Origin of the sequence: Kitasatospora albolonga, from assembly GCF_039535905.1 — a bacterium.
Taxonomy (GTDB): Bacteria; Actinomycetota; Actinomycetes; order Streptomycetales; family Streptomycetaceae; genus Kitasatospora; species Kitasatospora albolonga.
Window position 1 is genome coordinate 1 of record NZ_BAAAYB010000147.1, and the last position, 53,304, is coordinate 53,304.

General features: G+C 72.8%; 40 protein-coding genes, 3 tRNA genes and 5 pseudogenes. 27 read left to right on the plus strand and 21 right to left on the minus strand.

The genetic code is table 11. The features are described from left to right. The 3 genes and pseudogenes from ABD946_RS36165 to ABD946_RS36175 form a co-directional block, all read right to left on the minus strand. A pseudogene (locus ABD946_RS36165) lies at positions 1-2,030 on the minus strand (hypothetical protein); the annotation flags it as partial. Positions 2,031-2,233: 203 nt separating this feature from the next. Further along, positions 2,234-5,002 (minus strand): hypothetical protein, encoded by a 2,769-nt coding sequence (locus ABD946_RS36170; RefSeq protein ID WP_345289938.1) that lies wholly within the window; start codon positions 5,000-5,002, stop codon positions 2,234-2,236. Positions 5,003-5,254: 252 nt separating this feature from the next. Then, positions 5,255-8,005 carry a hypothetical protein gene (locus tag ABD946_RS36175; protein ID WP_345289939.1) on the minus strand — a complete coding sequence of 917 codons (2,751 nt, stop codon included), beginning with the start codon at positions 8,003-8,005 and terminating at the stop codon, positions 5,255-5,257. A gap of 330 nt (positions 8,006-8,335) precedes the next feature. Between ABD946_RS36175 and ABD946_RS36180 the strand changes: the two genes are divergently transcribed. Further along, positions 8,336-8,500, plus strand: coding sequence for a hypothetical protein (locus tag ABD946_RS36180; protein ID WP_345289940.1), 165 nt, complete (start codon positions 8,336-8,338; stop codon positions 8,498-8,500). 15 nt (positions 8,501-8,515) lie between these two features. Further along, positions 8,516-9,312, plus strand: a pseudogene (locus tag ABD946_RS36185) (IS5 family transposase). A gap of 24 nt (positions 9,313-9,336) precedes the next feature. On the opposite strand, the pseudogene ABD946_RS36190 reads toward ABD946_RS36185, so the two are convergent. Then, positions 9,337-9,507, minus strand: a pseudogene (locus tag ABD946_RS36190) (oxidoreductase); the annotation flags it as partial. A gap of 248 nt (positions 9,508-9,755) precedes the next feature. Continuing rightward, positions 9,756-9,829, minus strand: a tRNA-Gly gene (locus ABD946_RS36195). Positions 9,830-9,989: 160 nt separating this feature from the next. Between ABD946_RS36195 and ABD946_RS36200 the strand changes: the two genes are divergently transcribed. Next, a complete protein-coding gene (locus ABD946_RS36200) occupies positions 9,990-10,211 on the plus strand; it encodes a hypothetical protein (protein ID WP_380149833.1) in 222 nt (73 codons plus the stop codon). 70 nt (positions 10,212-10,281) lie between these two features. Beyond that, entirely contained in the window at positions 10,282-10,857 is a 576-nt protein-coding gene (gene dcd / locus ABD946_RS36205) for a dCTP deaminase (protein WP_345289942.1), read from the plus strand. A 55-nt stretch (positions 10,858-10,912) separates the two neighbouring features. Here the strand turns inward: dcd and ABD946_RS36210 are convergent, their stop codons facing one another. From ABD946_RS36210 to ABD946_RS36225, 4 genes and pseudogenes are all read right to left on the minus strand, one after another. Next, positions 10,913-11,803 carry an alanyl-tRNA editing protein gene (locus ABD946_RS36210; protein ID WP_345289943.1) on the minus strand — a complete coding sequence of 297 codons (891 nt, stop codon included), beginning with the start codon at positions 11,801-11,803 and terminating at the stop codon, positions 10,913-10,915. Positions 11,804-11,856: 53 nt separating this feature from the next. Then, positions 11,857-12,813, minus strand: a complete 957-nt coding sequence (locus ABD946_RS36215; RefSeq protein WP_345289944.1) for a YIP1 family protein — start codon at positions 12,811-12,813, stop codon at positions 11,857-11,859. 192 nt (positions 12,814-13,005) lie between these two features. Next, a pseudogene (manB, locus tag ABD946_RS36220) lies at positions 13,006-14,070 on the minus strand (mannose-1-phosphate guanylyltransferase); the annotation flags it as partial. Positions 14,071-14,408: 338 nt separating this feature from the next. Then, positions 14,409-16,650, minus strand: a pseudogene (locus ABD946_RS36225) ((Fe-S)-binding protein); the annotation flags it as partial. 285 nt (positions 16,651-16,935) lie between these two features. Here ABD946_RS36225 and dnaK point away from each other — a divergent pair. From dnaK to ABD946_RS36255, 6 genes are all read left to right on the plus strand, one after another. Then, the gene (gene dnaK, locus ABD946_RS36230) at positions 16,936-18,783 is read left to right on the plus strand and encodes a molecular chaperone DnaK (protein WP_345289947.1); all 1,848 of its coding nucleotides are present in this window, start codon (positions 16,936-16,938) and stop codon (positions 18,781-18,783) included. Beyond that, a complete protein-coding gene (grpE, locus tag ABD946_RS36235) occupies positions 18,780-19,382 on the plus strand; it encodes a nucleotide exchange factor GrpE (RefSeq protein WP_345289948.1) in 603 nt (200 codons plus the stop codon). The genes dnaK and grpE overlap by 4 nt, the downstream gene beginning before the upstream one ends. Positions 19,383-19,490: 108 nt before the next feature. Beyond that, positions 19,491-20,633: a molecular chaperone DnaJ gene (gene dnaJ, locus ABD946_RS36240; RefSeq protein ID WP_345289949.1), complete on the plus strand. Its 1,143-nt coding sequence runs from the start codon at positions 19,491-19,493 to the stop codon at positions 20,631-20,633. 7 nt (positions 20,634-20,640) lie between these two features. Continuing rightward, a complete protein-coding gene (locus ABD946_RS36245; protein WP_345289951.1) occupies positions 20,641-21,126 on the plus strand; it encodes a heat shock protein transcriptional repressor HspR in 486 nt (161 codons plus the stop codon). Between the two features lie 321 nt (positions 21,127-21,447). Then, positions 21,448-22,371 (plus strand): helix-turn-helix domain-containing protein, encoded by a 924-nt coding sequence (locus ABD946_RS36250; RefSeq protein WP_345289952.1) that lies wholly within the window; start codon positions 21,448-21,450, stop codon positions 22,369-22,371. A gap of 542 nt (positions 22,372-22,913) precedes the next feature. Next, positions 22,914-23,537, plus strand: a complete 624-nt coding sequence (locus tag ABD946_RS36255; RefSeq protein WP_345289953.1) for a hypothetical protein — start codon at positions 22,914-22,916, stop codon at positions 23,535-23,537. Between the two features lie 30 nt (positions 23,538-23,567). On the opposite strand, the gene ABD946_RS36260 is transcribed toward ABD946_RS36255, so the two are convergent. The 5 genes from ABD946_RS36260 to ABD946_RS36280 form a co-directional block, all read right to left on the minus strand. Next, entirely contained in the window at positions 23,568-24,536 is a 969-nt protein-coding gene (locus ABD946_RS36260; RefSeq protein ID WP_345289955.1) for a LuxR C-terminal-related transcriptional regulator, read from the minus strand. Continuing rightward, positions 24,529-25,500 carry a LuxR C-terminal-related transcriptional regulator gene (locus ABD946_RS36265; RefSeq protein WP_345289956.1) on the minus strand — a complete coding sequence of 324 codons (972 nt, stop codon included), beginning with the start codon at positions 25,498-25,500 and terminating at the stop codon, positions 24,529-24,531. The genes ABD946_RS36260 and ABD946_RS36265 overlap by 8 nt, the downstream gene beginning before the upstream one ends. A 391-nt stretch (positions 25,501-25,891) precedes the next feature. Then, positions 25,892-26,869: a LuxR C-terminal-related transcriptional regulator gene (locus tag ABD946_RS36270; protein ID WP_345289957.1), complete on the minus strand. Its 978-nt coding sequence runs from the start codon at positions 26,867-26,869 to the stop codon at positions 25,892-25,894. After that, a complete protein-coding gene (locus tag ABD946_RS36275; RefSeq protein ID WP_345289959.1) occupies positions 26,862-27,830 on the minus strand; it encodes a LuxR C-terminal-related transcriptional regulator in 969 nt (322 codons plus the stop codon). The genes ABD946_RS36270 and ABD946_RS36275 overlap by 8 nt, the downstream gene beginning before the upstream one ends. Before the next feature lie 409 nt (positions 27,831-28,239). Further along, a complete protein-coding gene (locus ABD946_RS36280) occupies positions 28,240-29,346 on the minus strand; it encodes a TDT family transporter (protein WP_345289960.1) in 1,107 nt (368 codons plus the stop codon). 70 nt (positions 29,347-29,416) lie between these two features. Between ABD946_RS36280 and ABD946_RS36285 the strand changes: the two genes are divergently transcribed. From ABD946_RS36285 to pyrE, 8 genes are all read left to right on the plus strand, one after another. After that, the gene (locus tag ABD946_RS36285; RefSeq protein WP_345289961.1) at positions 29,417-30,319 is read left to right on the plus strand and encodes a LysR family transcriptional regulator; all 903 of its coding nucleotides are present in this window, start codon (positions 29,417-29,419) and stop codon (positions 30,317-30,319) included. A 251-nt stretch (positions 30,320-30,570) separates the two neighbouring features. Continuing rightward, entirely contained in the window at positions 30,571-33,186 is a 2,616-nt protein-coding gene (gene clpB / locus ABD946_RS36290) for an ATP-dependent chaperone ClpB (protein WP_345289962.1), read from the plus strand. Between the two features lie 161 nt (positions 33,187-33,347). Further along, entirely contained in the window at positions 33,348-33,896 is a 549-nt protein-coding gene (locus tag ABD946_RS36295; protein WP_345289963.1) for a type III secretion system chaperone family protein, read from the plus strand. A gap of 129 nt (positions 33,897-34,025) precedes the next feature. Next, positions 34,026-35,189, plus strand: coding sequence for a pyridoxal phosphate-dependent aminotransferase (locus ABD946_RS36300; protein ID WP_345289964.1), 1,164 nt, complete (start codon positions 34,026-34,028; stop codon positions 35,187-35,189). A gap of 324 nt (positions 35,190-35,513) precedes the next feature. Then, positions 35,514-36,092 carry a DUF2617 family protein gene (locus ABD946_RS36305; protein WP_345289965.1) on the plus strand — a complete coding sequence of 193 codons (579 nt, stop codon included), beginning with the start codon at positions 35,514-35,516 and terminating at the stop codon, positions 36,090-36,092. A 79-nt stretch (positions 36,093-36,171) separates the two neighbouring features. Continuing rightward, complete coding sequence (locus ABD946_RS36310) at positions 36,172-37,866, plus strand: spermine/spermidine synthase domain-containing protein (protein WP_425558790.1); 1,695 nt, start codon at positions 36,172-36,174, stop codon at positions 37,864-37,866. Between the two features lie 175 nt (positions 37,867-38,041). Beyond that, a complete protein-coding gene (locus ABD946_RS36315; protein ID WP_345289967.1) occupies positions 38,042-38,929 on the plus strand; it encodes an SRPBCC domain-containing protein in 888 nt (295 codons plus the stop codon). A 37-nt stretch (positions 38,930-38,966) separates the two neighbouring features. Further along, complete coding sequence (gene pyrE, locus ABD946_RS36320) at positions 38,967-39,503, plus strand: orotate phosphoribosyltransferase (RefSeq protein WP_345289968.1); 537 nt, start codon at positions 38,967-38,969, stop codon at positions 39,501-39,503. Between the two features lie 77 nt (positions 39,504-39,580). Here pyrE and ABD946_RS36325 read toward each other — a convergent pair whose 3' ends face one another. Then, on the minus strand, positions 39,581-40,300 hold the full coding sequence (locus ABD946_RS36325) for a DedA family protein (RefSeq protein WP_345289969.1): 720 nt from the start codon (positions 40,298-40,300) through the stop codon (positions 39,581-39,583). 321 nt (positions 40,301-40,621) lie between these two features. Between ABD946_RS36325 and fbaA the strand changes: the two genes are divergently transcribed. Continuing rightward, entirely contained in the window at positions 40,622-41,644 is a 1,023-nt protein-coding gene (fbaA, locus tag ABD946_RS36330; RefSeq protein ID WP_345289970.1) for a class II fructose-bisphosphate aldolase, read from the plus strand. A gap of 78 nt (positions 41,645-41,722) precedes the next feature. Here fbaA and ABD946_RS36335 read toward each other — a convergent pair whose 3' ends face one another. Then, a complete protein-coding gene (locus tag ABD946_RS36335) occupies positions 41,723-42,142 on the minus strand; it encodes a DUF3151 domain-containing protein (protein ID WP_345289971.1) in 420 nt (139 codons plus the stop codon). Positions 42,143-42,340: 198 nt separating this feature from the next. Between ABD946_RS36335 and ABD946_RS36340 the strand changes: the two genes are divergently transcribed. Further along, positions 42,341-43,228, plus strand: coding sequence for a DUF3152 domain-containing protein (locus ABD946_RS36340; protein WP_345289972.1), 888 nt, complete (start codon positions 42,341-42,343; stop codon positions 43,226-43,228). A gap of 50 nt (positions 43,229-43,278) precedes the next feature. Here the strand turns inward: ABD946_RS36340 and ABD946_RS36345 are convergent, their stop codons facing one another. From ABD946_RS36345 to purS, 4 genes are all read right to left on the minus strand, one after another. Beyond that, positions 43,279-44,115 carry a sterol carrier family protein gene (locus ABD946_RS36345; RefSeq protein ID WP_345289973.1) on the minus strand — a complete coding sequence of 279 codons (837 nt, stop codon included), beginning with the start codon at positions 44,113-44,115 and terminating at the stop codon, positions 43,279-43,281. Positions 44,116-44,177: 62 nt separating this feature from the next. Continuing rightward, positions 44,178-46,433 carry a phosphoribosylformylglycinamidine synthase subunit PurL gene (purL, locus tag ABD946_RS36350; RefSeq protein ID WP_345289974.1) on the minus strand — a complete coding sequence of 752 codons (2,256 nt, stop codon included), beginning with the start codon at positions 46,431-46,433 and terminating at the stop codon, positions 44,178-44,180. Next, complete coding sequence (gene purQ / locus ABD946_RS36355) at positions 46,433-47,110, minus strand: phosphoribosylformylglycinamidine synthase subunit PurQ (protein WP_345289975.1); 678 nt, start codon at positions 47,108-47,110, stop codon at positions 46,433-46,435. Before purQ ends, purL begins: the two co-directional genes overlap by 1 nt. Next, positions 47,107-47,361 carry a phosphoribosylformylglycinamidine synthase subunit PurS gene (purS, locus tag ABD946_RS36360; protein ID WP_345289976.1) on the minus strand — a complete coding sequence of 85 codons (255 nt, stop codon included), beginning with the start codon at positions 47,359-47,361 and terminating at the stop codon, positions 47,107-47,109. Before purS ends, purQ begins: the two co-directional genes overlap by 4 nt. A 407-nt stretch (positions 47,362-47,768) precedes the next feature. Between purS and ABD946_RS36365 the strand changes: the two genes are divergently transcribed. From ABD946_RS36365 to ABD946_RS36395, 7 genes are all read left to right on the plus strand, one after another. Beyond that, a complete protein-coding gene (locus tag ABD946_RS36365) occupies positions 47,769-48,086 on the plus strand; it encodes a histone-like nucleoid-structuring protein Lsr2 (RefSeq protein WP_345289977.1) in 318 nt (105 codons plus the stop codon). A gap of 143 nt (positions 48,087-48,229) precedes the next feature. Next, positions 48,230-48,302: transfer RNA gene (locus tag ABD946_RS36370), tRNA-Gly, on the plus strand. A gap of 44 nt (positions 48,303-48,346) precedes the next feature. Then, positions 48,347-48,419: transfer RNA gene (locus tag ABD946_RS36375), tRNA-Gly, on the plus strand. A 160-nt stretch (positions 48,420-48,579) separates the two neighbouring features. Further along, complete coding sequence (locus tag ABD946_RS36380; RefSeq protein WP_345289979.1) at positions 48,580-49,569, plus strand: ABC transporter ATP-binding protein; 990 nt, start codon at positions 48,580-48,582, stop codon at positions 49,567-49,569. Next, positions 49,566-50,357, plus strand: coding sequence for an ABC transporter permease (locus tag ABD946_RS36385; RefSeq protein WP_345289980.1), 792 nt, complete (start codon positions 49,566-49,568; stop codon positions 50,355-50,357). The genes ABD946_RS36380 and ABD946_RS36385 overlap by 4 nt, the downstream gene beginning before the upstream one ends. Positions 50,358-50,409: 52 nt before the next feature. Beyond that, a complete protein-coding gene (locus tag ABD946_RS36390; RefSeq protein WP_345289981.1) occupies positions 50,410-51,636 on the plus strand; it encodes a sensor histidine kinase in 1,227 nt (408 codons plus the stop codon). Further along, positions 51,633-52,247 carry a response regulator gene (locus ABD946_RS36395; RefSeq protein WP_345289982.1) on the plus strand — a complete coding sequence of 205 codons (615 nt, stop codon included), beginning with the start codon at positions 51,633-51,635 and terminating at the stop codon, positions 52,245-52,247. The genes ABD946_RS36390 and ABD946_RS36395 overlap by 4 nt, the downstream gene beginning before the upstream one ends. 69 nt (positions 52,248-52,316) lie before the next feature. Here ABD946_RS36395 and ABD946_RS36400 read toward each other — a convergent pair whose 3' ends face one another. Beyond that, complete coding sequence (locus ABD946_RS36400; protein ID WP_345289983.1) at positions 52,317-53,216, minus strand: phosphoribosylaminoimidazolesuccinocarboxamide synthase; 900 nt, start codon at positions 53,214-53,216, stop codon at positions 52,317-52,319. Positions 53,217-53,304: the final 88 nt, after the last annotated feature.

Consider the following 53,304-nt stretch of genomic DNA (forward strand, 5'->3'; position numbering starts at 1 on the left):
CGGGCACCGGTGGTGTTCCAGGTCTCGCTGGACCAGAGCGGCGCGCCGGCCGCGTCCCGGATCACCAGGTTGCCGTCGGCCTCCAGGGCCACGGCCGCACCGGGGCGGCCCTCGGTGCCCGAGGTCCAGAGCACCTTGGCGGACCGACGGTCGGTCAGCACCAGGTTGCCGTCCGCCCCCATGGTGAGCGCGGTCGTCTCGGTGGTCAGCTGCTCGCCGGCCTTCAGCGAACGCCCCGTCAGGAGCAGGGACCCGGCGCTCTCGTGGGCCGGGTCGTACGTCCGGGTCGACCAGAGCGCGGTGCCCTGGCCGTTGCGGAGCACCACGTTGCAGTCGTCCTGCACCGAGAGCACGGCGGGGCCGTAGCTGCCCGGGACGGTGGTGGTGTTCGACCAGTAGGCGTAGTCGTTGGCCGTGCGGAGTTCGAGCACGCCGTCCGACCGGACGGCCAGGTGGCCGGCGGGCGTCTGCGGCGAGCCGCTGGACCACAGCACCTTGCCGGTGGCCAGCTCGGTGACCACCAGGCTGCCGCGCGGGTCGACCTTCAGGCTCACGCACGCCGAGTAGAGCACGTCCAGCGCGCCGACGGTCTCGGAGGAGGAGACCTTGCTCCGGATCCGGCTGAGGTCGCCCAACGACTCGTACGGGCCGAGCGGGAGGAGGTCACCGACCCGGGCGGCGCCCCGGTGCACGACCGTGACCAGGTCCTGGGCCTTGCTGGACCACATGGCGGCCAGCAGGTCCGGGTTGCCGTCCCCGTCCAGGTCGCCCTGCGAGGAGAAGGAGCGCTCGGCGGAGTACCAGGCGTCGGGCTTGGCCTTCCCCGGGAAGGTGAGCATGTCGAAGACCGCCGGGAACGGGGCCGGGCCGGAGGCCGGGTCCGCGGTGATCGCGCCCCAGGTCTGGCGGACCGAGCCGTCGCACGGCGCCGTGGTGGCCGTCGCACCCGGAACGGCGGTCAGGCAGGTGCCGTCCGCGGCCCGGAGCCCGGCGGCAGCGGTGGGCCTCCACTGTTGCGCGGGGAGCCCGGAGCAGTCCTCGGTGGTGAACTTGCCGTCCCGGAGGGTGAAGCAGAGGTTGCCGTCCCGCAGCGTCCCGTCCGTGGCCTCGCGCCAGAGGGTGGAGACCTGCGCGCACGGCAGCACCGAGCCCGTCCCGTTGAGGCACTGCCGGCCCCCGGTCGCGTCCCGCTCGCCGTTCTGCACCGCGAAGGCGGCCATCGGCGAGTAGAGCTGCTTCACCGGCAGGCCGTCCGGGCCGAACTCCAGGCGGTAGGAGACGAGGGCCGGGGTCGAGCCGCGGAGGGCGGACGCCCAGAGCGTCGGCACGCCGCCGACCTTGCCCGGGGCGATCAGGGTGGCCCCGGTCCAGTTGAAGACGCCCAGCTTCACCGGGGCGCCGATCACCGCACCGCCGGCCTTGCCCGGGTAGTACCAGACGGTGTCGCCCTCCAGCGTGACCAGGTCCGGCAGGCCGTCCTTGTTGGCGACCCCGTCGGTGGCCAGCACCTGGGTGACCGAGCTCCAGTACGGTTGGTACCCCGTGCAGTCCGACCCCGGCGCGCAGGTGGCCGGCTTGGCCACCACGACGGCCCGGTCCGGCTTGGTGAAGTACCCGGGCTTCCCGCCGGAGTTGGCGTCGTTCGGGTACAGGTAGAGGGTGTTCGACACGGTGCTGAAGGCGAAGAGGTCGTCCCCCTTGCCGCCGGTCGCACTGCCCCGGTTGCTCACCTTGTAGGTGGACCAGTCCCGGCCGTCCGGGCTCTGCGCCGCCGTGGACGCCGTGTACGGCGCACCGCCGGCCGGCAGCACCGTCAGCCCGGGCAGCGGCTGCGGGGTCGCGGTGCTCACCGTGAGCACGTCCACCCGGCCGTCCCCGGTCAGGTCCCCGGCCACCTTCGCGGCCGGCGCCGGCGGCGCCTCCGCGTGCGACGGCACGGCCAGACCGCCGGTCAGCACCGCCGCCAGTGCGGCCGCGGCCGCGAATCGTCCGCCGCCTGCGCGGCGTAGGGCGCGAGCGCGTTCCCCCATGTCCCAACCTCCCCCGTGGCACCGGGCCTTCGGCCCGGCCGACCGGCCCGTGGAGCGGGCCGGGGGGCAGGTTATCGCCCGTCAGTTCGCACCCACCACGCCGCATTCGGTGAACAGACGCCGACGGGGTGGTGCCCGGCCCGTGGAGCGGGCCGGGCACCACCCCGCACGGAGGTGACGCGGCGTCAGTGGGGCGCCAGGGCCTACCGGTAGGTGCCGGTGGCCCAGAGCGGGACCCCGTCGGCGTCGTACAGCACCACGTTCCCGTCGTTCTGCAGCACCAGCGCCGCGCCCGGGTGGCCCCAGGTGGCGGTGGACCACACGGCGTGGCCGTCGGCGGCCTGGATCACCAGGTTGCCGTCCGGCTGCAGGACGGCCCGGGCCCCCAGGTTGCCCCAGGTGCGGGCGGACCAGACGGGGGCCGTGCCGCCACCGACCCGCAGGACCAGGTTGCCGTCGTCCTGCATCGTGAGGACGACCGGATTCGGCGGGCCCATCACGGCGTGGGTCACCGATTCGCCGGCGCGCAGCACCCAGCCGGAGGTGAGTGCGGTGCCCAGCCTGACGCCGGCCTGGTTGCTGGTGCCCGACTCCCAGTGGACGAGGTCGTCCGTGCCGTACACGACGAGGTTGAGGTCGTCCTGCAGGACGGCGCGGGCGTTGCGCCGGGTCCAGGTGCCGGAGGCCCAGAGGGGACGGCCGTCGGCGGCCTTGACCAGCAGGTTGCCGTCCGACTGCATGGTGACCGTGGCGCCCGCGTTGCCCCAGGTCTTGCTCGACCAGCGGGCGTTGCCGGTGGCCTTGGAGTACAGCACCAGGTTCCCGTCCGGCTGCATCACCAGCCGGCCCGCCTTCGACTCCACGGTCTCGCCCGACCGCACCGTACGGCCCGAGGCGATCGCGGTGCCGCGGGTGTCCACGCCGTCGAAGCGGGTGTTGGTCAGCCAGCGCATCCGGCCGTCCGCGTCGTACATCGTCAGGTTGCCGTTCCACTCGAGCAGCAGCCGGGGGCTTGCGGCGCCCCAGGTCTCGCTCGACCAGAGCGGCGCGCCGGCCGCGTCCCGGATCACCAGGTTGCCGTCCGCCTGGAGGGTGGCGACCGCACCGGGGTGGCCCTCGGTGCCCGAGGTCCAGAGCACCTTGGCGGACTGACGGTCGGTCAGCACCAGGTTCCCGTCCGCGCCCATGGCCAGGGCGGTCCGGTCGACGGTGAACTGCTCGCCGGCCTTCAGCGAACGCCCCGCCAGGAACACGGCTCCGGCGGTCTCGCGCGCGGGGTCGTACGTCCGGGTCGACCAGAGCGCGGTGCCCTGGCCGTTGCGGAGCACCACGTTGCAGTCGTCCTGCACGGTCAGCACACTGCCCGATCCGCCGACGTACACGCCCTGGGGCGACCAGTAGACCTGGCCGTCGGGGCTGCGCAGGGTGAGGACGCCGTCCGACCGGACGGCCATCCGCCCGCCGGCGTGGCCCGGGGTGTTGCTGGACCAGAGCACCCGGCCGTTGGCCAGCTCGGTGAGCACCAGGCTGCCGCCCGGCTCCACCTTCAGGCTCGCGCACGCCGAGTAGAGCACGTCCCCGGGCCAGGCCCCGCCGCCCGCGGTGGCCGTGTTGCGGGGGGTGCGGAGGTCACCGAGCGACTCCGCCGCACCGAGCCGGTGCAGGCCGCCGACCGGGGCCGTCCCGCGGCGCACGAAGGTGAGCTCGCTCTGGGTGGACGTGAACTTCGTCATCGCGCTGGTGAGCAGCTCCGGGTACCCGTCGCCGTCCAGGTCGCCGGGCGAGGAGACGAAGGTCGACTCGAGGGCGTAGTCGGCACCGGGATCGGCGATCCGCGGGACGGTGAGGAAGGTGAACGGGGCGGGCAGCGGCGCGGGCCCGGCGGCCGGGTCGGCGGTCAGCGCGCCCCAGACCTGCCGTGACGAGCCGTCACACGGTGCCGTCCCCGCCGCCGCCTGCGCGGCGAGCGCCGTCAGGCAGCTGCCGTCCGAGGCGGCCAGCCCGCCGTCGGGCCGGGGCTTCCACTGCTGCGCGGGCTCGCCCGTGCAGTCCTCCGCACCGGCCCGGCCGTCCCGCAGGGCCAGGCAGCGGCCCAGCTCCCGGAGCGTGCCGTCGGTCGCGACCCGCCAGCGGGTGACGCCGGTTGCGCAGCCCTTCAGCTGTCCGTTGACGAGGCACTGCTTGGCCCCGGCGGCGTCGCGCTCGGCGGTCTGCAGGGAGAAGAACGACCGCGGTGAGGGCAGGAGCCCCACCGGCAGGCCGTCGGGGCCGAACTCCAGGCGGTACACCGCGGTGGCCGGCTCGAGCTCGGGGCTGCGGGCCCAGAGGGTGGGGACGCCACCGACCTTGCCCGGGGCCATCAGGGTGACGGAGGTCCAGGTGCCGGTGCCGAGCTGGACGGGGGCGCCGATCACCGCGCCGCCGGCCTTGCCCGGGTAGTACCAGAGCCGACCGCCCTCGACGGTGACCAGGTCGGGCATCCCGTCCTGGTTGGCGATCCCGTCGGTGGCCACCACCTGGGAGGCCGAGTTCCAGGTCGGGTCGTAGCCGGTGCAGTCGGTGCCGGCCGCGCAGGTGGCCGGCTTGGCCACCTTGACGGCCTTGTCCTTCTTCGTGAAGTACCCGGGCTTGCCACCGGAGTTGGCGTCGTTCGGGTACAGATACAGCACGTGCCCGTACCGGCTGAACGCGTACAGGTCGTCCGTCCCGGTCCCGGTGGCACTGCCCCGGTGGGTGACCTGGTACTCGCTCCAGATCCCGGCTTCCGGGTTGTCCGCCGAGGTGGCCGCCCGGTACGGCGCTCCGCCGGCCGGCAGCACGGTCAGGTTGTTGCCGGAGTTCGTGAGGACGTCGGCCTTGCCGTCGCCCGTCAGGTCGTTGAGCACCCCGGCCGCCGTCACGGGCGCGGCCGGTGCTGCGGCGTGCGCGGGCGCGGCGAGGCCGCCGAGCACCACCGCCGTCAGTGCGGCCACTGCCGCGAATCGTCTGCCGCCGCCTGCGCGGCGCGGGGCGCGAACGCGCTCCCCCATGTCCCAACCTCCCCGTGGTGCCGGGCACCGAGCACCGGCCGTCCGGCCCGTGAGCACGGGCCAGGGGGGGCAGGTTATCGTCCACCCGTTCGCATCCGCCAGGCGGTATCCGTGCGAACGAGGGCGGCCCCCCCGGTCCGTGGAGGACCGGGGGGCCGCCGTGCGGGTGTGACGCCGGGTGAGCCGGGCCGGGAGCTACCGGCTGGTGCCGGTCGCCCAGAGCGGGACGCCGTCGGCGTCGTACAGCACCAGGTTCCCGTCGCCCTGCACCACCAGCACCGAGGACGGGTGGCCCCAGGTGCCGGTTGACCAGAGGCCCCGCCCGTCGGCCGCGTAGACCACCAGGTTGCCGTCCTGCTGGAGGGTGGCCCGGGCACCGGAGTTGCCCCAGGTGCGGGAGGACCAGACCGGGCCCCGGGTACCGGTGCTGAGCACCAGGTTGCCGTCGGCCTGCATGGTGAGGGCGGTCCGGCTCATCCACTCGGTGGTCGCCTCACCGCTGCGCAGCACGGAGCCCGCCCGGACCGGGATGCCGCGCGAGACGCCCGCGGTGTTGCCGGTCCCGGAGGCCCAGGCCCCACGGCCGTCGGTGGCACGGACCACCAGGTCGAGGTCGTCCTGCACCACCAGCCGGGCGTTGCGCTGGGTCCAGGTGCCGGAGGCCCACAGGGCCCGGCCGTCGGCGGCCTTCACCACCACGTTGCCGTCCGACTGCACGGTGGCCGTGGCGCCGTTGTTGCCCCACGTGCGGGACGACCAGCGGGCGTTGCCGGTGGCCTTGGAGTACAGCACCAGGTTCCCGTCCGGCTGCATCACCAGCCGGGCCGCCGCGGACTCCACCGTCTCGCCCGACCGCACCGTACGGCCCGAGGGGACCACGGTCCCCGGGGGCGTCCACGGTCCGTCGAACCGCGTCCCGGTGGTCCACCGGACCACGCCGTCGACGTCGTACAGCACCAGGTCGCCGTCCGTCTGGACCACCAGCCGCACGCCCGCGGCACCCCAGGTCTCGCTCGACCAGACCGGCGCGCCGGCCGCGTCCCGGATCACCAGGTTGCCGTCGGTCTGCAGGGTGGCGACCGCACCCGGGCGGCCCTCGGTGCCCGAAGTCCAGAGCACCTTGGCGGACTGACGGTCGGTCAGCACCAGGTTCCCGTCGGCACCCATGGCCAGGGCGGTCCGCTCGGTGGCCAGCTGCTCGCCGGCCTTGAGGGTGCGGCCCGCCACCAGCGGCACGCCGCGGGTCTCGTGGGCCGGGTCGTACGTCCGGGTCGACCAGCCCACCACGCCGCTCCGGTCGCGGAGCACCACGTTGCAGTCGTCCAGGACGGAGAGGGCGTTGGCGGGCGTGGGAGCCGACCAGTACACGGTGCCGCGGGCGTCCTGGAGCTGGAACGCCCCCTGCTCCGGGAGGACCATCCGCCCGCCGACGTGCCCCGGGGTGTCGCTGGACCAGAGCACCTTGCCGGTGGCCAGCTCGGTGACCACCAGGCTGCCGCCCTGGTCCACCGTCAGGCTCACGCACGCCGAGTAGAAGACGTCGTTCACGTCGGTCCAGGTCGGCCAGGCGACCGTCTGCAACTGCCGCCCGATCCGCCCGTAGGAGGTCTTCCCGGCGAACCCGGCCACCCCGGCGACCGGCGCGGCCCCCTTGTACACGACGATCGCGTCGCTCTGGGTGCTCAGTTCGGGGTTCCCGTCCCCGTCCAGGTCACCCGGCGACCCGAAGGCCGGGACGTAGCCGGTGAAGAGGGAGTCCTCCGGCAGGTTGACCACGGCCAGCGGCTCCGGGAGCGGCAGCGGGTCGGCGGCCGGTCCGGCGCTCCACCGTCCCCAGCGCTGGCGGACCGAGCCGTCGCAGGGCTCGAGGGCGACGGTGTCCGCCCGCGCCGCGAGACAGGACCCGGAGGCGTTCACCAGGCCGCCGCCGGCCGCCGGCTTCCAGACCCGCGCGTCGCTCTTCAGGCAGCCGACCCTGGCGGGTGCGTCACCGCCGGAGAGGCAGTGGTCGCCCTGCCGCAGCGTCCCGTCCGCGTACAGCTGCCACCCGGTCAGCTCGGTCTTGCAGGGGACCACGCCGCCCTCGAACATGCTGAAGCACTTCGGGGCGCCGCCGGTGTCCCGCTCACCGTTCTGCAGGAGGAAGGTGTCGTCCGGGGAGCGGAGCGGACCGACCGGCAGGCCGTTCGCGCCGAGCTCCAGCCGGTAGGAGGACACCACGGGCTGCCACCAGTCGTACTGGGCCCAGAGGGTGGGCACTCCGCCGACCTTGCCCGGGGCGATCACCGGGACGTCGGCCCAGCCGCCACCGCTCAGCTGGACGGGGGCGCCGATCACCGCGCCGCCGGCCTTGCCCGGGTAGTACCAGAGCCGGTTGCCCTCGACGGTGACCAGGTCGGGCATCCCGTCCTGGTTGGCGATCCCGTCGGTGGCCACCACCTGGGTCGCCGAGTTCCAGGTGGGGTCGTAGCCGGTGCAGTCGGTGCCGGCCGCGCAGGTGGCCGGCTTGGCCACCTTGACGGCCTTGTCCTTCTTCGTGAAGTACCCGGGCCTGCCACCCGAGTTGGCGTCGTTCGGGTACAGGTACAGCACGTGCCCGTACCGCTCGAACGCGTACAGGTCGTCCGTCCCGGTCCCGGTGGCACTGCCCCGGCGGGTGACCTGGTAGCTCCCCCAGTCCACGCCCGCGGGGCTCTGCGCCGCGGTGGACGCCGTGTACGGCGCCCCGCCGGCCGGCAGCACGGTCAGATCCAGCGGGTTCACGGACATCACGTCCGTCCGGCCGTCACCGGTCAGGTCCCCGGCCGCCTTCAACGACGGTGCGAAGCCCCCCTCGGCGTGCGACGCCGGTACGGCCACCCCACCGACCAACACCACCGCCAGTGCGGCCACCGCCGCGAATCCTCTGCCACCGAAGCGGCGCGGGGCGCGAACGCGCTCCCCCATGTCCCAACCTCCCCTTGGAGCCGAGCCCGTGGCCCGGCCGTCCGGCCCGTGTTCACGGGCCGGGGCGGCAGGCTACTCCCCCCGGTTCGGCCCCGCCACGCGGTATCCGGGGCCGCCCCCGCACGGTGCTGACCCGGGCCGGGGCACCACCGGCGTCGAACGTGCGGAGCCGCCGGTCCGAACACCGCCCACATGACCCGACCCGTCCCGGACGGTGCGGTTCGCACCACTTCGCGGGGGGCCAATTCGCCTGGTGGGGCGCACTGGTGACGAAGTCTCGGAACCGCGATTGCTCCCCGGATGCGGAGCGGAGGAGAGCCGGGGCGAGGGGTGGCCCCCGAGGCCGTCATCGCCACCGAGGAGGAGTGGGCGGACCACGTCGAGGAGACTGAGCACGTCCTGGAGGCCTCGCTCGACGACCTCGACTGGGCCGACGTCATCCCGTTCGGCACCCCGACCCGCTTAGAAGACATCTCATTTGGGTGGGTTGAGTAGACTCCGGGCGTGCTGATCATTGAGCGGCTGGTGCCGGACGAGCTGTGGGAGTTGTTCCAGTTGGTGGTGCCGGACGCTCCAGTGCGCCCGCAGGGTGGTGGCCGGCGGCGCCACGGGGACCGCGAGGTGCTGGCGGCGATCGTGTTCGTCGCGACCTCGGGGTGTACGTGGGCTCAACTGCCGCCCTGCTTCGGGCCGTCCGGGCCCACCGCCCACCGGCGCTTCACTGAGTGGAGCAAGGCCAGAGTGTGGGCCAAGCTCCACCGCGTCCTCCTGGACGAGCTCGGCTCGCGGGGCCAGCTGGACTGGTCCCGCTGCGCGGTCGACTCAGTGAACATGAGGGCCCTGAAAAGGGGAAACTGACAGGTCCGAATCCTGTCGATCGGGGCAAGTACGGGTCGAAGATCCACCTGCTCACCGAACGTACCGGTTTACCCCTCTCGCTCGCGGTCTCTGGGGCCAACCTGCACGACAGCCAGGCCCTGATACCTCTTGTGGATGCCATCCCGCCGATCCGCTCACGGCGCGGACCGCGGCGCCGCCGTCCCGGCAAACTGCACGGCGACAAGGCCTACGACCACCGATTCATCCGTTCCTAGCTGCGACGACGGCAGATCCCAGCCCGCATCGCCCGCCGGGGCGTCGAGTCCTCTCAGCGCCTCGGCCGCCACCGTTGGGTGATCGAGCGCACCGTCGCCTGGCTCGGCGGCTTCCGCCGACTCCACCGCCGCTACGAACGCAAGGCCGACCACTTCGCCGCCTTCGCCAGCATCGCCGCAGCCCTCATCTGCACCCGACGGCTCTCCAAATGAGATGCCTTCTTAGGCCTGCCGGCCGCCCAGCTCCAGCGCGCGGCGGACCACGGCGCGCGCGGTCTCCCGGTCCCGCGGCGGCCCCCAGACCCCCGGCCCGGCGAGCTGCATCGCCCCGTACCCCGTCCGGCGGATCGTCAGGTCCCCGCCGAGAACGAACTCACCGGCGGCACCCGCGTGCACACCGGTGCCCAGGCCGACGGTGGAGGCCCACCCCCTTTCCTCGCGCTCCGGCGGCCCGACGGGCCACGTAGGCCCGATTGAAGGGCTTGCGCGCTCGGGGGCGGGGCAAGCTGGCGGGCCGATTCCGTCACCTGCTCGTCGGTCCGCGGTCAGGCCGCGCTCAAGCCCGCCCCCACAAGGGAGTTGAGCCCCGCCGACCCCCGACGGGACACCCCCGGACAACGACGAAGCCCCGGATCGCTGACCCGGGGCTTCGGAAGTGGAGCGGACGACGAGAATCGAACTCGCGCTAGAAGCTTGGGAAGCTCCTGTTCTACCATTAAACTACGTCCGCACTGACGGTCCGTCAGGGACGGGCCGGTCGATCAACACTCTACCCCATCTGCGGAGTTGTCCGCGCCCCGCTCGGACGGGGCGGCGCGTTGCCGTGTGGAATGTCCGGTAGATCCCCTAATGTGACGCAGGTTCGGAGTGGGCCTGGGAAGGGGATCGCGATGGAGCAGCGTACTGTCGTCCGGTGTGCCGAGGGGCACCTGTTCAGCACGGCGGGTTTTCCGATGCGGACGCTCGGGGCGGGGCGGCTGGGCAACAGCAGGCTGATCCGCTGCCCGCAGTGCGGGCGGCTGCGCAGCTCGGTGCTGGCGGACCTGAGCGAGCTGACCGGGGCGCAGGTGGAGCGGGCGCTGCGCCGGGAGGCGGTGGAGTTCCTCGCCTGAGCCTTCGGGGCGTCCTTCCGCTCCGTGGGCTCGATGCGGCCCGCGGGGCGGATTCACGTAGTCTCGTGTCGTGCTTCTCTCCGACTCTGACATCCGCGCCGAGATCGACAAGGGCCGGGTCTCCATCGACCCGTTCGACCCCTCGATGATCCAGCCCTCCAGCATCGACGTCCGGCTGGACCGGTTCTTCCGGGTGTTCGAGAACCACCGGTACCCGCACATCGACCCGGCGGAGGAGCAGCCCGACCTGACCCGGCTGGTGGAGCCGGAGGGCGACGAGGCCTTCATCCTGCACCCCGGCGAGTTCGTGCTGGCCTCCACGTACGAGGTCATCACCCTGCCGGACGACGTGGCCTCCCGGCTGGAGGGCAAGTCCAGCCTCGGCCGCCTCGGGCTGCTGACGCACTCCACGGCCGGCTTCATCGACCCGGGCTTCAGCGGTCACGTGACCCTGGAGCTGTCGAACGTGGCCACCCTGCCGATCAAGCTCTACCCCGGGATGAAGATCGGTCAGCTCTGCCTGTTCCGGCTCTCCTCCCCCGCCGAGCACCCGTACGGCTCCGAGCGCTACGGCTCGCGCTACCTGGGGCAGCGCGGCCCGACGGCCTCGCGCTCCTACCTGAACTTCCACCGCACCAAGGTCTGACGACAACGTCGAAGGGGCGGCCACCCTGGTGGGTAGCCGCCCCTTCGGCGTTGGGTCAGGCCCGCTTCGGGCGGGTGACGGCGACCAGCTCGCTGCCGTCCTCCGACAGGGTCAACTCGGTGCGCAGTTCGGCCAGTTCACCCAGGTGGTGGAGGTGGGTGCCACCGCAGGCGATGGTGGCTGCGCCCTCGGGGAGCTCGGCGTGCCACTGGCGGCGGGCGGTCAGCTCGGGGCCGGGGACGTCGATCCGGACGGCGGCGTCGGCGGCCACCCAGGAGGCCAGCCGGGCGTTGACCGCCTCGGTGATCGCGGGCAGCGCCTCGGCCAGCGCGGGCAGCTCCTCGGCCGCCTCGGTGGTGAAGCCCTTCTTGCGCAGGGACTTGCCGAGCCGGTAGGTGTCGGTGGAGGCCTCGGTGTCCATCACCGAAGAGGCCATCGCCAGGCTGTCGAAGTCCGGGTGGCCGAGGGCGTCGGCGCGGCCCGGGTCCTTGCGCCAGCGCGGGGCCAGCGCCTCGTTCAGGGCCAGCGCCAGCAGGTGGCAGCCGCTGTGCGCGGAGGAGAGCAGGGCCCGCCGCTGCGGGTCCACGGCCAGCTCGACCGGGCGGCCGGTGACCGCGCCCGGGTCGGCGGCCAGCACGTGCAGCACCAGCCAGGACCAGGCCTCGTCCCCGCGCCGCACCGGGATCTCGGCACCGACCAGGAACTCGCCCTCGGGCCCGTACCCGCCGGTCAGGCAGTCCACCACCGGGTGGACCGCGCCGTCCACGGTCAGGGTGCCGAGGTCGGCGGGCTGGTCCGGCCAGGTGTGGTCCAGCGGGTGGAACGGGCTCTCCTCGGTGACCACCGCGTACCGGCCGTCGGCCAGCGGGTGGACGGCCAGCACGGTGGAGGAGCCGTTCACCTCCCCGGCCGGGAAGCTGACGCGGGTGGTGGGGAGGGTGGTCATGCGGTGGCTCCGTACGTCGCGGTGCAGGTCGTGCACAGAAGAGGGAGGGAGGGTCAGCCCAGCGTGGGGAGCTTGATGAGCACCAGCAGGGCGAGCAGTTGGATGGCGGCGGCGCCGGCGGCCTTGCCCCAGGGCAGGTCGTGCACCCGGCGGACCATGGTGGTGAGCAGCCCGGCGCAGAGCAGCCAGGTGGCCCAGCCGACCACCTGGACCACCGCGTTGTCGGCGGGCAGGAAGAGGGCCAGCAGCAGCCGGGGCACGTCGCTGGTCCAGGCGATCAGCACCGCCAGGCCGATGGTGGACGGCCACGGGCCGTCGCCGCCGAGCTGGCGGGCCAGCCCGTAGGTGACCGCGCCGAGCATCGCCCCCGCCAGGGTGAAGGCGACCGCCGAGCCGGCGATGGCCGACAGCGCCACCGAGAAGGTGGAGCCGAAGACGTCGTCCCTGGTCGACCCCAGGCCGAGCACGGCGAGCGCGCCGTACAGCGCCGAGACGGTCAGCGCGGGCAGCCAGACCTGGTGGTCGCGGACCCGGTCGAAGGTGGCCACCGGGGCCCGGTAGAGGCCGGTCAGCAGCTCCTTCCAGGCCGGGCGCGGGCCGCCCGCCCGCGGGGTGGACTGGCCGCCGGCCCGGTAGGTGGCGACGTTGTCGCCCTGCGGGGCGGAGGCGTAGTGCTGCTCCTCGTCGACCGAGAAGACCCGGGTGTGCCCGGGCAGGTCCGTCCCGTAGCCGCCCTCCGGGTACCCGGGCGGCGGGTACTCCGCCTGCGGGTGGTCCGACTGCGGGTACTCGGGCTGCGGGTAGTCCGGGTAGGCCTGCGGAGGACCCTGCTGCGGGTAGCCCTGCTGCGGGTACGCCGGATGCGGAGCCGTGAAGAACTCGGGCTCCCCCGTCGGCGCGTGCCCCTGCGGTCCCGGCGCTCCCTGAGCACCCTGCCCGCCGGGCGCCGCCCCCCAGCCCTGCCGGGGGTCGACGGCGCCCTCACCGTTGTCGTATGCGTTGCCAGCCACGGCACGAAGGTACCCGCTGGAGCTGACCACACGTCGGTTGATCATGGCTTCGGCGCGGGATTGCAGCAGTGCTGTGACCCCGCGCCGGACCGACGGACCGTCAGCGACGGGTCAGCGCGCCGCGGCCTTGTGGCCGTGCACCACGGCGGCCGGGGTCTCACCGGCCGGGCAGCCGCCCGGGCCGGCGGTGGTGCGCACGGCACCGACCGGCAGGAGGGTGCCGCAGGCGATCCGGATGCCGTTCGGCAGCTCGTTGTCGGCCTCGACGGTGGCGCCGTCGCCGATCACCGCGCCGTCCAGCGAGCAGCGCTCCCCGACGCTCGCGTACGCGCCGACGATGGAGTCCTTGACGTGGGCGTCGGCGGCGATCACCGCACCGGGCAGGACCACGCTGCCCTCGACGATCGCACCGCCCTTGATCACCGCGCCCTCGGAGACCACGGTGCCGTTGCTCAGCACCGCGCCCGGGGCCACCTCGGCGCCCGGGAGCAGCAGCGCCTCACCGGTCTCGCCGGGGACGGCCGGGGAGTCCACCTTGCCGAGCACCAGGTCCGCCGAGCCGCGCACGAAGGCGCCCGGGGTGCCCAGGTCCAGCCAGTACGAGGTGTCCACCACACCGCGCACCAGCGCGCCGGTGGCCAGCAGCTCCGGGAAGGTCTCGCGCTCGACCGAGACCTCGCGGCCGGCCGGGATGCGATCGATCACCGATCGGGTGAACACGTAGCACCCGGCGTTGATCTGGTCGGTGACGATCTGCTCCGGGGTCTCCGGCTTCTCCAGGAACTCCAGCACCCGGCCCTGCTCGTCGGTCGGCACCAGGCCGAAGGCGCGCGGGTCCTCGACCCGGGTCAGGTGCAGGGTGACGTCGGCGCCGGCGGCCACGTGCCCGTCCCGCAGCGCGGCGATGTCCAGGCCGGAGAGGATGTCGCCGTTGAAGATCAGGACCGGCTCGTCCGGGCCGCAGGTCAGACCCGAGGCGGCGTTGCGGATCGCGCCGCCGGTGCCCAGCGGCACCTCCTCGGTCAGGTAGACCAGCTCCAGCCCGTACGGGCTGCCGTCCTTGAAGTGCTCCTCGAAGACCTCGGCCAGGTAGGAGGTGGCCAGCACCACGCGGGTGACCCCGGCGGCGGCGGCCCGCGCCAGCTGGTGGGCGATGAAGGGGACGCCCGCGACGGGCAGCATCGGCTTAGGGGTGTGGGTGGTCAGCGGGCGCAGCCGTGTGCCCTTGCCACCGACCAGCATGATCGCCTCGGTCATGGTCGCGCTTCTCCCCTTGCTCCGTTGCCGCCGGCCCCGCCAGGTCGCGAGGTGACGTTGTCGCTGTCGTCCGCTCGTGGTCCACGAGTTCGACGCCTACTGTATTTCGTTCCAAACCGCCCCCGTTCCAACGGGGGTCCGATACGTACCACCCGACACCCCGCGGACGCCACCGGACCTCGCGGTCCCGCCCCGGGGGCCGAGGAAGCGGCACCAAACCTCCCCCAGGTGTTCACCACCGCGGCCGAGGGCCCGCACGTCCCCCGCGGGCCCGGGCGCCGGGCCGTCGGCACGGGCCGGGAGCACCCCGGCCCCGGCCGCCCGTGAGGGGCGGCCGGGGCCGGGGTGGGCGCCGGATCACGGCCGGGTTCAGGCCTCGACCGGCTCCGGGTCGGCGGGCTGCGCCTTGACGGAGTCGAGCAGCAGCTGGGCCACGTCGACCACCTTCAGGTGCTCCTTGGCCACGCCGTCGTTCTTCTTGCCGTTGACCGAGTCGGAGAGCATCACCAGGCAGAACGGGCAGGCGGTGGAGACGATGTCCGGGTTGAGGGACAGCGCCTCGTCCACGCGCTCGGTGTTGATGCGCTTGCCGATCCGCTCCTCCATCCACATCCGGGCGCCGCCGGCGCCGCAGCAGAAGCCGCGCTCCTTGTGACGGTGCATCTCCTGCTGGCGCAGACCGGGGACCTTGTCCATGATCTCGCGCGGCGGGGTGTAGACCTTGTTGTGGCGGCCCAGGTAGCAGGGGTCGTGATAGGTGATCAGGCCCTCGACCGGGTTGACCGGGAGGAGCCTGCCCTCGTCGATCAGGTGCTGCAGCAGCTGGGTGTGGTGGATCACCTCGAAGTGACCGCCGAGCTGCGGGTACTCGTTGGCGATGGTGTTGAAGCAGTGCGGGCAGGTGGCCACGATCCGCTTGGCCGGGGCGTCCTCCAGCGCGGCGTTCAGGGTCTCGACGTTCTGCGCGCCGAGCATCTGGAACAGGAACTCGTTGCCCAGGCGGCGCGGGGAGTCGCCGGAGCAGGTCTCCTCCTTGCCGAGGATCGCGAACTTCACGCCCGCGGTGTGCAGCAGCTCGGCGAAGGCCTTGGTGGTCTTCTTCGCCCGGTCCTCCAGAGCGCCGGCGCAGCCGACCCAGTAGAGGTACTCGACCTCGGCCGGGTCGATGTCCTCACCGATCACCGGCACCTCGATGCCGGTCTCCTTCTTGAGCTCCTTCACCCAGTCCAGGCGCGCCTTGGTGGCCATGCCCCACGGGTTGCCCTTGTTCTCCAGGTTCTTGAGCATCGTCCCGGCCTCGGTCGGGAAGGAGCTCTCGATCATCACCTGGTAGCGGCGCATGTCGACGATGTGGTCGATGTGCTCGATGTCCACCGGGCACTGCTCGACGCAGGCGCCGCAGGTGGTGCAGGACCAGAGCACGTCGGGGTCGATGACCCCGTTCTCCTCGGCGGTGCCGATCAGCGGGCGCTCGGCCTCGGCCAGCGCGGCCGCCGGGACGTCCTTGAGCTGCTCGGGGGTGGCCTGCTCGTTGCCCTCCATGTCCTTGCCGCCGCCGGCCAGCAGGTACGGCGCCTTGGCGAAGGCGTGCTCCCGCAGGCTCATGATCAGCAGCTTCGGGGAGAGCGGCTTGCCGGTGTTCCAGGCCGGGCACTGCGACTGGCAGCGGCCGCACTCGGTGCAGGTGGAGAAGTCGAGGATGCCCTTCCAGGCGAAGTGCTCGACCTGGGAGACGCCGAAGACGGCGTCGTCGGCCGGGTCCTCGAAGTCGATCGGCTGGCCGCCGCTGGTCATCGGACGGAGCGCGCCGAGGGCGGTGCCGCCGTCCTCCTCGCGCTTGAAGTAGATGTTGAAGAAGGCCAGGAAGCGGTGCCAGGCCACGCCCATCGAGGGGTTGACGCCGATGGTGGTCGCCCACGCGAACGAGATGCAGATCTTCAGCATCGCGAACAGGTAGACCAGGTTCTCCAGGGTGCCGGTGGCGACGCCGCGGAAGGCCGCGACGATCGGGTACGAGACCAGGTACGCCGGATCGAAGGAGTCGACGCCCTCGAGGGCGCCCTCCAGGCCGCGCAGCATCATGATGCACAGGCCGATGCCGAGGATCGTGTACTCGACGTAGAAGGCCTGCCAGGCGATCGAGCCGGCGAACCGGGACTTGCGGCCGGCCCGGGAGGGCAGGCTGAGCAGCCGGATCACCATCAGGGTGAGGATGCCCAGCGTGGTCAGGGTGCCGATCAGCTCGACGAAGACGTTCCACACCAGCCAGTGGCCGATGACCGGCAGGACGAACTCGGCGTCGAAGAGCTGCCCGAAGGCGTTCACCAGGGTGAGCACCAGCGAGAAGAAGCCGACCGCGACGAACCAGTGCGCGATGCCGACGACACCCCACTGGTTCATCCTGGTGTGGCCGAAGAACTCCTTCGCCACGGTGGCGACGCGCTGGGCGGGCTGCCCGAAGCGGGTGCCGTCGGCGGCGCCGGTGCGCACCACCTTGTAGATGTACAACGCCGCCCGGGCGGCGAGCGCGGTGCCGATCACGAAGGTGACCAGCGAGATGACGATCGCTGCTAGCTGCATCGGCTCTCCGTCTCCAGCGGCTGGAATGTGTGCAGGTTCCCCCTGAGTGTACTCATCAGTAACTTTCAGGGCCGACGGCCCGGAGACTACCGCGCGTTAACGCCCGTTCAGAAGACGCACCGGGTATGGCGGCTGTCACTAAGGGCGGACTCACCCGCTCGGAGCAGGGGACGACATAAGCGCGCAGTAAAGTTGAGCCGGATCCACTCATGGCAGTTGACTCTCCCCGGAGGGCCGTGCATCCTTGAGCCTGTAAAGCTCAACTTCTTCCCGGAGGTATTCACGATGGCACGCGCGGTCGGCATCGACCTCGGCACGACGAACTCGGTCGTCAGCGTTCTCGAAGGCGGTGAGCCCACCGTCATCACCAACGCCGAGGGCGCCCGGACCACGCCGTCCGTCGTCGCCTTCGCCAAGAACGGCGAGATCCTGGTCGGCGAGGTGGCGAAGCGTCAGGCGGTCACCAACGTCGACCGCACCATCCGCTCGGTCAAGCGCCACATGGGCACCGGGTGGAAGATCAACCTGGACGGCAAGGACTTCAACCCCCAGCAGATCTCGGCCTTCATCCTGCAGAAGCTGAAGCGGGACGCCGAGTCGTACCTGGGCGAGACGGTCACCGACGCCGTCATCACCGTCCCGGCCTACTTCTCCGACTCCGAGCGCCAGGCCACCAAGGAGGCCGGTGAGATCGCGGGCCTCAACGTCCTGCGCATCGTCAACGAGCCGACCGCCGCCGCCCTGGCCTACGGCCTGGACAAGGACGACCAGACCATCCTGGTCTTCGACCTCGGCGGTGGCACCTTCGACGTCTCCCTGCTGGAGATCGGCGACGGCGTCGTCGAGGTGAAGGCCACCAACGGTGACAACCACCTCGGTGGCGACGACTGGGACCAGAAGGTCGTGGACCACCTGGTCAAGGTCTTCCAGGCCGGCCACGGCGTGGACCTCTCCAAGGACAAGATGGCGCTCCAGCGCCTGCGCGAGGCGGCCGAGAAGGCCAAGATCGAGCTGTCCTCGTCCTCCGAGACCTCGATCAACCTGCCCTACATCACCGCCTCGGCCGAGGGCCCGCTGCACCTGGACGAGAAGCTCACCCGGGCCCAGTTCCAGCAGCTGACCGCGGACCTGCTGGAGCGCTGCAAGACCCCGTTCCAGAACGTCATCAAGGACGCCGGCATCAGCCTGTCCGAGATCGACCACGTGGTCCTGGTCGGCGGCTCCACCCGCATGCCGGCCGTCGCCGAGCTCGTCCGCGAGCTGACCGGCGGCAAGGAGGCCAACAAGGGCGTCAACCCGGACGAGGTCGTCGCCATCGGCGCCTCGCTCCAGGCCGGTGTCCTCAAGGGCGAGGTCAAGGACGTCCTGCTGCTCGACGTCACCCCGCTGTCCCTCGGCATCGAGACCAAGGGCGGCATCATGACCAAGCTGATCGAGCGCAACACCACGATCCCGACCAAGCGCTCCGAGATCTTCACCACGGCCGAGGACAACCAGCCGTCGGTCCAGATCCAGGTCTACCAGGGCGAGCGCGAGATCGCGGCGTACAACAAGAAGCTCGGCATGTTCGAGCTGACCGGCCTGCCGCCGGCCCCCCGCGGCCTGCCCCAGATCGAGGTCACCTTCGACATCGACGCCAACGGCATCATGCACGTCGGTGCCAAGGACCTGGGCACCGGCAAGGAGCAGAAGATGACCGTCACCGGCGGCTCCGCGCTGCCGAAGGACGACATCGAGCGCATGATGCGCGAGGCCGAGCAGTACGCGGAGGAGGACACCAAGCGCCGCGAGGCCGTGGAGACGCGGAACCAGGGCGAGCAGCTCGTCTACTCCACCGAGAAGTTCATCGCGGACAACACCGACAAGCTCCCGGCCGACGTCAAGACCGAGGTCGAGACCGCCATCGGCGAGCTCAAGGAAGCCCTCAAGGGCGAGGACATCGCGGCCATCCGCGAGGCGACCGAGAAGGTCTCCACCACCGCCCAGAAGCTCGGCGCCGCGCTGTACGCGCAGAACGACGCCGCGGGTGCCGCTCCGGCCGGTGACGCCGGTGCGGCCGGCGCCAAGGACGACGACGTCGTCGACGCCGAGATCGTGGACGACGAGAAGCCCAAGGGCGGTGCGTCGGCATGACGGAGAAGCCGCAGGGCACCGAGCCCGGCGACGACTCCGCCGCCGCCGAGGAGGCCGTCCTGAAGGCGGCCGAGGAGGCCGTCGCGGGTGGTGACGAACTCGCCACCGCGAAGCGGGAGTTGGCCGAGCGCACCGGCGACCTCCAGCGCCTCCAGGCGGAGTACCAGAACTACCGCAAGCGGGTCGAGCGCGACCGTCTGACGGTCCGTGAGATCGCGGTCTCCAACATCCTGGAGGCCCTGATCCCGGTGCTGGACGACATCGGCCGGGCCCGCGAGCACGGTGAGGTCACCGGCGGGTTCAAGTCCGTCTCCGACAGCCTGGAGACGGTCGTGGCCAAGCTCGGGCTGCAGCAGTTCGGCAAGGAGGGCGAGCCCTTCGACCCGACGCTGCACGAGGCGCTGATGCACAGCTACTCCTCGGACGTCACCGAGGACACCTGCGTGCAGATCCTCCAGCCCGGCTACCGGATCGGCGAGCGGATCATCCGCCCGGCGATGGTGGCCGTGGCGGAGCCCCAGCCGGGCACCCAGACCACCGCCGCCGCGGATGCCGACTCGTCGGACTCCGACAAGGCCGACGGTGCCTCGGAGAGCTGACACGGCACGCACTGCGGAGTCGTCCGTCGTCCTGGACGACGGGCGGCTCCGCAGTGCCGTATCCCCGACCGACCCAGTACGGAACAGCCACGGGAGGTGGCGGCAGCCATGAGCGCGAAGGACTACGTGGAGAAGGACTACTACAAGGTCCTCGGCGTGCCCAAGGACGCCACCACCGCGGAGATCAAGAAGACGTACCGCAAGCTCGCCCGCGAGTTCCACCCGGACGCCAACAAGGGTGACGCCAAGGCCGAGGAGAAGTTCAAGGACATCTCCGAGGCGTACGACGTCCTCTCCGACGACAAGCGCCGCAAGGAGTACGACGAGGCGCGCAGCCTCTTCGGCAGCGGCGGCTTCCGGGCCGGCGGCCCGCAGGGCGGCGGCTTCGACTTCGGCGACCTGTTCGGCGGGGCGCAGGGCGGCGGCGGGGGCGGGGTCGGCGACCTCTTCGGCGGCCTGTTCAACCGCGGCCCCCGGCAGCCCCAGCCGCGCCGCGGCGCGGACGTCGAGACCGAGGTGACGCTGGCCTTCGAGGAGGCCGTGGACGGCGCCACCGTGCCGCTGCGGATGACCAGTCAGGCCGCCTGCCGGGCCTGCTCCGGCACCGGCGCCAAGGCCGGCACCACCCCCCGGGTCTGCCCGACCTGCGTCGGCGCGGGCACCGTCAGCCGCGGCCAGGGCGCCTTCGCGCTCTCCGAGCCCTGCCGGGACTGCAAGGGCCGCGGCATGCTGGTCGACGACCCCTGCACGGTCTGCCACGGCAGCGGGCGGGCCTCCTCGGCCCGCACCATGCAGGTGCGCATCCCGGCCGGGGTCCAGGACTCGCAACGGATCAGGCTCAAGGGCAAGGGAGCCCAGGGCGAGCGGGGCGGCCAGCCCGGCGACCTCTACGTCACCGTGCACGTGGACGCCCACCCGGTGTTCGGCCGCAAGGCGGACAACCTGACCGTCACCGTGCCGGTCACCTTCCCCGAAGCCGCGCTGGGCGGCACCATCGAGGTGCCCACCCTGAACGGCCCCTCGGTGAAGCTCAAACTCCCGGCCGGGAGCGCCAACGGCCTCACCCTGCGGGCCCGCGGCAAGGGCGCCACCCGCAAGGACGGCACCCGCGGCGACCTGCTGGTCACCGTGGAGGTCGTGGTCCCCAAGCACCTGGACGACGAGGCCCTCGCCGCCCTGGAGCAGTACCGCGAGGCCACCGCCTCGGACGACCCGCGAGCCGCCCTGTTCAAGGCGGCAGAGGGAGCGTGATGACCAGATGAGCCCGACCCCTCCCATCGGCCCCGGCCTCGGCGAAGGCCTGCCCGGCGGCGCCCGCCCCCGGGCTCATTACGTCCTGACCGAGGAGACCCCGGTCTACGTGATCTCGGTCGCGGCCGAGCTCTCCGGTCTGCACCCGCAGACCCTGCGCCAGTACGACCGCCTCGGCCTGGTCTGCCCCGACCGCACCGCCGGCCGCGGCCGCCGCTACTCGGCCCGGGACATCCAGCAGCTGCGCGAGGTCCAGCGCCTCTCCCAGGACGAGGGCATCAACCTGGCCGGCATCAAGCGGATCATCGAGCTGGAGAACCAGGTCGCCGCCCTGCAGGCCAAGGTCGGCGAGATGGTCGACGCCCTGGAGGGCGCGGCCGCCGCGCTCCAGCAGCGGGAGGCCGCCGTGCACGCCTCCTACCGCCGTGACCTGGTCCCCTACCAGCAGGTCCAGCAGTCCAGCGCCCTGGTGGTGTGGCGCCCCAAGCGGTAGCCGGTGGTTCGCCGATCGGGCGGGCGGCCCCTCCGTCCGGGGGGTGACCTCCCGCCCGTCGGTCGTGTCAGGGTGCATCCTGTGAGCCGTACGGTGGCTGTAAACGAACGGCCGGCCCAGTGGTCGAACCGTTCTGCCTATCATCCGTATTGATCCCTATGCTTCACTGTGCAGCACCCGCAGAGCCCCACGGACGAAGGGCGGAGAGGAGCGGTACGAGTGAGCGCACCAGGGAGTTTGTCCTCGGCGGAACCCGGAGGAAACCCGCTCTCCCGGACTGCACGTGCGCTTTACCTGTCGGCCATCCAGGCAGGCGGCCGCTTGACCGCAGACGGACAGGAACCGACCGGTCCAGACGCACAGGAACTGCTCGATTACGGCCTCTTCGTACGCGATCTGGACACTCCGGGCACCCTTGTCGCGGTCGATCCCGAGCGGCTGTCCACCTCCCGCAGCGCCGCCTGGCGGCGCGAGGCGGTCCAACTGCTGACCCGGTCGGCGGCCTTCGACGACGAGATCCGGGAGCTGGGCGACGCCTACAGCGAGCTCACCCGACGTGCTGACCGAGGCGGCTCGATCGAGTACGTCCAGGGCAAGGTGGCCATCAACGAACGCCTCGCCGCCCTGGTCGAGAACTGCTCCCAGGAGCTGCTCACCGCGCAGCCGGGTGGCGGTCGGCGGCCGGAGACCGTCCGGACCGCGATCGAGCGGGACATGGAGGTGCTCCGCCGCGGCGGAACGACCAGGACGATCTACCAGCCGAGCGCCCGCTACTCCAGCCCAACCCTGGAGTACGTCGAGACGATGACGCAGGCGGGCAGTCAGATCCGGACCCTGGACGAGCCGTTCACCATCCTGATCGTGGTGGACCGCAAAGTCGCGATCATCCCGGGCAGCAAGGACATGACCCAGGCGGCCTTCGTGCGGGACGAGGCCGTGATCACGTACCTGATCCAGTCCTTCGAGTCCTTCTGGGAGCGGGCCATCCCGTTCCAGGGAAGCCGCGAGGTGCCGCCCGAGGTGCTCTCGAGCCTCCGCCGGCAGATCATCAGAGCCATGGCCCAGGGCATCGGCCACCGGGTGATCGCCAGGAACCTGGGGCTGAGCGAGCGCACCCTGGCCCGCCACATAGCCGAGATGCGTGAGGACTACGGGGTCGACACCCTGTTCCAGCTCGGCTGGCGTCTGGCCCAGGACAGTGCGGCAGCACAGGAGCCCGCCGAGGACGGCCCGGACATCGTCTGACCGCCCCGGCGGGATAGGTGCCCCCGTGGCCTGCGCTACTGCCAGACGCTGTCGTCGGCGAGAGCGGCGGCCGTAACCCTGGCCGACTTCAGCTGCCAGACGCTGTCAGCGTTAGCGGTGCCCGCGCCGAGGAAAAGTGCGGCACCGAGGAGAACGGCTGAGGCGATGAGGCGACGCGCACTACGCACGAGAGCACTCCCTCCAATGTGGTCCTGTGTGGTCCTGGACTGATCACGGGTATGACTATCGGTTCAATATAAATCCTGCCACTCCCGGCGCATACCAGGGCAGCGTAAGAGGTGTGTCATCTCTCTGCCAGGCAGGGAGATGACATCGAGTGCCGGTAGACGCCACACCCCCCAGGCCGGGACGATCAATGCACTCTCCCACTGGTCGGTGCGAGTTGTTCACGGGGGCGCTGACCAGGTGACATGAACTCGACCAAATAGTTTTGGCCTCAACGAATGCGCAGCAGCATTCTCTAAAACCACCACACTGCTTGTGGGGATTCGCTCCCCGCCCCCGATTCGTCCGGAGTCGTCATGAGTGAGCCGTACCTGCGCAACCGCGCTGTTCAGACCCCCGAGGGTCGGCGCGCCCGGGTGTTCCTCGCCGCGCCGCTCATGCGGCTGACCGGCCCGGCGGACAGCGTGGTGACGCTGGCCAGCCGCACCCGGCTGACCACCCTGCGCTCGACCCTGCTGAAGAGCGGCGCCGCCGTCTACAGCGCCCACCACAGCGACGCCTGGACGGTGAACGGCCGCGCCCCCGAGCCCCGCGTCCCGTCCGACTTCCGCGCGCTGCAGACCGCCGACCTGGTCTTCGCCTACGTCGGTGCCCCGCTCTCGGCCGGCGTCGCGCTGGAGCTGGGCTGGGCGTCCTCGCTGCGCAAGCCGATCGTGCTGCTGGTGGACGAGGCGATCACCCACAACCCGCTGATAGCCACCATCGAGCAGGTCGCCCCGGTGCTGCCGCTGGTCTTCGACGACACCTGGTCGCAGGAGGCCCTGCACCACACCGTGGAGACCGCCCTCGACTGGGCCGGCATGGCGCTCTCGCTCCGCGAGGGCTTCTGGACCGCCCCGACCGAGGCCTTCCCGACGCCCCGTCAGGAGACCTCCGGCTACGGCTACTGGAGCGACTGGGGCGGCGTCGCCACCGGCTGACCCCGTCCGCCCACGGACGCGCGGGGACGGTCACTCACCTGACATCCCCTCCGCCCCGCGCATCTGCCAGCCGAGCTGGAACAGGGTGTCCGCGTCGTACAGCTCCCGCAGCCTCGCGATGTGCCCGGCCACCGTCCGCTCGCTCAGGCCCAGCCGGGAGGCGACGGCCCGCTGGCTGAGGCCCTGTGCGAGCAGTCGGCCGACCTGCTCGTGCACCGCCAACTTTCCTGCCGCACCCGCGAGTTCACTCCACCGAACGCGCTCGGCCCGCTCCCAGTCGCGCTCCCAGATCCCCAGCAGGACATTGATCACCGCCGGGTCCTCGACGAAGGCCGCCGAGGTGTTGTCCGCCCTGGCCGGGACCACCGCGAGCTGACGGTCGAACACCAGCATCCGGGTGAACGGCTCGTCCAGGACGCGGATCTGTTCGCCCCACGCGCTGAGCCGCGCGGCGTACTCGACGGTGGGCGCGTCCGACCGGGCACCCGGCTGGTACAACGTCAACTTGCGCCCTCCGGCCTCCAGGTACTCACGGTCCCGCCCCAGGGACTGGGCCAGGAACTCGGCCGGGCGGGCGCCGCCGGGCTGGGCCGCCAGGACCTCCTCCCGCCGCTCCGCCTCGATCTGCACGATGCGGGAGCGGATCTCCTCCATGTCGCTGACGATCCGCACCACTCCCGTGCGGCCCGAGCGGCGCGGCGCGGCGTCGTAGGCATGGGCCAGCTCCTCCAGCGGCGTCGGCACGTGCTCGGCCCGGCCCAGCAACTCCATCCCGGCCGCTCGCAGTTCGGCCGCCTTCCGGTCTCCCACCGAACGCGGGTTGACCGCCGTCAGGGTGCCGTCCTCGGTGTGGTGGACCAGCAGGCCGTACTCCAGCAGGCGCAGCACCGCCGGGGCCTCCTCCGCGGTGACGTCCCGGAACCAGACGCGGCCGCCCTCGGCCAGGACGGCCGTGTAGACGGCCCGTTCGGCCGGGCCGAGCGGGCGGCGCTCACTCATGGCCGCACCGGCGCCGCATCCGCCAGCCGAGCTGGAAGAGGGTGCGGGCACCGTGCCGCTCGCGCAGCCGGGAGATGTGGCCGGCCACCGTGCGCTCGCTCAGGGCCAGCCGGGAGGCGACGGCCTTCTGGGTGAGGCCGTCCGCCAGCAGGCGGCTGATCCTGTCCCGGGTGAGGTCGGTGGCGGACTCGGCGGTCAGGCCGGCCCAGTCGACCGCGTCCGCCCGGGCCCAGTCGCGTTCGTGGACGGCGACCAGGAAGGAGACCGTCACCGGATCGGAGACGAAGACGGCCCGGGTGAGGTCGTCGGCGGCCGGGAGCACCGCGACCTTCCGGTCGATGATCATCATGCGGCGGAACGGCTCGTCCAGCAGCCGGAGTTCGGCCCCCTCGGCGGAGAGGGTGGTGGCGTACGCGACGGTGGCGGGCTCGCCGAGCACCAGGGGCTGGTAGAGGGCGCGCACCCGGACGCCCCGGCGCCGCAGCGCGGTGTCCTGGCGGACGGCCATCCGCAGGCCCTCGGGCGGGCGCGGGCCGGGCTGGGCGGTGAGCAGTTCGCCCTCGCACTCGGAGAGCAGCTCGGCCAGCCGCTGCCGGATGCCCACCAGGCCGTCCACGTAGGCGGCCTGCTCGCCGTCGCCGCCCTGCCGGGGCACCGAGTCGTAGGCCCGGGTCAGGCCGTCCAGCGCGAGCGGCAGCTCCTCGACCCGCTGCAGCAGCTGGGCGGCGGCGGCGCAGAGCTCGGCGCTGATCCGCTCGCCCACCGCGCGCGGGCTCTGCACCACGTACCGGGTGCCGGGCCCGTCCGTCCGCACCAGGCCGGTCTCCAACAGCCTTGCCAGCGCCGGGCCCTGGGGCACGGCGGCGACCGGCAGCCGGCCGCCCTCGGCGAGCACCGCCAGGTAGAGCTCCCGGGCCTGTTCGTCGAGCAGCCCGACGTCCCCGGTCGGCGTCACCGTGGCCATGACCGTGTACCTCCTCGCCCCGTTCCGTTCCGCTCCGGCCATGATCCCAGCGCGGTACGGCCCGACGCGCCTCCCGGGGTACTCGGCCCCCGGGAGACCCGCCGACATCGCACCAGGCCGGACGGCTTCCGGCGGGACGGAGCAGCAGCGTCCCGCAGCGCTTCTCGGGGGCCGTTCACCACAAGCGGCACCCCGGCCGCGGCCCGCCCGTTCGAGACCGGCGCGTGGGGCACCGGCTACACCCCCGGGGGCGGGCCAAGTCGTCCCCACCGGGCGTTGCGAGCCCGGTCGGCCTTGGCATGTACCACCCTCACAGGCACCCGTACACCGGGCAAGACCTGCGCGCATGCAGGTTCGCGCAAGTGCAGGAACCGGCAGCGGGGGCACCAGGTCACCGCGGCCCGGAGCCTCCCCGCATCCGCCAGCCGAGCTGGAACAGGGTCTCGGCGCCGTGCAGTTCGCGCAGCCGGGCGAGGTGGCCGGCCACCGTCCGTTCGCTCAGGCCCAGCCGCAGCGCGATGGTGCGCTGGGTGAGCCCGGCCGCCAGCAGCCGGCCGACCTGCTCCTCCACCGGACGCTCCGGCTCGGCCGCCTGGTCACCCGCCCAGGTGACCTGCTCGGCGCGCTGCCAGTCCCGCTCGAAGCCGCCGACCAGGAAGGCCACCACCGCCGGGTCCTCGACGAAGGCCGCGCTGCTCTGGTCGGCGGCCGCCGGGACCACCGCCACGGCCCGGTCGAACACCGTGATCCGCTTGAACGGCTCGCCCAACACCCGCACCGTGATGCCGAGTTCGGTGAGCGAGCGGGCGTACGCGACGGTGGCGGGATCGGCCCGCGCGGCCGGCTCGTAGAGCACCCGGGCGGTGCCGCCCCGGGCCGCGAACGCCCGGGCCCTCGCGGTGGAGTCGGCCAGCTGCTGCGGCGCCAGCGGAGCGCCGGACTGGGCGCTCAGGATCTCCGTCGCGGTGGCCTCCAACTGCCGTGCCTGATCGAGCACCTGCCGGATGTCGTGGACGTGCCGCACCACCCCGGAGCGCACCGAGCGGCGCGGCGCCGCCTCGAAGGCAGCGGTGAACTCCCGCAGCTCCTCGCCCAGTTGCTCGGCCTCCAGCAGCTTCCTGGTGCCCGCCGTCCGGAGCCCCGCGCTGATCCGGGCACTCACCGCCCGCGGATCCACCGCCGTCCAGCCGAGGCCGTCGTCGCTCCCCACCAGCAGCCCACCGGCCAGCAGCCTCCCCAGTGCCTCCTGGTCCGCCTCGCCGACAGCGGCCCGCGACACCCGGCCACCCTGGGCCAGCACCTCCAGGTAGAGCTCGCGCTCCGCCTTGTCGGGTAGTTCCGACCGGGCGGGCTCAGGCAGGTCAGGCATCACGGCCGTCCCGCATCCGCCAGCCGAGCTGGAAGAGGGTCTGCGCGCCGTACTGCTCGCGCAGGCGGGAGATGTGGCCGGCGACGGTGCGTTCGCTCAGGCCGAGGCGGGTGGCGACGGCCTTCTGGGTGAGGCCGGTGGCGAGCAGGCGGCCGACCCGGCGGGTGGCGGCCAGGGCGGGCGGGGCGGTGCCGAGGCCGCCCCAGTCGAAGGTCTCCGCGCGGGCCCAGTCGCGTTCGTAGACCGCGACCAGGAAGGCGACCGCCGCCGGCTCGGTGATGAAGACCGCCCGGCTGTAGTCGTCCTCGGCGGGGACCACGGCGACCTTGTGGTCGATGATCAGCATCCGCTGGTACGGCTCGTCGAGCAGCCGGACCTGGCCGCCCTCGGCGGCCACCGCGGTGGCGTACTCGACCGCGGCCGGCTCGTTGACCGTCATCGGCTGGTAGAGCGTGCGCAGCCGGGCGCCCCGGCGCAGCAGGGCGAGGTCCTGGAGGCGGGCGACCGCGAGGCCCTCGGGGTTGCGCGGGCCTGGCTGCGCGGTGAGCACCTCCTGGCTGCTCTCGGAGACCAGCTCGGCGATCCGGTGGCGGATCCGGTCCTGGCCGACCACGACGGCCGGCTGGGCCGGTTCGGCGGCGTCCCGCGGGACGGCGTCATAGGCGCGGGCGAGGCCGCCGAGGCTGTCGGGGAGCTGTTCGGCCTGGAGCAGCAGCCTGGTCGCGTTGGCCCGCAGTTCGCTGCTCATCCGTTCGCTCACCGAGCGGGGGCTGACGGCGACGTAGGCCTTGTCGATGATGTTGGGGATCACCAGCCCGGTGCGCAGCAGCTGGTCCAGCGCGGGCCGCTCGGCCTCGGACACGTCGGTGAACGGGACGCGGCCGCCGGCCGTCAGGATGGTCAGGTAGAGCCCTCGGGCCGCCTCGTCGGGGAACGGGGCCCCGGCCGTCTCCGCAGCCATCCCGGTACCTCCTCGCCGATCGCCGCAGGCCGTCATGGCCATGATCTCAGCGGCGTCGGCCGACGTGTCCCCCGGGATGCCACGTCCCGGGGAACCCGTCGATCTCGCGCCAGGATCCGGGGACCCCGGCGAGGCGGAGCAGCAACGCCTCGCCGGCACCGGATCCGGGGCCATCACCACACATGGCGTCCCGGCCGGGGCCCCACCTCGACTCACCGGCGCGCGGACGCACCGGTGTCCCCCGTGGTGGGACAAGTCACCTGTCCCGGGCTGCGGTTGCCCGGACGACCTTGGCGTGTTCCCAACCTTCACAGCAGGGGGGGCTGCGAACAAGGGGCGCCCGGCTGCAGGTTCCCGCAAGTGCAGGAACCTGCAGCCGGGCGCGGGCCCGGGGCCTCCCGACGGTCCGTCAGGTGGACTGGACCGGTCCCAGCAGGCGGCCGTCCCGCAGCCCCGCCAGGGTGCGCGCCGAGGCCACCGCCCAGGCCGCGACGAGCAGCAGGTAGAGCCCCGCCGCGAGGCCGGTGAAGCCGTCGAACCCGGTGTGCCGGGCCAGGCCCGCGGCTCCGGTGACCAGGGTGCCGACCGGGAAGGTGAAGGCCCACCAGGTCATCGCGAAGGGCATCTCGGCCCGCAGCGCCCGCAGGTTGGCGGCCAGCGCCACGGCCAGCCAGAGCATCGCGAAGCCGATCGTGGAGACCCCGTAGAGGACCGCGAAGCCCACCGCGAAGGAGGCCAGTTCGGGGGCCGTGCCCTTGGCCGCGTCGGCCAGCTGGTTCACCGCGGTGGTGGACTGGCCGAGCGGGCCGAGCACCAGGAAGAGCGAGGGGGTCAGCACCAGCGCGGGCAGCTTGCTGTGCACCAGCCCGGCGAAGACCACCGGCAGCAGCACCAGGGTGGCCAGCAGGCTGGCCCCGAACAGCGCGTAGCAGCCGTACAGCATGGCCGGCCGCAGCCCCTCGGGCAGGTGCGGCACCAGCACCGGGCCGAGCGCGGCGGAGACCATCGGCGCCACCACGGGCAGCAGCCAGGTGGGGTTGGCCTCCAGCGGGGACAGCCGGTGCCGGGTGATCATCAGGTACGGGATCCCGAAGGCCACCACCACCGCGTACAGGGTGCCCACGCTCCAGAGCACCAGGTCGGCGGTGAGCGCGGCCTGACTGCCGATCAGCCGGGAGCCGAGCACCTCGGTGCCGTAGCCGACCGCCAGCAGGGCCATCGGCGGGCAGCCGTAGAAGAAGGCGGTGGCCGGGTTGTCCAGCAGCTGCTCGCGGGCCGCCGCGCGGTGCTTGGTGAAGTGCACCAGCCGCCCCGCCACCAGCACCAGCAGGGCCACCGCGGAGATCGCCCAGACCGCCTCGCCGAAGCCGATCAGGCCCGGCAGGGCGAGCGGCAGCGCGGCGGCCCCGTTGGCCACGATGGCCGTGCCCATCACGGCGGCGTACCAGTTGGGGCCGAGCCGGGAGAGGTCGAGGCCGTAGCCGGCGAGGGTGCGGGGTGCGGTGATCGTGGCCATGCCTCCACGGTGCGCCCCGCGCACCGCCGCCGGTAGCGCGGCCGGATGGATGGCGGCATAGCCTGGCCCTATGGCCCTCTCCCCGCACGTCCCCGAACTCGGCGCCCTGGAACTGCTGCTCGCGGTGGCGAGACTCGGCAGCGTCGGACGGGCCGCTGCCGAACTGGGGGTCAGTCAGCCCGCCGCCAGCGCCCGGATCAAGGGCATGGAGCAGCAGATCGGGGTCCCGCTGCTGGACCGCTCCCCGCGCGGCTCCCGGCCCACCGAGGCCGGCCGGCTGGTGGTCGAGTGGGCCCGCAACGTGGTCGAGGCCGCCGAGGCCCTGGACGCCGGGATCGACGCCCTGCGCGGCCGCCGCGACTCCCGGCTCACCGTGGTCGCCAGCCTCACCGTCGCCGAGTACCTGATGCCCGGCTGGCTGCTCGCCCTGCACCAGGTCAGCCCCGACACCGCCGTCACCCTGCGCACCGCCAACTCCGCCGACGTCGCCGCCCACGTCCTCGGCGGCGACGCCGACCTCGGCTTCGTCGAGGGCCCGACCACCCCGCCCGGCCTGCACGGCGCGGTGGTCGCCGCCGACCGGCTGGTGGTCGTGGTCGCCCCCGGCCACCCCTGGGCCCGCCGCCGCAGCCCGCTCACCGGCACCGAACTGGCCGCCACCCCGCTGGTCCTGCGCGAGCCCGGATCGGGCACCCGGGAGGTCCTGGAGCAGGCGCTCGCCCCGTACGGCGGCACCGCCGCGCCGCGGCTGGAGCTGGCCTCCTCGACCGCGCTCAAAGCCGCCGCGATGACCGGCGCCGGGCCGGTCTGCCTGAGCGAACTCGCCGTCACCGAGGAGCTCGCCACCGGCCGCCTGGTCGCCGTCCCGGTCGAGGGCGTCGACCTCCACCGGCCCCTCCGCGCCGTCTGGCCCGCCGGCCACCGCCCGGCCGGCCCGGCCCGCGAGCTGCTCGGCCTCACCCGCAAGAGGTAGTGGCTACGCGTTGGGGGCGCGAGGAACTGCGCGAGTACGGAAGGCGGACCAGCGTGAGATCGGGGCAGGCCAGCCAGTTGCACGTGGTGCCGTTCCCCCGCGCGCCCCGCGGCGGAGCCGCCGATCAGCAGGGCCTCGCGCCCCCGGGTCGCTGCCCTCCGGACGTCGGCCGTTTGCTGGACCCATAAAGGTTGAGCGCGCTAGACTCAACTTGTCGTACACCACCCGAGTCAAAGAGGAGCACGCCAGTAGTGGACGCCAGCAAGTTCACCAGCAAGACCCAGGACGCCCTGTCCGCCGCGATCCGACAGGCCAGCGCCGCAGGTAACCCGGACGTCAAGCCGGTGCACATCCTGCTGGCGCTGCTGGAGCAGCCGGAGGGCGTCGCCCGCCCCCTGCTCGAAGCGGTCGGCGCGGACGTCACCGCCGTCACCGCCGCCGCCAAGCGGCAGGCCACCGCCCTCCCCAGCGCCCAGGGCTCCACCGTCTCCGCCCCGCAGCTGGCCCGCGACACCCTCGCGGTGCTGACCGAGGCCGGCAAGCGGGCCGAGGACCTGGACGACCAGTACCTCTCCACCGAGCACCTGTTGGTCGGCCTGGCCGCCGAGGGCGGCCAGGTGGCCGAGCTGCTCAAGGACCACGGCGCCACTCCGAAGGCGCTGCTGGCCGCGTTCAAGGACGTCCGCGGCTCGGCCCGGGTCACCTCCGCCGACCCGGAGGGCACGTACAAGGCGCTGGAGAAGTACGGCACCGACCTGACCCAGGCGGCCCGCGACGGCAAGCTGGACCCGGTGATCGGCCGGGACCAGGAGATCCGCCGGGTGATCCAGGTGCTCTCCCGCCGGACCAAGAACAACCCGGTGCTGATCGGCGACCCGGGCGTCGGCAAGACCGCCGTGGTCGAGGGCCTGGCCCAGCGGATCGTCGCGGGCGACGTGCCCGAGTCGCTGCGCGGCAAGCGGCTGGTCTCGCTCGACCTGGGCGCGATGGTGGCCGGGGCCAAGTACCGCGGCGAGTTCGAGGAGCGGCTGAAGGCCGTCCTGAACGACATCAAGGCCAGCGACGGACAGGTCGTCACCTTCATCGACGAGCTGCACACCATGGTCGGCGCGGGCGCCGGCGGCGACTCCGCGATGGACGCGGGGAACATGCTCAAGCCGATGCTGGCCCGCGGCGAGCTGCGGATGGTCGGCGCGACCACGCTGGACGAGTACCGCGAGCGGATCGAGAAGGACCCGGCGCTGGAGCGCCGCTTCCAGCAGGTGCTGGTCGGCGAGCCGAGCGTCGAGGACACCATCGCCATCCTGCGCGGCCTGAAGGGCCGTTACGAGGCGCACCACAAGGTGCAGATCGCGGACGCCGCCCTGGTGGCCGCCGCCACCCTCTCCAACCGGTACATCACCGCCCGCTTCCTGCCGGACAAGGCCATCGACCTGGTGGACGAGGCCGCCTCCCGGCTCCGGATGGAGATCGACTCCTCCCCCGTCGAGATCGACCAGCTCCAGCGCTCGGTCGACCGGCTGCGGATGGAGGAGCTGGCACTGGAGAAGGAGTCCGACCCGGCCTCGGTGGACCGGCTGGAGCGGCTGCGCCGCGACCTGGCCGACAAGCAGGAGCAGTTGAGCGCGCTCAACGCCCGGTGGGAGCAGGAGAAGAAGTCCCTCAACCGGGTCGGCGAGCTCAAGGAGCGCCTGGACGACCTGCACGGAGCGCTCGAACGCGCCCAGCGGGACGGCGACTTCGAGCGCGCCTCCAAGCTGATGTACGCCGAGGTGCCGGCCGCCGAGCGCGAGCTGGCCGAGGCCCAGCAGCACGCCAAGGACGAGGACGCCTCCGACTCGATGGTCAAGGAGGAGGTCGGCCCGGACGACGTGGCCGACGTGGTGGCCTCCTGGACGGGCATCCCGGCCGGCCGGCTGCTGGAGGGCGAGAGCGCCAAACTCCTGCGCATGGAGGAGGAGTTGGGCCGCCGCCTGATCGGCCAGAGCGAGGCCGTGGGCGCCGTCTCGGACGCCGTGCGGCGCACCCGCTCCGGCATCGCCGACCCGGACCGGCCGACCGGCTCCTTCCTCTTCCTCGGCCCCACCGGCGTCGGCAAGACCGAACTCGCCAAGGCCCTGGCCGACTTCCTCTTCGACGACGAGCGGGCCATGGTCCGGATCGACATGAGCGAGTACGGCGAGAAGCACTCGGTCTCCCGGCTGGTCGGCGCCCCGCCCGGGTACGTCGGCTACGAGGAGGGCGGCCAGCTCACCGAGGCGGTCCGCCGCCGCCCGTACAGCGTGGTGCTGCTGGACGAGGTGGAGAAGGCCCACCCCGAGGTCTTCGACGTGCTGCTCCAGGTGCTCGACGACGGCCGGCTGACGGACGGTCAGGGCCGGACGGTGGACTTCCGCAACGCCATCCTGATCCTCACCTCCAACCTGGGCAGCCAGTACCTGGTCGACCCGGCCACCCCGGAGGACCGGAAGAAGCAGCTGGTGCTGGACACCGTCCGCTCCGCCTTCAAGCCCGAGTTCCTCAACCGGCTCGACGACATCGTGGTCTTCGACCCGCTGGGCACCGCGGAGCTCAGCCGGATCGTCGACCTCCAGGTCGCCGCGCTCGGCGCCCGGCTGCGCGACCGCCGGCTCACCCTGGAGGTCACCCCGGCCGCCCGCGACTGGCTGGCGCTCACCGGCTACGACCCGGCCTACGGGGCCCGGCCGCTGCGCCGCCTGGTGCAGTCCGCGATCGGCGACCAGCTGGCCCGCGCCATCCTCTCCGGCCAGGTGCACGACGGGGACACCGTGGTGGTCGAGCAGGACGAGGCCGGCGACCGCCTGACGGTCCGCGCGCAGGCCCCCGGCACGGGCCTGCGGAAGTGATCCGGGGCGCCGCCGGAGCACGTTCGCCCAGGGAGTAGTGGAGTTCGCGGCCCGGGCCCGGTAGGCCCTGTGTCCCGGGCCGCGAATGAGGCAGGATGGGTCCCGGAAGGGCGGCCCCTCACAGTTCGCCACCTCCTCGTGCACTGAGAAAAGGACCCCCGATGAGCATCGACCCGTCGTCCATTCCCTCCTTCGGCGCCCCGCAGGGCGGCGGCCAGCCGGCCCCCCAGGGCCCGCCGCCGGTCGTCGTGCCGGACCAGGCCCTGGTCGGCCAGCTGCTGGACCAGATGCAGCTCAAGCACGTGGTCGACGAGGAGGGTGACCTCACCGCTCCCTGGGAGGGTTTCCGGGTCTACTACATGTTCCGCGGCGAGCAGAAGGAGCTCTTCGCGGTCCGTGCCTTCTACGACCGCGCCTACCCGCTCGAGGACAAGGGCGAGATCCTCGACCTCATCGACGAGTGGAACCGCGAGACCCTCTGGCCCAAGGTCTACACCCACACCCACGAGGACGGCGTGGTCCGCCTGATCGGCGAGTCCCAGATGATCGTCGGCACCGGCGTCAACCTGGAGTACTTCGTCACCACCACCGCCAACTGGACCCAGGCCGCGGTCGGCTTCGAGCAGTGGATCGTCGAGCGCCTCGGCCTCCAGAAGGAGATCGAGGAGGGCGAGGGCGGCGACGCCGCCGCCCCCACCGACGAGAGCTGATCCAGCACTCCGGAAGGCCCGTCTCCCCCGGGAGGCGGGCCTTCCCCGTACCCGCAGGGCGTCCCCTTGCCCCGCCCCTCCCCCGCCGCGAGGATGGCCCCGATTTCCACGAACCGTGAGGAGCACCTGATGGGTACGAGGCCGCTGCTGAACCGCAGTCTGGCGGGCATGGGGACGACGATCTTCGCGGAGATGTCCGCCCTCGCCGTCACCACCGGTTCGATCAACCTCGGGCAGGGCTTCCCGGACACCGACGGCCCGGCCGAGATCGCCCGGGCCGCGGCCGACGCCGTGCTGACCGGCAAGGGCAACCAGTACCCGCCCGGCCCCGGGATCCCCGAGCTCCGCCACGCGATCGCCGAGCACCAGCAGCGGCTCTACGGCCTGTCCTACGACCCCGACCGCGAGGTGCTGGTCACGGCCGGCGCCACCGAGGCGATCGCCGCCTCGCTGCTCGCCCTGCTGGAGCCGGGCGACGAGGTGATCGCGATGGAGCCGTTCTACGACTCCTACGCCGCCTGCATCGCGATGGCCGGCGCCACCCGGGTCCCGCTCACCCTCCGCGCCCCGGACTTCCGCCCGGACCTGGACGAGCTCCGCGCCAAGGTCACCCCGCGCACCCGGCTGCTGCTGATCAACACCCCGCACAACCCGACCGGCACCGTCCTGACCGCCGACGAGCTCCGCGCGATCGCCGAACTGGCCGTCGAGCACGACCTGTTGGTGGTCACCGACGAGGTCTACGAGCACCTGGTGTACGGCCCCGCCGCCCACCGCCCGATCGCCGCCCTGCCCGGCATGCGCGAGCGCACCGTCTCGATCTCCTCGGCCGGCAAGACCTTCTCCTTCACCGGCTGGAAGGTCGGCTGGGTGACCGGCTCCCCCGAGCTGGTGGCCGCCGTCCGCACCGCCAAGCAGTACCTCACCTTCGTCAGCGCGGGCCCGTTCCAGTACGCCGTGGCCGACGCGCTCCGCCTGCCCGACGCCTACTTCGACGGCTTCCGGACCGACCTGCTGCGCAAGCGCGACCTGCTCGCCGACGGCCTGGCGGCGGCCGGCTTCGAGGTCTACCGCCCGCAGGGCACCTACTTCATCACCACCGACATCACCCCGCTCGGCGAGACCGACGGCCTGGAGTTCTGCCGCAAGCTGCCCGAGCGCTGCGGCCTGGTGGCGATCCCGAACGCGGTGTTCTACGACGACCCCGAGGCCGGCCGCAGCCAGGTCCGCTGGGCCTTCTGCAAGCAGGACGAGGTCCTGGAGGAGGCCGTCACCCGTCTGCGCAGGCTCTGACGGCCCCTCACCGTGCGCCCCGGCGCACGAGGGTGGTGAACGGCGCGCGCTCCGGTGAAGGGGGCGCGCGCCGTTCAGAGTCGTGCACCGGGTTGATCACACCAGGGTAGAGGGTGTAGCCAGAACGGTGAATGCCGGGCAAAGCTGGGTAAATCCCTGACGGACCCGGAGAATTCGTGCTTCTCTGCTGCTGAATCTCCAGCCGGAATCCTTCCTTCCACGGTCGGCCGCGCCACGGACCGCACAGCTTCGAACAGCCCCGACGCCAACGCCGGGCCGGAGGCTGACGGCGGGCGCGCACGGAGCTGAAACGCGGAGCCCAGCATGCTCACCACACTGCAGACCTCCTACACGGACACCCGAGCCGGTGACCTGGCCTGGTGCCTGGGCGGCAGTCCGCTGCCCGCGCTCGCCGTGCGGGATCTGAGACTCGACCGCATCGGCAGCACGCCGCCCGGTCGGCTCGCCGGCGGGACGCTGCAACTCAGGCTGCTCGGGGCCTCCCACCAGGTGATCCTGGCGGCCGGCCCCGGTGAGTGCCTGGAGACGGTGGCCTGTCTGCCGGGCCGTCAGACCCCGCTGCCCGCCCGGGTGGCCAAACAGGTCGGCGGCTGGGAGTACGAGTTCGCGGCCCGGATCGAGGAGCTCTCCCCGCACGTCTTCGCGGCCCGGGCGCAGGAGCTGCTCGCCCTGGTCGAGGGCCACCCGTACGCGCTGGCCGGGGTCTTCCCCGGGGACCCGAGCGCCTTCACCGCGCTGGTCGCGCACGGCGACGAGCAGCGGGTGCTCTGGCGGACCTGGCACGCCTACCCGCAGGAGGGCCGGCTGGTCTGCACCCGGTCCTCGTTGACGGTCTTCGCAAACGCGTCCGAGCCGGACCGTCCGACAGGTAGCCCATGGTGATGAAACGTCAATTCTCTGCACCGTCAAGTCCGTCGAATGGGTGCAGCGGTCGGCCGCTCGCCTCGCCTAGCGTTTGTTCGTGATCAACCATCCACCGGGCCCACCCCTCAGTCCGCTCCCCGCACCCGACGACCCGGCCGGTCTGGCCGTGATCGGGGCGAGCGCGGTCCGGGCCCGGGACGCCGCCCGCCCGGTGCCGCTGCGCGGCCGGGCCCGGGCGGCCCGGCTGCTGGTGCTGCTCGCGGCCTTCGTCTGCGCCGCCTGCGGCCTGGTGTACGAACTGGAGCTGGTCGCCCTCGGCGGCCAGCTCCTCGGCGACACCACCACCCAGACCTCGGTGGTGCTCTCCGTGATGGTCTTCGCGATGGGCGTCGGCTCGCTGCTCGCCAAACGGCTCACCCGCCGACCCGCCGCCTCCTTCGCCCTGGTCGAGTGCGCACTGGCCCTCACCGGCGGCACCTCCGTGCTCCTCCTCTACTGGGCCTGGGCCCGACTGGACCACCACGGGGCGACGCTCGCCGGGGTGGTCGTCGCCACCTTCCTGATCGGCGTGCTGATCGGCGCCGAGATCCCGCTGCTGATGACCCTGATCCAGCGCATCCGCCGGGAGGACGCCGGCCGCGCCGCCGCCGACCTGTTCGCCGCCGACTACGTCGGCGCGCTGGTCGGCGGGCTGGCCTTCCCCTTCGTCCTGCTCCCCCAGTTCGGCCAGAGCACCGGCGCCCTGCTCACCGGTGCGGTCAACGCCGTCGCCGGGGCCGCCGTGGTGCTCCGGCTGTTCCGTGACGAGGTGTCACCCCGCACCCGGGTCCTGCTCTGGGCCGGCTGCGGCCTGGTGCTGCTCGCCCTCGCCGTCGCCGCCGCCTGCACCGACGCCATCGAACGCGCCGCCCGCCAGGCCATCTACGGCGCCCAGGTCCGCCTCGCCCTGCACGGCCGGCTCCAGGAGATCGTCCTCACCGGCGACGCCGACCCCGCCGCCCCCGCCACCGCCCGGCTCCCGCCCCAGCGCGGACCGTTGGAGCTCTACCTCGACGGACGGCTCGCCGTCTGCGGCCCCGACGAGTACCGGGAGCACGAGGCCCTCGCCCACCCCGCCCTCGGCGGCGGCCCCGCCGGGCGGGTCCTGCTGCTCGGCGGTGGCGACGGCCTCGCCCTGCGCGAGGTGCTGCGGCACCCGGCGGTCCGCTCCGTGGTGCTGGTCGAACCCGACCCCGTCCTGGCCGACCTGGCCCGGCACGACCCGGCCCTCGCCGCCCTCGGCGAGCACTCGCTGGCCGATCCCCGGGTCCGGCTGGTGACGGGCGAGCCGCTGCGGTGGCTGCGCGGGGCCGACGGGTCGTACGACGTGGTGCTCAGCGAGCTGCGCGGGCGGCCGTACGACACCCAGGAGTTCTACGGGCTGGCCGCGCGGCTGCTGGCCCCCGGCGGGCGGATCGCCGTCCGGGCCGAGGAGCTCTGGCCGGCCGAGGCCACCCTCCAGGCGGCCGGGCTGCGGACCGCCCCCTACCCCGCGGCCGACGGCCCCCGCCACTGCCCGCGCGGCCCCGGCACCCCCGCCACCTTCGTCCCTCGCCGCCCGCACCCCGCCCGCCCTCACCCTCACCGCCCCCACCCGCTCCCTCACCCCCGACCGCCTCCGCACCTCCGCCGCCGCCCTCGCCACCACCCGCCCCGACCCCCTCCCCGCCCCGCGCACCCTCCTCGGCTGATCCGCGGAGCGGCCCGCAGGGGCGCGGGGAACTGCGCGAGTTCGGAAGGCGGACCAGTGTGAGGTCGGGGCAGCCGAGCCAGTTGCACGTGCTGCCGTTCCCCCGCGCGCCCCGCGGCGGAGCCGCAAGTCAGCAGAGCCTCGCGCCCCTGCGGGGCGCTGCCTCGTTGCCGTGGCGGTGAAGGCACCCCGCGCAGCCTCTGCTCGACCGCCACCCCGGGTGGGTAGGCTCGACGGCATGGAGCATGAGGTTGTCGTCCAGCTGCCCGCCGCCACCGTCCAGGAGGCCCTGCGGGACCAGGAGCTGGTGTCCCGCTGCGTCCCCGGGCTGACCACCGACGAGGAGCCGGGCGGCGCCGCCCGGCTGCGTCTGCGGATCGGCGGCTCGACCATCACCTACCGCGGCGAGCTCTCGCTGATCGAGGGCCGCGAGGGCGTGCTGACCGTCCTGGCGGAGGGTCAGGAGGCGCGCGGCACCGGCGAGGTGACCGCCACCGTCCGCCTCTCGGTGCAGCCCGCGGCCGAGGACGACGAGAAGTCCTGCACCCTCCGCTTCACCGGTGACCTGTCCGCCACCGGCCGCCTCACCGAGTTCGACGCCGCCACCCTGGGCACCACCGGCCGCCGTCTGCTGGACCGCTTCGCGGCCGAGCTGGCGGCCGAGCTGAGCGGGGCCGAGCCGCCGGAGGCCACCGTGGTCTACCTGGAGGACCACGCGGCCGGCTTCGGCGCCGACCTGGACGACGACCTCTCCGACCTGATCGCCTTCACCGAGGACGACCTCCCCGCGGACGCCGTCCTCCCCGAACCCACCGCCGCCGAGCCGGAGCGGCAGGCCGAGCCGGAGCCCGCGTTCGACTACCTGGCCGACCCGGCCGCCGCCTCCGGCCCGGTCCGCCGCAGCATCGTCGGCCGTTCGGCCGAGGAGGTGGACCACGCCCCGCCGCGCGGCCGCTACGCCCCGGCCCTGCCGGCCCGCAGCGCGCGGGCCCGGGCGGCCAGCCGCTGGGGCGGCCCGGAGGTGGTCTCCGCGAGCGACCGGAACCCGCTGCCCTGGGTGATCGGCGGCGGCGCGGTGCTGCTCGGCGGCGCGGTGGTCCTGGTCCGCGCCCTGCGCAGGCGCTGACCGGAGTCCGCGTACCGCGCCCGTAGACTGACTGTCCATGAGCAACGACCGCGACGCCCTGCTGGCGCAGATCAAGGACAAGGCCGTCGTGCACGGCAAGGTCACCCTCTCCTCCGGCAAGGAGGCCGACTACTACGTCGACCTCCGCCGGATCACCCTGGACGCCGAGGCCGCCCCGCTGGTCGGCTCGGTCATGCTGGACGCCTCCGCGCACCTGGAGTACGACGCGGTCGGCGGCCTGACCCTGGGCGCCGACCCGGTGGCCGCCGCGATGCTGCACGCCGCCGCCGCCCGCGGCCGGAAGCTGGACGCCTTCGTGGTCCGCAAGGCGGGCAAGGCGCACGGCCTGCAGCGCCGGATCGAGGGCCCGGACGTGAAGGGCCGCCGGGTGCTGGCGGTCGAGGACACCTCCACCACCGGCGGCTCGGTGCTGACCGCCGTCGAGGCGCTCCGCGAGGCGGGCGCCGAGGTGGTCGGCGTCGCGGTGATCGTCGAGCGCGGCGCGGCCCCGGCCATCGCCGAGGCGGGCCTGGAGTACGTCACCGCCTACGACCTGGACGACCTGGGTCTCTGACGGACGACCACATGACGGTGGCCCGCCGCTCCACGTGTTTCACGTGAAACGGCGGGCCACTCGCGCGTGACGGGGGATCAGCCCTTGCGGTGCCGGCCGTTGCCGGTCGCCTCGGCCGGGGCCTGCTCGGCGGTGGCAACGCCCGCCTTCTTCTTCTTGCGCTCGCGCCAGACCTCGATGAAGACCGGGGAGAGCGAGACCAGGATGATCAGCAGCATCGCCGGGATCAGGTACTTGTCGATCACGGGCGCCAGCTGGTCACCGGTGAAGTAGCCGATCAGCAGCATGGACTCGGTCCACAGCAGGCCGCCGATCACGTTCCAGACGAAGAAGGTCTTGGCCGGCATCTCCAGCACGCCCGCGACCGGGTTGAGGAAGGTCCGCACGATCGGGATGAAGCGGGCCAGCACCACGGCCTTGGCCGGGCCGAACTTGTCGAAGTACTCCTCGGCCTTCACCACGAACTCGCGGCGGAAGATCTTCGAGTCCGGCTTGTCGAACATCTTGGGCCCGACCTTGACCCCGAACAGGTGCCCCAGCTGGGCCCCGGCGATGGCACAGAGCGGGGCACCGATCAGCAGGGCCGCGATCGACATCTGCGCCCCCTCCCCGAGCACCTTCTCGGCGGCGCTGGAGGCGGCCACGCCGGCCAGGATGAGCAGCGAGTCGCCCGGGAAGAAGAACCCGACCAGCAGGCCGGTCTCGGCGAAGATGATCGCCAGGATGCCGATCACACCGACCGATGCGACGAGCGATTTGGCGTCGAGCAGATTGACGGCGAGCTGGTTGTAGTCCACGGGCGCAGGATAGCGCCCCGCCCTTACGGGGGGCTGAAGGTCCCTCCCGCCCCGGGGACCTCCGACCCCTCTCCCGACACCGTCCGTCCCAACCAGCGGGCCCATGGGTGTCTCCGGGGGTCGAGTCTGGGAAGATGGCACAGGTGTCCGGCCCGCGGTCGCACCCACCCTCAGTGCACACCGCGACGGACTCCGTCGAACCGGGGTACCGGAGCCGCACCGCAGAGCCGCGACGGCAGCCGGCACCGCGCGTCGTACCGAAGGCGTACCGAGCGTCGGACAGGTCGTCCGTACGCCGAGCACCGACAGGAGCGAATTCGCATGCCCATCGCAACTCCCGAGGTCTACAACGAGATGCTCGACCGGGCCAAGGCGGGCAAGTTCGCCTACCCGGCCATCAACGTCACCTCGTCGCAGACGCTGCACGCCGCCCTGCGCGGCTTCGCCGAGGCCGAGAGCGACGGCATCATCCAGATCTCGACCGGTGGCGCGGAGTTCCTCGGCGGCCAGCACAACAAGGACATGGTCACCGGCGCGGTCGCGCTGGCCGAGTTCGCCCACATCGTGGCGGCCAAGTACGACATCACCGTCGCGCTGCACACCGACCACTGCCCCAAGGACAAGCTGGACGCCTACGTCCGCCCGCTGATCGCGGTCTCCGCCGAGCGCGTGGCCCAGGGCCGCAACCCGCTCTTCCAGTCGCACATGTGGGACGGCTCGGCCGAGACCCTGGCCGACAACCTGGCCATCGGCCAGGAGCTGCTGGCCCAGGCCGCCGCCGCGAAGATCATCCTCGAGGTCGAGATCACCCCGACCGGCGGCGAGGAGGACGGCGTCACCCACGAGATCAACGACGAGCTCTACACCACGGTGAACGACGCCGTCCGCACCGCCGAGGCGCTCGGCCTGGGCGAGAAGGGCCGCTACCTGCTGGCCGCCTCGTTCGGCAACGTGCACGGCGTCTACAAGCCGGGCAACGTGGTGCTGAAGCCGGAGCTCCTGCGCGACCTGCAGGACGAGATCGGCAAGCAGTACGGCAAGCAGGACCCGTTCGACTTCGTCTTCCACGGCGGCTCCGGCTCCACCGCCGAGGAGATCGCCACCGCGCTGGAGAACGGCGTCGTGAAGATGAACCTCGACACCGACACCCAGTACGCCTTCACCCGCCCGGTGGTGGCGCACATGTTCAGCAACTACGACGGTGTGCTGAAGGTCGACGGCGAGGTCGGCAAGAAGAACACCTACGACCCGCGCACCTGGGGCAAGCTGGCCGAGGCCGGCATGGCCGCCCGCGTGCTCGAGGCCGCGCAGCAGCTGCGCTCGGCCGGCAAGCGCATCAAGTAAGGCGCACCGGAACGACGGAGCCCCGGCCCTCCACGGGCCGGGGCTCCTGCGCGTCCTACGACCACCGCGTCGGCAGGACTACTGCTTCAGCTCGGCGTAGGCCTCGGCGCTGCTGTCCTTGAGGAACTGCCAGCAGCGCTCGGCCTCCTCGGTCTCCTTGATCGACTCGGCGGCCCGGGCCAGCGCGGCCAGGCAGCGCAGGAAGCCCCGGTTGCCCCGGTGCTCCCACGGCACCGGGCCGTGGCCCTTCCAGCCCGCCCGCCGCAGCGAGTCCAGCCCGCGGTGGTAGCCGGTGCGGGCGTAGGCGTAGGACTCGACCACGCGGCCGGCGTCGTAGGCGTCGTCGGCCAGCATCGCCCAGGCCAGCGAGAAGGTCGGGAACGCGGCCGCCACCTGGGTCGGCGAGGCCGACTCCTCGCCCAGCATCCGGTAGGGCTGCTCGTCCTCGGTCAGCCTGGTCGGTTCGGGGCCTCCGAGGAGGTTCTGGTGAATACTCATGCCTGCCAGTCTGCCCGTTCGGCGGTACGGCTGTCGCCTCCCTCCCGGCTTCCCCACGGGTTCTGCCCGGGGCACCGCCGCCCGGGCACCACCGCCCGCCCCCGGCGGCACTCCGGTCGCGGGGAACCGCACCCGCGACGGGTATCGTCCTGAACGACAGTGCGACGAGTCCTGCCAGGCGACCAGAGAGCATCCGCAGTGCGATCCAACCCCAGGAGCACCCCGGCCCCCCGCGCACGGCGCGCGGGTGCCCCCGCACCGAGCCGACGGCGGGCCGCCGCCGCGCGGCGCCGGCAGCAGGCGGCCCGGCGGCGGCTGGTGCTGCTGGTGGGGCTGACCGGGGCGCTGGCCGTGCTCGGGATCGCCGCGTTCGACCTCGTCGGCTCCGACGGCGGGCCCTCCGCGCCCGCCACCACCCAGGCCCGGGCCGTCCCGGCCGCCGAGGGCTCCCCGGCCGCCCAGCCGCCCGCCCCCGCGCCCTCGCCCTCACCCACGCCCAGCCCCACCCCGACCGCGGTGGTCGAGAAGGGCAAGGGCACCTTCAGCACGGTGCGCGCCAACGGCCCGGTGGTCGGCAAGGGCGCGACCCTGCGCAAGTACAAGGTGGAGGTGGAGGACGGCATCGGCATCGACGCCGCCACCGCCACCGACCAGGTGCAGAAGATCCTGGCCGACAAGCGCGGCTGGACCGCCGACGGCAAGCACTCCTTCCAGCTGGTCGCCTCCGGCGCGGCCGACTTCGCGGTGAAGATCGCCTCCCCCGGCACCGTGGACGCGGTCTGCGCCAAGGCCGGCCTCGACACCGGCGGCGAGGTGAACTGCAACGTCGGCGGCGCCGTCATGGTCAACACCAAGCGCTGGACGGCCGGCTCCCCGCAGTTCAGCGGCCCGATCGAGGAGTACCGGGCCCTGATCGTCAACCACGAGGTCGGCCACTTCATCGGCCACGGCCACGAGGGCTGCTCCGGCGCCGGGAAGCCGGCCCCGGCGATGATGCAGCAGATCTACGGCCTGGAGGGCTGCGTCTCCAACGCCTGGCCGTACGGGGCGGACGGCAAGTACATCTCGGGCCCGCCCCGCAAGTGAGCTGACGCCGCCTCAGGCCGGGGGCACCGCCTCAGACCGGGGGCGCCGCCTCAGCCCAGCACCGGGAGGTACGCCGAGAGGTCGCTGCGCTCGCCGCTGGCGGTCAGCTCGGCGGCGCCCTCGGCCTCGGCCCAGGAGGTGCGGCCGGTGGCCAGCCGGATCCAGGTGAGCGGGTCGGTCTCGACCACGTTGGGCGGGGTGCCGCGGGTGTGGCGGGGGCCCTCGACGGCCTGGACGACGGCGAACGGCGGGATCCGCAGCTCGACCGCGCCGCCGGGCACCCGGTGGGCGAGGGCGTCGGCCAGCAGGCGGGTGACGGCGGCCAGCGCCTGCCGGTCGTGCGGGAAGGCGGGCAGCTCCAGCACGGCCGCCAGGTCGTCCGCGTGCACGACGGTCTCGACCAGCCGGGTGACCAGGAAGTCGGTGACCAGGATCGGGCCGAAGCGGATCACGAAGCGGCGGGCCGGGTCGGCCGCCTCGGGCCGGTCCAGGGTGGCGAGCAGCAGGTCGCAGGCGGCGTCGAACTCCTTGGCCACCTCGGCCGGGGAGCCCGCGAAGGCGCCCTCGGCGTGCTCGATCACGGCGGCCGAGATGGCCTCCGCGGCGGTCCTGGTCAGGCCGGGCCACTCGACCAGCGGGATGGCGGCCCCGGCGGGCACCGGCTCGTCCAGGTGGTGGGGCAGCCAGTCCAGGCAGAAGCCCAGGTGGGCGACGAGCTGGCGGACGTTCCACTCCCCCAGCCGGGTCGGCCGGGCCAGCAGCTCCTCGGCGTGCGGCCGGGCGCACAGCTCGCGGACGGCGGCGCGCAGCGCCTCGGTCTGCCCGGCCAGCGCGGCCCGCACCTTGGCGGGGTCGTAACTGCGGGCCTTCTTCGCGGAGTTCGCCATTGCGCGAGCGTACAGCGAAGGGGCGGCCCGACCGGGCCGCCCCTTCACCAGGTGAGACGCCGTCAGGCGAGCAGCGCCTCGATCACACCGGTGTGCGCGTCCTTCAGCTCGGCCAGCGAGACCTCGAACTGGCCCTGGACCTCCAGGACGTCACCGTCCACCACGCCGATCCGGGTGGCGGGCAGGCCACGGGCGCCGCACATGTCGTTGAACCGGAGCTCCTCGCTGCGCGGCACGGCGACCACGGCGCGGCCGGCGGACTCGGAGAACAGGAACACGAACGGGTCCATGCCCTCGGGGACCACGACGCGCGCGCCGTTGCCGCCCTTGAGGCAGCTCTCCACCAGGGCCTGGCCCAGGCCGCCGTCGGAGAGGTCGTGGGCCGCGTCGACCATGCCGTCCCGGGAGGCGGCGATCAGGATCTCGCCGAGCAGGCGCTCGCGCTCCAGGTCCAGCTTGGGCGGCAGGCCGCCGAGGTGGCCGTGCACGACCTCGGTCCAGGCCGAGCCGCCGAGCTCGTCCTCGGTGTCGCCGAGCAGGTAGAGCAGCTGCCCCTGCTCGCCGAAGCCGATGGGCGTGCGGCGGGTGACGTCGTCGATGACGCCGAGCACCGCGACCACGGGGGTCGGGTGGATGGCGACCTCGCCGGTCTGGTTGTACAGCGAGACGTTGCCGCCGGTGACCGGGGTGCCGAGCACCAGGCAGGCGTCGGCCAGGCCACGGGTCGCCTCGGCGAACTGCCACATCACGTCCGGGTCCTCGGGGGAGCCGAAGTTGAGGCAGTCGGAGACGGCGAGCGGCTTGGCACCGCCGGCCGCGACGTTGCGGTACGCCTCGGCCAGGGCCAACTGGGCACCGGTGTACGGGTCCAGCTTGGCGAAGCGGCCGTTGCCGTCGGTGGCGACCGAGACGCCGAGGTTGGTCTCGTCGTCGATCCGGATCATGCCGGAGTCCTCGCCGTGCGAGAGCACGGTGTTGCCGAGCACGTAGCGGTCGTACTGGTCGGTGATCCAGGACTTGGAGGCCTGGTTCGGCGACGAGGCCACGGCCAGCAGGGCCGCCTTGAGCTCCGCGCCGTTGGCCGGGCGGGCCAGCCGCTCGGCGGTCGGCGCGTCGGCCTGCAGCGCGTCCTGCCAACTCGGCCGCGCGAACGGGCGGTTGTAGGTCGGGCCGTCGTGCGCGACGGAGCGCGGCGGCACGTCCACGACCTGCTCGCCGTGCCAGAAGATCTCCAGGCGCTCGCCCTCGGTCACCTCACCGATGACGGTGGCGATGACGTCCCACTTCTCGCAGATCTCCAGGAAGCGGGCGACCTTCTCGGGCTCGACGATGGCGCACATGCGCTCCTGCGACTCGCTCATGAGGATCTCCTCCGGCGAGAGCGTGTTGTCGCGCAGCGGCACGGTGTCCAGCTCGATCCGCATGCCGCCGGAGCCGGCCGAGGCCAACTCCGAGGTGGCGCAGGAGAGTCCGGCGCCGCCGAGGTCCTGGATGCCGAGCACCAGCTTCTCGGCGAAGATCTCCAGGGTGCACTCGATGAGGAGCTTCTCCTGGAACGGGTCGCCGACCTGGACGGCGGGCCGCTTGGTGGGCTTGGTGTCGTCGAAGGTCTCGGACGCGAGGACCGAGACGCCGCCGATGCCGTCGCCGCCGGTGCGGGCTCCGTACAGGATGACCTTGTTGCCGGCGCCGCTGGCCTGCGCGAGGTGGATGTCCTCGTGCTTCATCACGCCCACGCAGAGCGCGTTGACCAGCGGGTTGCCCTGGTAGCAGGAGTCGAAGACGACCTCGCCGCCGATGTTCGGCAGGCCCAGGCAGTTGCCGTAGCCGCCGATGCCCGCGACGATCCCGGGCAGCACGCGCCGGGTGTCCGGGTGGTCGGCCGCACCGAAGCGCAGCGGGTCCATCACGGCGACCGGGCGGGCGCCCATCGCCAGGATGTCGCGGACGATGCCGCCGATGCCGGTGGCCGCGCCCTGGTAGGGCTCGATGTACGAGGGGTGGTTGTGCGACTCGACCTTGAAGGTCACCGCGTAGCCCTGGCCCACGTCGACCACACCGGCGTTCTCGCCGATGCCGACCAGCATCGCGTCGCTGTCCGGCTTCTTCTCGCCGAACTGCTTGAGGTGCACCTTGGAGCTCTTGTAGGAGCAGTGCTCGGACCACATGACCGAGTACATCGCCAGCTCGGCGCCGGTGGGACGGCGGCCGAGGATCTCCCGGATCTTGGCGTACTCGTCTTCCTTGAGCCCGAGTTCGGCCCAGGGCTGCGCGGAGTCCGGGGTCTGCTCGGCGTTCTTGACGGTGTCGAGGGACATCAGGCGTTCACCAGCTGCTTCAGGACGGAGGTGAAGAAGCCCAGGCCCTCGGTGGTCGGGCCCGTGAGCGGCTCCACGGCGTGCTCGGGGTGCGGCATCAGGCCGACGACATTGCCCGCCGCGTTGGTGATGCCGGCGATGTCGCGGTACGAACCGTTCGGGTTCAGGTCCAAGTACCGTGCCACGACGCGGCCTTCGGCCTCCAGCTGGTCCAGCACGCGCTCCTCGGCGACGAACCGGCCCTCGCCGTTCTTGAGCGGCACGACGATTTCCTGGCCCTCGGAGTAATCCTTGGTCCAGGCCGTCCCGGCGTTCTCGATCCGGAGCTTCTGGTCGCGGCAGATGAAGTGCAGCGAGTCGTTCCGGGTGAGCGCACCGGGCAGCAGGTGCGATTCGCAGAGCACCTGGAAGCCGTTGCAGATACCGAGGACCGGCATTCCCAGCTTGGCCTGCTCGATGATGCTGTCCATCACCGGGGAGAAGCGGGAGATGGCGCCGCAGCGCAGATAGTCACCGTAGGAGAATCCGCCCGGCAGGACGACGGCGTCGACCTGGTGGAGATCCTTGTCACGGTGCCAGAGGGCGACCGGCTCGGCGCCGGCCAGGCGGACCGCGCGCTGCGCGTCGCGGTCGTCGAGCGAGCCCGGGAAAGTGACGACGCCAACGCGGGTGGTCACTTGCCCTCCTCCTCGATCCGGACGGTGAAGTCCTCGATCACGGTGTTCGCGAGGAAGGTCTCGGCGGCTTCGCGGATCTTGGCGAGCGCGGCCTCGTCGACCGGACCCTCCAGCTCCAGTTCGAAACGCTTGCCCTGACGGACATCGGCGATCCCGGCGAATCCGAGCCGGGGCAGTGCACGCTGCACCGCCTGGCCCTGGGGGTCGAGGATCTCGGGCTTGAGCATGACGTCGACTACGACGCGAGCCACTGGCACTCCCGTTGGTGTGGTGCGTGAGGCGGGGGACCTCCAGACTACCGGGGCATTCGGGCGTGTTTGCGGGCCGGTCGGAGCGACGCGCGTAGACATACGCCCCTTACGCCACAAGGGTTCCAGGGCTCTCCACCGTCCCCGCCCTGTCCCTTTTCGGCCGTTATCGCGGCCCCTTGCGGACCGTCCGAATACCGGCACTACGGGACAGAACGACCAGCGCGATCCTCCGCTATCCCCGGTCCGACGAAGTCTCGTGAATATCCGGAAAAAGAAAGCGCAGCCCTTCGATTTCCCTCGCCTTTGGGTGCAGAATAGGGCCCACCGGTGACGGCGGGCGCTGCACATCAGCGCGGGTTCCTGCCTGCCCGGACGCGCTCGCGAATTGCCCGAGAGGATTGACACCCATGGCTCAGCGTGTAGTCGTCACGCTCTCCGACGACCTGGACGGCGGCGCCGCCGCGGAGACCGTCCACTTCGGTGTCGACGGGAAGTCGTACGAGATCGACCTGTCGCAGGACAACGCGGAGAAGCTCCGTGAGGCGCTCGCCCCGTTCGTCGCGGCGGGCCGTCGCCAGAGCCGCGCCGGAAAGTCCTTCCGCCGCACCGCTCTCACCCCGGACCCGGCCGCCGTGCGCGCCTGGGCGCAGTCCCGCGGCATGGACCTGCCCGCCCGCGGACGCATCCCCAAGAACGTCTACGAGCAGTTCGCCGAGAACAACTGACCTGCGGCGAAGGCCCCGTCGCCCCACTCCGACCGCCCCGGCGGAAAGGGTGGGGCGACCACTCCTTCCGATGGGGTAGAGTTCTTCCTGTCGCCGCAACCGGAGGGATCCGGAGAGGCGGCTGGTGGCCTGACGGACACCATGCGGACGTGGCTCAGTTGGTAGAGCATCACCTTGCCAAGGTGAGGGTCGCGAGTTCGAATCTCGTCGTCCGCTCGCAGTAAGCAGTACGGCAGTACCGCAGTACAACCGAAGATCGTGCGGACGTGGCTCAGTTGGTAGAGCATCACCTTGCCAAGGTGAGGGTCGCGAGTTCGAATCTCGTCGTCCGCTCAGTGTGAAGGGCCCCTCGGAAGAGGGGCCCTTCGTCGTTCCCGCACCTCTTCCTCCCGCTCGCCGATGACATTTGTCATCGGCGACCCGTGCGGACGCGGCACCGACCGGTGACGCCGCGCACTGCCCGCGGGCCCCGGCCGCCGGGAGGCTTGAGGGCATGGACACCAGCCACCGCGAGCCGCCCGCCATCGAGGCCACCGGCCTGCACCGCCACTACGGACCCGCCGGGGACGCCGGCTTCGACGCCGTCCGGGGCCTGGACCTCACGGTCCGCCGGGGCGAGGTCTTCGCCCTGCTCGGCACCAACGGGGCGGGCAAGACCTCCACCATGGAGCTGCTCGAAGGCCTGGCCGCCCCGACGGGGGGTCAGGTCCGGGTGCTGGGCGACGACCCGTACCGGGAGCGGGCCCTGGTGCGGCCGAGGATCGGCATCATGCTCCAGGAGGGCGGCTTCCCCGCCGAGCTCACGGTGGCCGAGACCGGCCGGGCCTGGGCCGGGATGACCAGCGGGGCCCGGCCGGTGGACGAGGTGCTGGAGCTGGTCGGGCTGGTCCACCGGCGCACCGTGCGGGTCAAGCAGCTCTCCGGCGGCGAGCGCCGCCGGCTCGACCTGGCGCTGGCCCTGCTCGGCAGCCCCGAGGTGCTGTTCCTGGACGAGCCCAGCACCGGGCTGGACCCGGAGGCCCGGGCCGGGGTCTGGCGGCTGGTCCGCGAGCTGCGGGCGCAGGGCACCACGGTGCTGCTCACCACGCACTACCTGGAGGAGGCCGAGGAGCTGGCCGACCGGCTGGCCATCATGCACGCCGGACGGATCGTCACCCGGGGCACCGTGGCCGAGGTGATCGCCGGGCGGCCGTCCCGGATCACCTTCGAACTCCCCGGGCGGGAAGGCCAGTTCGAGGGCCTGACGCTGCCCCAGCTGGCCGGGGCCGAGCTGCTGACCGAGGGCCGCCGGATCACCGTGCAGACCCCGCACCTCCAGGCCACCCTGACCGAACTGCTCGGCTGGGCCGCCCGGCACGAGGTGCCGCTGGCCGGGCTGGACGCCCGCAGCGCCTCGCTGGAGGAGGCCTTCCTGGCCATCGCCTCCGGCGCCGCCACCACCGACTCCCCCGCCGAGACCGTCCTGACCGGAGCCGACCGATGACCGCCGCCACCACTTCCACCGCCGTCTCCACCACCGCGACCAGGCTGCTGGCCCTGGGCCGGGCCGAGACCACCCTGCTGCTGCGCAACCGCACCGCGCTGTTCACCGCGCTGGCCCTGCCCCCGCTGATGGCCGTCGCGCTGAGCGAGCCGATCCGGCAGCAGGGCGCGGACACCCCCGGCCTGTCCGCCTCCGCCCTGGTGGTCACCGCACTGCTCGGGATGCTCCCGCTGTTCGTCGTCTACTACAACCTGACCTCGGCCTACGTGGCCCGGCGCGGCGAGCTGGTGCTCAAGCGGATGCGCACCGGCGAGGCCCGGGACGCCGAACTGCTCGGCGGCATGGCGCTGCCGTCCGTGCTGCTCTCGCTGACCCTCGGCGTGGTGCTCTGCGTGGCCGCGGCCTTCCTGATGGACCTGCCCGCCCCCTCCGACCCGGCCCGGGTGGTGCTCGGGATGCTGCTCGGCCTGGCCGTGCTGGTGCCGCTGGCCGCGCTGTCCAGCGTCATCACCAAGACCGTGGAGAGCGCCGGGCTGACCACCCTCCCCCTGCTGCTGATCAGTCAGTTCGGCTCCGGGATGATCTTCCCGTTGGACGCGATGCCGGACCAGCTGGCCGCGGTCTGCCGCCTGCTGCCGACCACGCCGGCCGTCCAGCTGCTGCGCGACGGCTGGACCGGTGCGACCGGCTGGGGCGAAGCCCTGCCGCAGCTCGGGCTGGCCGCGGCCTGGACCGTGCTGGCCGGCTGGGCCGCGCTGCGCTGGTTCCGCTGGGAGCCCCGGCGCTGAGGCCGGGGAGGCCTGATAGGAATTCGGTACCGAACGCACCGGAGGAGGGACCGTGGAACTGCGCCGACCGCTGCGCCGCTGGCGCGCGCTGGGCAAGCCGCAGCGCACCGAGCTGTACGTCCGCTGGTCCTGCTACTTCGCGCTGTCGGCCCAGCCGTTCGCGGTGCTGGGCGCGGTGGGCGGCGGGGCGACGGGCATGCCGGTGCTGACGCTCCGTCTGCTGCTGCTGGCGATGCTGGCCGGCACGGTGCTCTCGGTCCTGCTGTTCCGCACCGGACTGGCCCACTACCTGGGCCGCCGGAGCCTGCCGACCGGCCTGCTGACCGCCGCCACCGTGCTCACCCTGGCCATGGTCTGGCTGCTCGCCCTGACCGCCGGCCCCGACCCGGACCGGGCGGCCGGGCTCGGCCCGGTGCTGGTGATGTTCTGGTACGCCCCGGTCGCGGTGGCCCTGCCGGTCCGCCGCGGCGCCGCGCTCTGTGCGGGGATGCTGCTCGGGGTGCTGGCCGCGCTGCTCGCCTCCGGCGCGCCGCTCGCCACCGGCCTCGGGGTCTGCACGGTGGTGCTGCTCGGCTGCGTGTTCTTCGGTGCCACCTGCCGCTCCTCGGCCTGGCTGGCCGGGGTGGTCTGGGAGTTGGACGGCGCCCGGGAGACCCAGGCCCGGCTGGCGGTGGCCGAGGAGCGGCTGCGGTTCTCCCGGGACCTGCACGACGTGCTGGGCCGCAACCTCACCACCATCGCGCTCAAGAGCGAGCTGGCCGCCCAACTCGCCCGCCGGGGGCGCCCGGAGGCGGCCGACCAGATGACCGAGGTGCAGCGGATCGCCCAGGAGTCCCAGCGCGAGGTGCGGGAGGTGGTCCGGGCCTACCGGAGCGCCGACCTGCACGCCGAGCTGACCGGGGCCCGCTCGGTGCTCCGGGCCGCCGACGTGGACTGCGCGGTGGACCTGGCCGGGGCCGAGCAACTCCCGGTCACCGCCCAGTCGGTGCTCGGCTGGGTGGTCCGCGAGGCCACCACCAACGTGCTCCGGCACAGCGAGGCCCGCCACTGCCGGATCCGGCTGCGGGTCGGCGGCGGCCAGGCACTGCTGGAGATGGCCAACGACGGGGTGCCCGAGCGGCCCGCCGGCGCCCCCGGCACCGGCCTCACCGGCCTGCGCGAGCGGCTCGCCGTGTACGGCGGGCAGCTGGCCACGCCCCCGGCCGACCCCGGCTGGTTCCGCCTCACCGTGGACCTGCCGCTGACCGCCCCCGCCCTCTCCCTGGAGACCACCGGATGACCGCGCCCGTACGACTCCTGCTCGCCGACGACGAGCACCTGATCCGGGGCGCGATGGCCGCCCTGCTGGCGCTGGAGGAGGACCTGACCGTGGTCGCCGAGGCCGCCTCGGGCCCGGAGGCGCTGGCGATGGCCAAGGCGCACCGCCCCGACGTCGCGGTGCTGGACCTGCAGATGCCCGGGATGGACGGGATCGAGGTGGCCACCGAGCTGCGCCGGGTGCTGCCCGAGTGCCGGACGATGATCGTCACCGGCCACGGCCGGCCCGGCTACCTGAAGCGGGCGCTGGAGGTCGGGGTGCGGGGCTTCCTGCCGAAGACCGTCTCGGCGGCCGACCTGGCCGGGATCATCCGCACCGTGGTGGCGGGCGGCCGGTACGTGGACCCGGAGCTGGCGGCCGACGCCATCGCGGCCGGGGAGAGCCCGCTCACCCCGCGCGAGACAGACGTGCTGGAGCTGGCCGCGCACGGCACCTCGGTCGCCGAGATCGCCGAGCGGGCCTCGCTCTCGGCCGGCACGGTGCGCAACTACCTCTCCTCGGCGGCCGGGAAGCTGGGCGCCGAGAACCGGCACGCGGCGGTCCGGATCGCCCGCGAGCACGGCTGGATCTGAGGGACCGTCACGCGGTCGGCGACACACGGACGGCCGGGGCCCCTCGGTGGGGCCCCGGCCGTCTCCGCGTCACTGCCAGGTGTTGCCGGTCAGGCGCTCGTACGCCTCGACGTACTTGGCCCGGGTGGTGGCCACGATCTCGGCGGGCAGCTCCGGCGGCGGCTGCTCGCTGCGGCGGTCCCAGCCGGAGGCCGGGGAGTCCAGCCAGTCCCGGATGAACTGCTTGTCGAAGGAGGGCTGGGCCCGGCCCGGCTGCCAGAGGTCGGCCGGCCAGTAGCGGGAGGAGTCCGGGGTGAGCACCTCGTCGCCGATCACCAGCTCGCCGTCGGCCAGGCCGAACTCGAACTTGGTGTCGGCCAGGATCAGGCCGCGCTCGCGGGCGATGTCCCGGGCCCGGGAGTAGACGGCCAGGGTGGTCTGACGGAGCGTCGCCGCCAGGTCCGCGCCGATCCGGCGGGCGGTCTCCTCGTAGGAGACGTTCTCGTCGTGCTCGCCGACCTCGGCCTTGAGGGCCGGGGTGTAGATCGGGGCGGGCAGCTCGGAGCCGTCCTCCAGGCCCTCCGGCAGGGCGATGCCGCAGACCGTGCGGTCCTCGCGGTACTCGACCAGGCCGGAGCCGGTCAGGTAGCCGCGGGCCACGCACTCCACCGGGGCCATCTCCAGCGCCCGGCAGATCAGGGTGCGGCCCTTCCAGTCGGCGGGGGCGCCGTCCGGGAGCTCGGTGGAGATGACGTGGTTGGGCACGATGTCGGCGATCCGCTCGAACCACCAGAGCGAGAGCTGGGTGAGGATCCGGCCCTTGTCCGGGATCTCGTTGGGCAGCACCCAGTCGAAGGCGGAGGTCCGGTCGCTGGCCACCATCACCAGGTCGCCGTTGGCGGCCCGGTAGAGGTCGCGCACCTTGCCGGTGTGCAGGTGTTCCAGACCAGGTACCTGGACCGGCTCGGGCTTGGTGACAAATCCGCTCAAGGTCGTCTCAGTCCTCGGGGGAAGGGGGTACTGGGCCTCGAGTCTTTCACGTGGGCGGCCGCGCTCAGTCGCGCGGGCCGCTCTGCTT

What these genes read in the sequence shown, in the direction of transcription:
- pyrE (WP_345289968.1), top strand. Translation starts at nt 38,967, where the DNA reads ATGAGCAACGACCGCGACGCCCTGCTGGCGCAGATCAAGGACAAGGCC.
- ABD946_RS36275 (WP_345289959.1), bottom strand. Translation starts at nt 27,830, where the DNA reads ATGGCTGCGGAGACGGCCGGGGCCCCGTTCCCCGACGAGGCGGCCCGA.
- ABD946_RS36380 (WP_345289979.1), top strand. Translation starts at nt 48,580, where the DNA reads ATGGACACCAGCCACCGCGAGCCGCCCGCCATCGAGGCCACCGGCCTG.
- ABD946_RS36315 (WP_345289967.1), top strand. Translation starts at nt 38,042, where the DNA reads ATGGAGCATGAGGTTGTCGTCCAGCTGCCCGCCGCCACCGTCCAGGAG.
- dnaK (WP_345289947.1), top strand. Translation starts at nt 16,936, where the DNA reads ATGGCACGCGCGGTCGGCATCGACCTCGGCACGACGAACTCGGTCGTC.
- ABD946_RS36210 (WP_345289943.1), bottom strand. Translation starts at nt 11,803, where the DNA reads ATGACCACCCTCCCCACCACCCGCGTCAGCTTCCCGGCCGGGGAGGTG.
- ABD946_RS36280 (WP_345289960.1), bottom strand. Translation starts at nt 29,346, where the DNA reads ATGGCCACGATCACCGCACCCCGCACCCTCGCCGGCTACGGCCTCGAC.
- ABD946_RS36255 (WP_345289953.1), top strand. Translation starts at nt 22,914, where the DNA reads ATGAGTGAGCCGTACCTGCGCAACCGCGCTGTTCAGACCCCCGAGGGT.
- ABD946_RS36305 (WP_345289965.1), top strand. Translation starts at nt 35,514, where the DNA reads ATGCTCACCACACTGCAGACCTCCTACACGGACACCCGAGCCGGTGAC.
- ABD946_RS36260 (WP_345289955.1), bottom strand. Translation starts at nt 24,536, where the DNA reads ATGAGTGAGCGCCGCCCGCTCGGCCCGGCCGAACGGGCCGTCTACACG.
- ABD946_RS36285 (WP_345289961.1), top strand. Translation starts at nt 29,417, where the DNA reads ATGGCCCTCTCCCCGCACGTCCCCGAACTCGGCGCCCTGGAACTGCTG.
- ABD946_RS36245 (WP_345289951.1), top strand. Translation starts at nt 20,641, where the DNA reads ATGAGCCCGACCCCTCCCATCGGCCCCGGCCTCGGCGAAGGCCTGCCC.
- ABD946_RS36385 (WP_345289980.1), top strand. Translation starts at nt 49,566, where the DNA reads ATGACCGCCGCCACCACTTCCACCGCCGTCTCCACCACCGCGACCAGG.
- ABD946_RS36175 (WP_345289939.1), bottom strand. Translation starts at nt 8,005, where the DNA reads ATGGGGGAGCGCGTTCGCGCCCCGCGCCGCTTCGGTGGCAGAGGATTC.
- fbaA (WP_345289970.1), top strand. Translation starts at nt 40,622, where the DNA reads ATGCCCATCGCAACTCCCGAGGTCTACAACGAGATGCTCGACCGGGCC.
- ABD946_RS36335 (WP_345289971.1), bottom strand. Translation starts at nt 42,142, where the DNA reads ATGAGTATTCACCAGAACCTCCTCGGAGGCCCCGAACCGACCAGGCTG.
- ABD946_RS36295 (WP_345289963.1), top strand. Translation starts at nt 33,348, where the DNA reads ATGAGCATCGACCCGTCGTCCATTCCCTCCTTCGGCGCCCCGCAGGGC.
- ABD946_RS36365 (WP_345289977.1), top strand. Translation starts at nt 47,769, where the DNA reads ATGGCTCAGCGTGTAGTCGTCACGCTCTCCGACGACCTGGACGGCGGC.
- grpE (WP_345289948.1), top strand. Translation starts at nt 18,780, where the DNA reads ATGACGGAGAAGCCGCAGGGCACCGAGCCCGGCGACGACTCCGCCGCC.
- dnaJ (WP_345289949.1), top strand. Translation starts at nt 19,491, where the DNA reads ATGAGCGCGAAGGACTACGTGGAGAAGGACTACTACAAGGTCCTCGGC.
- ABD946_RS36300 (WP_345289964.1), top strand. Translation starts at nt 34,026, where the DNA reads ATGGGTACGAGGCCGCTGCTGAACCGCAGTCTGGCGGGCATGGGGACG.
- ABD946_RS36200 (WP_380149833.1), top strand. Translation starts at nt 9,990, where the DNA reads ATGGAGCAGCGTACTGTCGTCCGGTGTGCCGAGGGGCACCTGTTCAGC.
- ABD946_RS36345 (WP_345289973.1), bottom strand. Translation starts at nt 44,115, where the DNA reads ATGGCGAACTCCGCGAAGAAGGCCCGCAGTTACGACCCCGCCAAGGTG.
- ABD946_RS36395 (WP_345289982.1), top strand. Translation starts at nt 51,633, where the DNA reads ATGACCGCGCCCGTACGACTCCTGCTCGCCGACGACGAGCACCTGATC.
- ABD946_RS36265 (WP_345289956.1), bottom strand. Translation starts at nt 25,500, where the DNA reads ATGGCCACGGTGACGCCGACCGGGGACGTCGGGCTGCTCGACGAACAG.
- ABD946_RS36270 (WP_345289957.1), bottom strand. Translation starts at nt 26,869, where the DNA reads ATGCCTGACCTGCCTGAGCCCGCCCGGTCGGAACTACCCGACAAGGCG.
- purL (WP_345289974.1), bottom strand. Translation starts at nt 46,433, where the DNA reads ATGTCCCTCGACACCGTCAAGAACGCCGAGCAGACCCCGGACTCCGCG.